55 protein-coding genes, 1 other RNA gene, 8 pseudogenes and 1 riboswitch (1 of these 65 cut by a window edge) are annotated in these 57,671 nt (G+C 33.8%); of the genes and pseudogenes, 15 read left to right on the top strand and 49 right to left on the bottom strand.

The genetic code is table 11. From position 1 onward, the window contains the following. The 12 genes from dnaG to THESIDRAFT1_RS07250 all read right to left on the bottom strand — a co-directional run. A protein-coding gene (gene dnaG, locus THESIDRAFT1_RS07305) for a DNA primase (protein ID WP_003870193.1) crosses the window boundary here: on the bottom strand, window positions 1-1,413 show its 5' portion. Its footprint begins 378 nt before the window's first position; 1,413 of the gene's 1,791 nt are visible here — the first part of the coding sequence; it begins with the start codon at window positions 1,411-1,413; the stop codon falls past the left edge of the window. 136 nt (window positions 1,414-1,549) lie between these two features. Continuing rightward, window positions 1,550-2,563, bottom strand: coding sequence for a deoxyguanosinetriphosphate triphosphohydrolase (locus THESIDRAFT1_RS07300; protein WP_003870194.1), 1,014 nt, complete (start codon window positions 2,561-2,563; stop codon window positions 1,550-1,552). An 80-nt stretch (window positions 2,564-2,643) separates the two neighbouring features. After that, a complete protein-coding gene (gene secG / locus THESIDRAFT1_RS07295) occupies window positions 2,644-2,883 on the bottom strand; it encodes a preprotein translocase subunit SecG (RefSeq protein WP_003870195.1) in 240 nt (79 codons plus the stop codon). A 357-nt stretch (window positions 2,884-3,240) separates the two neighbouring features. Continuing rightward, window positions 3,241-4,530 (bottom strand): phosphopyruvate hydratase, encoded by a 1,290-nt coding sequence (eno, locus tag THESIDRAFT1_RS07290; protein ID WP_003870196.1) that lies wholly within the window; start codon window positions 4,528-4,530, stop codon window positions 3,241-3,243. A 38-nt stretch (window positions 4,531-4,568) separates the two neighbouring features. Beyond that, the gene (gpmI, locus tag THESIDRAFT1_RS07285) at window positions 4,569-6,113 is read right to left on the bottom strand and encodes a 2,3-bisphosphoglycerate-independent phosphoglycerate mutase (RefSeq protein ID WP_006569978.1); all 1,545 of its coding nucleotides are present in this window, start codon (window positions 6,111-6,113) and stop codon (window positions 4,569-4,571) included. Between the two features lie 12 nt (window positions 6,114-6,125). Beyond that, entirely contained in the window at window positions 6,126-6,872 is a 747-nt protein-coding gene (gene tpiA, locus THESIDRAFT1_RS07280) for a triose-phosphate isomerase (RefSeq protein WP_083837434.1), read from the bottom strand. Window positions 6,873-6,885: 13 nt separating this feature from the next. Beyond that, a complete protein-coding gene (locus THESIDRAFT1_RS07275) occupies window positions 6,886-8,067 on the bottom strand; it encodes a phosphoglycerate kinase (protein ID WP_006569976.1) in 1,182 nt (393 codons plus the stop codon). A 65-nt stretch (window positions 8,068-8,132) separates the two neighbouring features. Continuing rightward, window positions 8,133-9,140, bottom strand: coding sequence for a type I glyceraldehyde-3-phosphate dehydrogenase (gap, locus tag THESIDRAFT1_RS07270; RefSeq protein ID WP_003870200.1), 1,008 nt, complete (start codon window positions 9,138-9,140; stop codon window positions 8,133-8,135). A 48-nt stretch (window positions 9,141-9,188) separates the two neighbouring features. Continuing rightward, window positions 9,189-10,211: a sugar-binding transcriptional regulator gene (locus tag THESIDRAFT1_RS07265; protein WP_006569975.1), complete on the bottom strand. Its 1,023-nt coding sequence runs from the start codon at window positions 10,209-10,211 to the stop codon at window positions 9,189-9,191. Between the two features lie 91 nt (window positions 10,212-10,302). Then, the gene (gene rpoN / locus THESIDRAFT1_RS07260; RefSeq protein WP_006569974.1) at window positions 10,303-11,712 is read right to left on the bottom strand and encodes an RNA polymerase factor sigma-54; all 1,410 of its coding nucleotides are present in this window, start codon (window positions 11,710-11,712) and stop codon (window positions 10,303-10,305) included. Between the two features lie 109 nt (window positions 11,713-11,821). Next, window positions 11,822-12,094 carry an acylphosphatase gene (locus THESIDRAFT1_RS07255; RefSeq protein WP_003870203.1) on the bottom strand — a complete coding sequence of 91 codons (273 nt, stop codon included), beginning with the start codon at window positions 12,092-12,094 and terminating at the stop codon, window positions 11,822-11,824. Window positions 12,095-12,112: 18 nt separating this feature from the next. After that, complete coding sequence (locus THESIDRAFT1_RS07250; protein WP_006569973.1) at window positions 12,113-12,937, bottom strand: Cof-type HAD-IIB family hydrolase; 825 nt, start codon at window positions 12,935-12,937, stop codon at window positions 12,113-12,115. A 172-nt stretch (window positions 12,938-13,109) separates the two neighbouring features. Here THESIDRAFT1_RS07250 and perR point away from each other — a divergent pair, with 172 nt between their 5' ends. Next, entirely contained in the window at window positions 13,110-13,532 is a 423-nt protein-coding gene (gene perR / locus THESIDRAFT1_RS07245; protein WP_003870205.1) for a transcriptional regulator PerR, read from the top strand. A gap of 46 nt (window positions 13,533-13,578) precedes the next feature. Here perR and THESIDRAFT1_RS07240 read toward each other — a convergent pair. The 13 genes and pseudogenes from THESIDRAFT1_RS07240 to ssrS all read right to left on the bottom strand — a co-directional run bounded on the left by THESIDRAFT1_RS07240 (window position 13,579) and on the right by ssrS (window position 25,108). Further along, window positions 13,579-15,053, bottom strand: a pseudogene (locus tag THESIDRAFT1_RS07240) (VanW family protein). Between the two features lie 98 nt (window positions 15,054-15,151). After that, window positions 15,152-15,793, bottom strand: coding sequence for an endonuclease III (gene nth, locus THESIDRAFT1_RS07235; RefSeq protein WP_039929249.1), 642 nt, complete (start codon window positions 15,791-15,793; stop codon window positions 15,152-15,154). A 5-nt stretch (window positions 15,794-15,798) separates the two neighbouring features. Next, window positions 15,799-16,924 (bottom strand): annotated as a pseudogene (gene queG / locus THESIDRAFT1_RS07230) (tRNA epoxyqueuosine(34) reductase QueG). Then, window positions 16,924-18,503: pseudogene (locus THESIDRAFT1_RS14750) on the bottom strand (Lon-like protease helical domain-containing protein). The pseudogenes queG and THESIDRAFT1_RS14750 overlap by 1 nt, the downstream one beginning before the upstream one ends. 107 nt (window positions 18,504-18,610) lie before the next feature. Then, on the bottom strand, window positions 18,611-18,838 hold the full coding sequence (locus THESIDRAFT1_RS07220) for an alpha/beta-type small acid-soluble spore protein (protein WP_006569968.1): 228 nt from the start codon (window positions 18,836-18,838) through the stop codon (window positions 18,611-18,613). 83 nt (window positions 18,839-18,921) lie between these two features. Continuing rightward, entirely contained in the window at window positions 18,922-19,110 is a 189-nt protein-coding gene (locus THESIDRAFT1_RS07215; protein WP_006569967.1) for a ferredoxin, read from the bottom strand. A 122-nt stretch (window positions 19,111-19,232) separates the two neighbouring features. Then, on the bottom strand, window positions 19,233-19,889 hold the full coding sequence (locus THESIDRAFT1_RS07210; RefSeq protein WP_003870211.1) for a helix-turn-helix domain-containing protein: 657 nt from the start codon (window positions 19,887-19,889) through the stop codon (window positions 19,233-19,235). 22 nt (window positions 19,890-19,911) lie between these two features. After that, the gene (locus THESIDRAFT1_RS07205) at window positions 19,912-21,285 is read right to left on the bottom strand and encodes a radical SAM/SPASM domain-containing protein (protein ID WP_006569966.1); all 1,374 of its coding nucleotides are present in this window, start codon (window positions 21,283-21,285) and stop codon (window positions 19,912-19,914) included. 143 nt (window positions 21,286-21,428) lie between these two features. Next, the gene (locus THESIDRAFT1_RS13990; RefSeq protein WP_244262590.1) at window positions 21,429-22,148 is read right to left on the bottom strand and encodes a methyl-accepting chemotaxis protein; all 720 of its coding nucleotides are present in this window, start codon (window positions 22,146-22,148) and stop codon (window positions 21,429-21,431) included. Then, window positions 22,121-22,756, bottom strand: a complete 636-nt coding sequence (locus tag THESIDRAFT1_RS13985) for a methyl-accepting chemotaxis protein (RefSeq protein ID WP_425274154.1) — start codon at window positions 22,754-22,756, stop codon at window positions 22,121-22,123. Before THESIDRAFT1_RS13985 ends, THESIDRAFT1_RS13990 begins: the two co-directional genes overlap by 28 nt. Window positions 22,757-22,804: 48 nt before the next feature. Continuing rightward, a pseudogene (locus THESIDRAFT1_RS14925) lies at window positions 22,805-22,861 on the bottom strand (hypothetical protein); the annotation flags it as partial. 350 nt (window positions 22,862-23,211) lie between these two features. Next, window positions 23,212-24,855 (bottom strand): nucleoside kinase, encoded by a 1,644-nt coding sequence (locus THESIDRAFT1_RS07195; RefSeq protein ID WP_006569964.1) that lies wholly within the window; start codon window positions 24,853-24,855, stop codon window positions 23,212-23,214. A gap of 75 nt (window positions 24,856-24,930) precedes the next feature. Further along, a non-coding RNA gene (gene ssrS, locus THESIDRAFT1_RS12985) (6S RNA) lies at window positions 24,931-25,108 on the bottom strand. A 126-nt stretch (window positions 25,109-25,234) separates the two neighbouring features. On the opposite strand from ssrS, the gene THESIDRAFT1_RS07190 reads away from it, so the two are divergent. Further along, entirely contained in the window at window positions 25,235-26,131 is an 897-nt protein-coding gene (locus THESIDRAFT1_RS07190; RefSeq protein WP_006569963.1) for a radical SAM protein, read from the top strand. Here the strand turns inward: THESIDRAFT1_RS07190 and THESIDRAFT1_RS07185 are convergent. Beyond that, window positions 26,123-26,980: an RluA family pseudouridine synthase gene (locus THESIDRAFT1_RS07185; RefSeq protein WP_003870765.1), complete on the bottom strand. Its 858-nt coding sequence runs from the start codon at window positions 26,978-26,980 to the stop codon at window positions 26,123-26,125. The genes THESIDRAFT1_RS07190 and THESIDRAFT1_RS07185 overlap by 9 nt on opposite strands. A gap of 87 nt (window positions 26,981-27,067) precedes the next feature. On the opposite strand from THESIDRAFT1_RS07185, the gene THESIDRAFT1_RS07180 reads away from it, so the two are divergent. Continuing rightward, a complete protein-coding gene (locus THESIDRAFT1_RS07180; protein WP_006569962.1) occupies window positions 27,068-27,532 on the top strand; it encodes an NUDIX hydrolase in 465 nt (154 codons plus the stop codon). Here the strand turns inward: THESIDRAFT1_RS07180 and THESIDRAFT1_RS07175 are convergent. Beyond that, window positions 27,521-27,718 carry a YgiT-type zinc finger protein gene (locus tag THESIDRAFT1_RS07175; protein WP_003868657.1) on the bottom strand — a complete coding sequence of 66 codons (198 nt, stop codon included), beginning with the start codon at window positions 27,716-27,718 and terminating at the stop codon, window positions 27,521-27,523. The two genes, THESIDRAFT1_RS07180 and THESIDRAFT1_RS07175, sit on opposite strands and share 12 nt — an antisense overlap. Before the next feature lie 239 nt (window positions 27,719-27,957). Here THESIDRAFT1_RS07175 and pckA point away from each other — a divergent pair, with 239 nt between their 5' ends. Beyond that, on the top strand, window positions 27,958-29,523 hold the full coding sequence (pckA, locus tag THESIDRAFT1_RS07170; protein WP_006569961.1) for a phosphoenolpyruvate carboxykinase (ATP): 1,566 nt from the start codon (window positions 27,958-27,960) through the stop codon (window positions 29,521-29,523). 276 nt (window positions 29,524-29,799) lie between these two features. On the opposite strand, the pseudogene THESIDRAFT1_RS07165 reads toward pckA, so the two are convergent. From THESIDRAFT1_RS07165 to THESIDRAFT1_RS07140, 7 genes and pseudogenes are all read right to left on the bottom strand, one after another. Continuing rightward, a pseudogene (locus THESIDRAFT1_RS07165) lies at window positions 29,800-31,130 on the bottom strand (replication-associated recombination protein A). Window positions 31,131-31,143: 13 nt separating this feature from the next. Continuing rightward, window positions 31,144-31,509, bottom strand: coding sequence for an HIRAN domain-containing protein (locus THESIDRAFT1_RS07160; protein WP_003870945.1), 366 nt, complete (start codon window positions 31,507-31,509; stop codon window positions 31,144-31,146). A 39-nt stretch (window positions 31,510-31,548) separates the two neighbouring features. Beyond that, on the bottom strand, window positions 31,549-32,157 hold the full coding sequence (locus tag THESIDRAFT1_RS07155; RefSeq protein ID WP_003868555.1) for a glycerol-3-phosphate acyltransferase: 609 nt from the start codon (window positions 32,155-32,157) through the stop codon (window positions 31,549-31,551). Then, a complete protein-coding gene (locus THESIDRAFT1_RS07150; RefSeq protein ID WP_341853123.1) occupies window positions 32,154-33,056 on the bottom strand; it encodes a glycosyltransferase family 2 protein in 903 nt (300 codons plus the stop codon). The genes THESIDRAFT1_RS07155 and THESIDRAFT1_RS07150 overlap by 4 nt, the downstream gene beginning before the upstream one ends. After that, on the bottom strand, window positions 33,056-33,253 hold the full coding sequence (locus tag THESIDRAFT1_RS15130) for a hypothetical protein (protein ID WP_341853111.1): 198 nt from the start codon (window positions 33,251-33,253) through the stop codon (window positions 33,056-33,058). Before THESIDRAFT1_RS15130 ends, THESIDRAFT1_RS07150 begins: the two co-directional genes overlap by 1 nt. 410 nt (window positions 33,254-33,663) lie before the next feature. Beyond that, window positions 33,664-34,233, bottom strand: a complete 570-nt coding sequence (locus THESIDRAFT1_RS07145) for a carboxymuconolactone decarboxylase family protein (RefSeq protein ID WP_003868552.1) — start codon at window positions 34,231-34,233, stop codon at window positions 33,664-33,666. Window positions 34,234-34,312: 79 nt separating this feature from the next. Further along, window positions 34,313-35,515 (bottom strand): patatin-like phospholipase family protein, encoded by a 1,203-nt coding sequence (locus THESIDRAFT1_RS07140; RefSeq protein WP_006569958.1) that lies wholly within the window; start codon window positions 35,513-35,515, stop codon window positions 34,313-34,315. Window positions 35,516-35,592: 77 nt separating this feature from the next. Here THESIDRAFT1_RS07140 and THESIDRAFT1_RS07135 point away from each other — a divergent pair, with 77 nt between their 5' ends. After that, on the top strand, window positions 35,593-35,871 hold the full coding sequence (locus THESIDRAFT1_RS07135) for a DUF6930 domain-containing protein (protein WP_483027941.1): 279 nt from the start codon (window positions 35,593-35,595) through the stop codon (window positions 35,869-35,871). On the opposite strand, the gene THESIDRAFT1_RS07130 is transcribed toward THESIDRAFT1_RS07135, so the two are convergent. The 5 genes and pseudogenes from THESIDRAFT1_RS07130 to rlmD form a co-directional block, all read right to left on the bottom strand. Beyond that, complete coding sequence (locus tag THESIDRAFT1_RS07130; RefSeq protein ID WP_039929242.1) at window positions 35,868-36,227, bottom strand: hypothetical protein; 360 nt, start codon at window positions 36,225-36,227, stop codon at window positions 35,868-35,870. The two genes, THESIDRAFT1_RS07135 and THESIDRAFT1_RS07130, sit on opposite strands and share 4 nt — an antisense overlap. Window positions 36,228-36,271: 44 nt before the next feature. Beyond that, window positions 36,272-37,273: a hypothetical protein gene (locus THESIDRAFT1_RS07125; RefSeq protein ID WP_006569957.1), complete on the bottom strand. Its 1,002-nt coding sequence runs from the start codon at window positions 37,271-37,273 to the stop codon at window positions 36,272-36,274. A gap of 2 nt (window positions 37,274-37,275) precedes the next feature. Next, on the bottom strand, window positions 37,276-37,650 hold the full coding sequence (locus tag THESIDRAFT1_RS07120; RefSeq protein ID WP_006569956.1) for a hypothetical protein: 375 nt from the start codon (window positions 37,648-37,650) through the stop codon (window positions 37,276-37,278). A gap of 112 nt (window positions 37,651-37,762) precedes the next feature. Further along, window positions 37,763-38,008: a hypothetical protein gene (locus tag THESIDRAFT1_RS07115; RefSeq protein WP_244262588.1), complete on the bottom strand. Its 246-nt coding sequence runs from the start codon at window positions 38,006-38,008 to the stop codon at window positions 37,763-37,765. A 10-nt stretch (window positions 38,009-38,018) separates the two neighbouring features. Next, window positions 38,019-39,374 (bottom strand): annotated as a pseudogene (gene rlmD, locus THESIDRAFT1_RS07110) (23S rRNA (uracil(1939)-C(5))-methyltransferase RlmD). Between the two features lie 165 nt (window positions 39,375-39,539). Between rlmD and THESIDRAFT1_RS07105 the strand changes: the two are divergent. The 6 genes from THESIDRAFT1_RS07105 to THESIDRAFT1_RS07090 all read left to right on the top strand — a co-directional run bounded on the left by THESIDRAFT1_RS07105 (window position 39,540) and on the right by THESIDRAFT1_RS07090 (window position 42,426). Beyond that, a complete protein-coding gene (locus THESIDRAFT1_RS07105) occupies window positions 39,540-39,956 on the top strand; it encodes a HutP family protein (protein ID WP_006569954.1) in 417 nt (138 codons plus the stop codon). Window positions 39,957-40,027: 71 nt separating this feature from the next. Continuing rightward, window positions 40,028-40,174 (top strand): hypothetical protein, encoded by a 147-nt coding sequence (locus THESIDRAFT1_RS13395; protein ID WP_004400040.1) that lies wholly within the window; start codon window positions 40,028-40,030, stop codon window positions 40,172-40,174. Window positions 40,175-40,186: 12 nt separating this feature from the next. Then, window positions 40,187-41,314: a sodium ion-translocating decarboxylase subunit beta gene (locus THESIDRAFT1_RS07100; protein WP_006569953.1), complete on the top strand. Its 1,128-nt coding sequence runs from the start codon at window positions 40,187-40,189 to the stop codon at window positions 41,312-41,314. A 90-nt stretch (window positions 41,315-41,404) separates the two neighbouring features. Continuing rightward, complete coding sequence (locus THESIDRAFT1_RS12980; RefSeq protein WP_006569952.1) at window positions 41,405-41,578, top strand: spore coat associated protein CotJA; 174 nt, start codon at window positions 41,405-41,407, stop codon at window positions 41,576-41,578. Between the two features lie 4 nt (window positions 41,579-41,582). Beyond that, the gene (locus tag THESIDRAFT1_RS07095; RefSeq protein ID WP_003868342.1) at window positions 41,583-41,840 is read left to right on the top strand and encodes a spore coat protein CotJB; all 258 of its coding nucleotides are present in this window, start codon (window positions 41,583-41,585) and stop codon (window positions 41,838-41,840) included. 13 nt (window positions 41,841-41,853) lie between these two features. Further along, window positions 41,854-42,426 carry a manganese catalase family protein gene (locus THESIDRAFT1_RS07090; RefSeq protein ID WP_003868341.1) on the top strand — a complete coding sequence of 191 codons (573 nt, stop codon included), beginning with the start codon at window positions 41,854-41,856 and terminating at the stop codon, window positions 42,424-42,426. Window positions 42,427-42,442: 16 nt separating this feature from the next. Here the strand turns inward: THESIDRAFT1_RS07090 and THESIDRAFT1_RS07085 are convergent, their stop codons facing one another. The 3 genes and pseudogenes from THESIDRAFT1_RS07085 to THESIDRAFT1_RS07075 form a co-directional block, all read right to left on the bottom strand. Continuing rightward, window positions 42,443-42,943, bottom strand: a complete 501-nt coding sequence (locus THESIDRAFT1_RS07085) for a YbaK/EbsC family protein (RefSeq protein WP_006569951.1) — start codon at window positions 42,941-42,943, stop codon at window positions 42,443-42,445. Next, window positions 42,912-45,336 (bottom strand): annotated as a pseudogene (locus tag THESIDRAFT1_RS07080) (homocysteine S-methyltransferase family protein). The gene THESIDRAFT1_RS07085 and the pseudogene THESIDRAFT1_RS07080 overlap by 32 nt, the downstream one beginning before the upstream one ends. Window positions 45,337-45,349: 13 nt before the next feature. Continuing rightward, a complete protein-coding gene (locus THESIDRAFT1_RS07075) occupies window positions 45,350-46,261 on the bottom strand; it encodes a methylenetetrahydrofolate reductase (protein ID WP_006569949.1) in 912 nt (303 codons plus the stop codon). Window positions 46,262-46,324: 63 nt separating this feature from the next. Then, a riboswitch (SAM riboswitch) is annotated at window positions 46,325-46,429 on the bottom strand. A 499-nt stretch (window positions 46,430-46,928) separates the two neighbouring features. Here THESIDRAFT1_RS07075 and glgP point away from each other — a divergent pair. Then, a complete protein-coding gene (glgP, locus tag THESIDRAFT1_RS07065; protein WP_006569947.1) occupies window positions 46,929-48,569 on the top strand; it encodes an alpha-glucan family phosphorylase in 1,641 nt (546 codons plus the stop codon). On the opposite strand, the gene THESIDRAFT1_RS07060 is transcribed toward glgP, so the two are convergent. Then, a complete protein-coding gene (locus THESIDRAFT1_RS07060; protein ID WP_006569946.1) occupies window positions 48,562-49,953 on the bottom strand; it encodes a glucose-6-phosphate isomerase in 1,392 nt (463 codons plus the stop codon). The two genes, glgP and THESIDRAFT1_RS07060, sit on opposite strands and share 8 nt — an antisense overlap. Window positions 49,954-50,134: 181 nt before the next feature. Here THESIDRAFT1_RS07060 and THESIDRAFT1_RS07055 point away from each other — a divergent pair, with 181 nt between their 5' ends. Beyond that, a complete protein-coding gene (locus THESIDRAFT1_RS07055; RefSeq protein WP_004401536.1) occupies window positions 50,135-50,632 on the top strand; it encodes a nitroreductase family protein in 498 nt (165 codons plus the stop codon). 18 nt (window positions 50,633-50,650) lie between these two features. Next, a pseudogene (pepT, locus tag THESIDRAFT1_RS07050) lies at window positions 50,651-51,876 on the top strand (peptidase T). A gap of 15 nt (window positions 51,877-51,891) precedes the next feature. On the opposite strand, the gene THESIDRAFT1_RS07045 reads toward pepT, so the two are convergent. The 3 genes from THESIDRAFT1_RS07045 to cimA form a co-directional block, all read right to left on the bottom strand. After that, on the bottom strand, window positions 51,892-52,671 hold the full coding sequence (locus THESIDRAFT1_RS07045) for an alpha/beta hydrolase family protein (RefSeq protein ID WP_006569944.1): 780 nt from the start codon (window positions 52,669-52,671) through the stop codon (window positions 51,892-51,894). Window positions 52,672-52,743: 72 nt separating this feature from the next. Then, window positions 52,744-53,682: a DUF1848 domain-containing protein gene (locus tag THESIDRAFT1_RS07040; protein WP_003871324.1), complete on the bottom strand. Its 939-nt coding sequence runs from the start codon at window positions 53,680-53,682 to the stop codon at window positions 52,744-52,746. A gap of 91 nt (window positions 53,683-53,773) precedes the next feature. After that, window positions 53,774-55,336 carry a citramalate synthase gene (gene cimA / locus THESIDRAFT1_RS07035; RefSeq protein ID WP_004401546.1) on the bottom strand — a complete coding sequence of 521 codons (1,563 nt, stop codon included), beginning with the start codon at window positions 55,334-55,336 and terminating at the stop codon, window positions 53,774-53,776. Between the two features lie 169 nt (window positions 55,337-55,505). On the opposite strand from cimA, the gene THESIDRAFT1_RS07030 reads away from it, so the two are divergent. Then, on the top strand, window positions 55,506-56,384 hold the full coding sequence (locus THESIDRAFT1_RS07030) for a nitroreductase family protein (protein ID WP_006569943.1): 879 nt from the start codon (window positions 55,506-55,508) through the stop codon (window positions 56,382-56,384). An 84-nt stretch (window positions 56,385-56,468) separates the two neighbouring features. Here the strand turns inward: THESIDRAFT1_RS07030 and THESIDRAFT1_RS07025 are convergent, their stop codons facing one another. The 3 genes from THESIDRAFT1_RS07025 to THESIDRAFT1_RS13980 form a co-directional block, all read right to left on the bottom strand. Next, window positions 56,469-57,047 (bottom strand): histidine phosphatase family protein, encoded by a 579-nt coding sequence (locus THESIDRAFT1_RS07025; protein ID WP_006569942.1) that lies wholly within the window; start codon window positions 57,045-57,047, stop codon window positions 56,469-56,471. Beyond that, window positions 57,044-57,214: a hypothetical protein gene (locus THESIDRAFT1_RS13230; RefSeq protein WP_006569941.1), complete on the bottom strand. Its 171-nt coding sequence runs from the start codon at window positions 57,212-57,214 to the stop codon at window positions 57,044-57,046. The genes THESIDRAFT1_RS07025 and THESIDRAFT1_RS13230 overlap by 4 nt, the downstream gene beginning before the upstream one ends. 330 nt (window positions 57,215-57,544) lie before the next feature. Further along, complete coding sequence (locus THESIDRAFT1_RS13980) at window positions 57,545-57,667, bottom strand: RpiB/LacA/LacB family sugar-phosphate isomerase (protein ID WP_483027940.1); 123 nt, start codon at window positions 57,665-57,667, stop codon at window positions 57,545-57,547. Window positions 57,668-57,671: the final 4 nt, after the last annotated feature.

Raw genomic sequence — 57,671 nt, 5'->3', positions numbered from 1 at the left:
GTAAAGATTATTATCATACAGCAGCAATGCAATTAAGTACTTTTCTGGTGATATTTTACTACTGCTACTGTATATATTATGCCTTATCTTGCCAGCCATATACATATTTTTTTGATTTTTTTCAATTTCCCTATTGACAAAACGAGCAACCTCTGTTCTCACTGCATTCTCAGATATTTGAGCAACTTTAGCCACTGAAGAAATATAGACTTCCCTTTTCACTTCATCAGAAAGTTTTGCGATATCTTTTGCAATTTTTTTAACATATATTATTCTATCTTGAGGGTTATCAAGGTCGAGATTTTTTCTATATACCTTTGCTTTAAACTCAATTAAACTATCGGCATTTTCTATTAATTGATTAAATGCTTCTACTCCTTCTTTTTTTATAAACTCATCAGGGTCTTTCCCATAAGGAATAGTCAGTACTTTTATATTTAAATTCAATTCATCAAGAATGTCAAGTCCTCTTAATGCGGCACTAATACCAGCTTCATCCGCATCATAAGCAATTACAACATTTCCTTTATACCTTTTTATGAGTCTTGCTTGGTCCCCTGTCAAAGCGGTTCCTAAAGATGCTACAGCACAATCTATTCCAGCTTGGTGTAAGGAAATAGCGTCCATGTATCCTTCTACAATAATAAATTTGTCTTGTTGAGTTTTTTTAGCAAAATTTATTGCAAATAGCGTTTTGCCTTTTTTAAAGACCTCTGTCTCCGGAGTGTTTAAGTATTTAGGCAAACTATCATCAATAGAGCGGCCTCCAAAACCTATAACATTACCCTTTACATCTATAATAGGAAACATTACTCTATTTCTAAACCTGTCGTAATAGCGGTTATTTTTTTGAGACAAAAGTCCCGCCTTTACCAGAAAACTTTCTGTATAGCCTTTTTCCTTTAAAAAATTTAAAAGTCCATTTCCTTGAGGTGGTGAATAACCTATTCCAAATTTTTTTATCGTTGCTTCTGTCAAACCTCTTTTTCTTATATAAGCTAAAGCCTGTCTACCTTCTTCAGAAAAAAGCTTATTATAAAAATACATAGCTGCTAATTTATTTATTTTATATATTTCGTCAATAAGCTTCTTTCTTCGGTACTCCTGATCACTTAGTTGGCTTTCTTCAAGAGTTATTCCCACTCTATCTGCTAAAAATTCAATTGCTTCTTTAAAAGTCAAATTTTCAATATCCATTATAAAAGTAACAACATTTCCACTGGCATTACAGCCAAAACAGTGATAAACCTGTTTTTCTTGACTGACCATAAAAGATGGGGTTTTTTCTCTATGAAAAGGACACAGACCTTTAAATTCTTTTCCCGCTTTTTTTAGTTCTACATACTCTGATATAACATCTACTATGTCATTTGCTTCTATGACCTTTTCAATCATTTCTCTTGAGTAAGCCATCAATATCACCTAATTATTCTATTCGACAAAAATTGTTAAATTCCTCTTTACCAAATTAATTTATTAGTAGCGACCAATATATATTCGACAAAAGATTTAAAAATCCTTCTTTGGTTTTATTAAATTTTTATTAAAATCAAAAAATATTTTGCTCAAACCAAGGACTGGGCAAAAAAATCTCTTTGTATTTTAAAAGAGCATATTTGTCTGTCATACCAGCAATATAATCAGCAACAGCTCTTTCTCTTCCATAAATCTCAGCAAGTTTTATAAATTCTTGAGGCATCTTGTCAATATTGTCATAAAAGTAATAAAACAATTGCTCTACTACTCTTTTGGCTTTTTCCTCATCTTTTTTAGCTTTTGACCCAATATAAACTTTTTTGAATAAAAAATCCCTCAAGCTATAAGTAGCCTCATAAATCTCTTTACTCATTGAAACTCTTGGCTTTCCTAAGCTATTATTTATAACATCTTTTACCATTGTATCTATTCTCTTACTATGCTTATCTCCCAAAATTCCTATTAAATCTTTTGGCAAATCCTCCGGCTTTAAAACTTTTCCCCTTATTGCATCATCTATATCATGATTAATGTATGCTATTTTATCAGAAATTTGTACTACTTGTCCCTCTAAAGTCTGAGGATTTCCTGCGGTAGAGTGGTTACATATGCCATCCTTAACTTCCCAAGTCAAATTAAGACCCTTTCCATCATTTTCTAAAACCTCAACCACTCTAATGCTTTGTTCATTATGTCTAAAGCCATCTTTTAAAAGTCTATTTAAAACTTCCTCACCAGAATGGCCAAAAGGAGTATGTCCTAAATCATGACCTAAAGCAATAGCTTCTGTCAAATCTTCGTTTAACCTCAAAGCTCTTGCAATTGTTCTTGCAATCTGAGCTACTTCTAAAGTATGAGTTAGCCTTGTTCTATAATGGTCACCTTCTGGAGAAATAAAGACTTGTGTTTTATGGCTCAATCTTCTAAAAGCTTTGCTATGAATAATCCTGTCTCTATCTCTTTGAAATTCTGTCCTTATATCGCATTTTTCCTCTTCTTTATCCCTGCCGCGAGTTTCACGGCTTTTTGTCGCATAAGGAGAAAGCAGCTGATATTCTAATTCCTCTGTAATTTCTCTAATTTTCATTTGACCACCTAGCCTTTTTTAATGGTGGTAAAAATAAAAACCCATAAAGGGTTTCTTAATTTCTAAATGCACTGTCTTTTTTATTTAGCCATCATTATAGTCAATACCATAGACAAAATTATAAACAACGCCGCCGCTATAGTTGTAAGCCTTTCTAATGTCCCCTCCATAGTTCGAGCTTTATTTTTCCCAAAAAATGTTTCTGCTCCTCCTGCAATTACACCAGAAATACCTGCACTTTTGCCCTTTTGTAAAAGTATAACTACTATTAAGAAAATGCTAACCAAAATTTGTATAACCATAAGTACAGTTTTTAGCATATTTACACCGCCTTATCTCTAATTTTTGCTCTGTCAAAAACACAATACCACATACTATATTATATCATAATGTATCTCTTAATCAAGAGGTTTTATTAAAAAGTGTGTGTCAAAAGTTAATAGTTGCCCGCCTCCGCCATCCTTGGCTTCGGCCCCGCTTCCGTCTTTCGGTCTCGCTAAGTTTCCCGGCACTCAACTGAACGGGCTGGTCCTTTCTCTTATTCTCCTTTTTTAACATTTTCGGTTGAGTGCCGGGCTGTCAAGTCGCTTCTCTTGTGCAAAATGTCAGCAATATTACCTAACTTATAATTTTACACAGACTATTAAAAAAGGGAACCCATTTGGATCCCCTTTTAATTACTTTTTTACATTGTAAAAAGCATTTTTGCCAAGATATTGAGCTGTGCTTCCTAAAGCTTCTTCAATTCTTAAAAGCTGATTGTATTTTACGACTCTGTCAGTTCTTGCAGGTGCTCCAGTTTTAATTTGCCCTGCATTTACTCCAACTACAAGGTCTGCAATTGTTGAATCTTCTGTCTCTCCTGAGCGGTGAGACACAACAGCTGTATATCCTGCTCTTTTTGCCATTTCAATAGCATCAAGAGTTTCTGTTAAAGTTCCTATTTGATTGAGTTTTATAAGGATTGAATTTGCTACTCCCATGCTTATACCTTTTGAAAGTCTTTGAGTATTCGTTACAAATAAGTCGTCTCCTACAAGCTGTATCTTCTTGCCTAATCTTTCAGTCAATAGTTTCCATCCATTCCAGTCTTCTTCTGCAAGACCGTCTTCAATAGAGACAATAGGATATTTGTTAACAAGTTGTTCCCAAAAATCTACCATTTCTTCGGGGGTTCTTACAATTCCTTCTCCTTCAAAATGATATTTCCCATCCTCTTTATAAAGCTCTGTTGAAGCAGGATCTAATGCTAATACTATATCTTCTCCTGGCACATATCCCGCTTTTTCTATAGCTTCCAATATGACTTGTATAGCTTCTTCATTTGAGGTAAGGTTGGGAGCAAAACCTCCTTCATCACCAACTGTTGTACTTAACCCTTTAGAATGTAACACGTTTTTCAAATTGTGATAAACTTCTGAACACATTCTTAATGCTTCACGGAAGTTTGGAGCACCAACAGGCATTATCATAAACTCTTGTATATCTACATTGTTATCAGCGTGTTTTCCACCGTTTAATATGTTCATCATTGGCACAGGAAGAGTTTTTGCATTTACTCCACCAATGTATTGATACAAAGGTAAACCACATTCCTCAGCTGCTGCCTTTGCCACTGCCAAAGATACCCCTAAGATAGCATTTGCTCCTAATTTGCTCTTATTGGGAGTTCCATCTAGTTCAATCATCGCTTTGTCAATTGCTACTTGGTCTTGTGCTTCCATGCCAATTAGCTCAGGAGCAATAATGTCATTGACATTTTGAACAGCTTTTAGCACTCCTTTTCCCAAATATCTTGATTTATCTCCATCTCGTAACTCAACTGCTTCAAAAGCTCCTGTAGAAGCCCCTGAAGGCACAGCAGCTCTTCCTACGGCACCGCTATCTAACTCTACCTCTACTTCAACTGTGGGATTTCCACGGGAGTCAAGTATTTCTCTTGCAAAAATATCAATTATTGATGACATGACAATTTCTCCTTTCTTTTTAAATTTTATTTTAAATTTTATCTTCTTCCAATGATTAAAGATTTTCCCGTCATCTCTTTAGGAACTGGTAGTTTCATTATGTCCAAAATTGTAGGAGCAATGTCAGCCAGTATCCCATCTTTTCTTAAATCAATATCTCCCTCACCTATAACAATAAATGGAACTGGGTTTGTAGTATGAGCTGTCTGTGGCTCTTTTGTCACAGGGTCAATCATCTCTTCCGCATTGCCATGGTCAGCTGTTATAATTATTGTTCCTCCTACACTTTGAACAGCATTTACTATTCTTCCAAGGCACTCATCTATTGCTTCAATCGCTTTTATTGCAGCATTTAAAACTCCTGTATGCCCTACCATATCAGGATTTGCAAAGTTTAAAAGAATAAAGCCATATTGATCTGACATAATCTTAGGTATTACAGTATCTGTAACCTCATAAGCGCTCATTTCTGGCTTTAGGTCGTAAGTAGCTACTTTAGGCGAAGGAACTAAAATTCTTTCTTCCCCTTCATTTGGCTCTTCTACGCCACCGTTGAAGAAGAAAGTCACATGGGCGTATTTTTCTGTTTCTGCAATTCTAAGCTGTTTAATCCCTTTTTTACTTAAGTATTCACCAAGAGTATTCTCCAGTCTTTCTGGCTTATACGCCACATGTATGTTTTCAAAGGTTTCATCATATTGCGTCATAGACACAAAGAATACAGGCAAATACCCTTTTTCTCTTTCAAAATGGTTAAATACCTCGTCAATAAAAGCTCTGGTAAGTTGCCTTACTCTGTCAGGTCTAAAATTGAAGAATATTATAGAATCCCCCGCTTCTACCGTAGCAACTGGCTTTCCATTTTCTAAAATTACCGTTGGTTCTACAAACTCGTCAGTTTGGTCTTTTGAATAAGCTATATCTATTGCTTCCATTGGTGAATTAGCATAAACACCTTTTCCCAACACTATTGCATCATAAGCCTTTTTAGTTCTATCCCATCTTTTGTCTCTATCCATTGCATAATATCTTCCAGAAATCGTTGCAATTTTTCCTATGCCAATCCTGTTTGACTCTTCTTCAAACTGCTTTATATATTCCTTTGCACAAGCTGGTGGAACATCTCTTCCATCTAAGAAAGCATGAATATATATTTCTTTTAACCCATGTTCTTTTGCCAATTTCATTAAAGCAAATAAATGAGTTATGTGGCTGTGAACCCCTCCATCTGACAAAAGGCCAAAAAGATGTAGTTTTGAGTTGTTTTTCTTTACATTTTCTATCGCATCTAAAAATTCTTTTTTCTTAAAAAAGGTACCTTCTTTGATATCTTTACTAATTCTCGTAAGTTCTTGATATACTATTCTTCCCGCTCCAATATTTAAGTGCCCTACTTCTGAGTTTCCCATTTGTCCCTCAGGAAGTCCTACTGCAAGGCCACTGGCGGAAAGAGTCGTATGGGGATAGTTTTTAAAGTAAAAATCTAAATTTGGAGTATTAGCTTGATATACTGCATTTCCTTCTTTTTTGTCTGATAGTCCAAACCCATCCAGTATAACTAGCATGGTTAATTTTTCAGGCATATAATCCTCTCCTTAATAATTGACAATCTTTGCAAAATCTGATGCTACAAGACTTGCTCCCCCTACTAAAGCCCCGTCTATATCGCTCTCTGCCATGAGTTCAGAAATGTTCTCGGGCTTTACACTCCCCCCATACTGTATCCTAACTAAACTTGCTTTTTCTTTTCCATAAATGGTAGCTATAGTATTCCTTATAGCTTTTATCACTTCATTGGCATCTTTAGCTGTAGCAGTTTTGCCAGTACCTATAGCCCAAATTGGCTCATAAGCTATTACTACATTTACAATATCATCGTGGGAAACACCTTTTAAAGCCTCTTTAGTTTGATTTAAAACTACTTCAAAAGTTTTTCCTTCTTCTCTTTGAGAAAGAGATTCTCCTACACACACAATAGGACTTAAGCCGTGAGATAGAGCGGATAAAACTTTTTTATTCACCATTTCATCAGTCTCACCAAAATACTGCCTTCTTTCAGAGTGGCCTATTACAACATATTTCACCCCAATCTCTTTAAGCATTAAAGGTGAAATTTCCCCCGTATATGCGCCCTTTTCTTCCCAAAACATATCTTGTGCTCCGAGAAGAATATTAGTACCTTGAATTACTTTATTTACCTCTGTCAAGTCCACAAAAGGAGGTATTACTACAACTTCTGCTTTTGCGTCTTTCACTTGAGGTATCAATTCCTCAACTAACTTCACCGCTTCAGAAGGGGTCATGTGCATTTTCCAGTTACCTGCAATTATTGGTCTTCTCAAAACAAACACCCCTTTACTTATCATTTAAAACATCAATTCCTGGCAATACTTTGCCTTCCAAAAACTCTAGAGAAGCTCCTCCTCCAGTAGAAATATGAGTGACTTTATCCGCATATCCTAATTGCTCTATAGCAGCTGCAGAATCACCACCGCCTACTATAGTAATACCTTTGCATTCACTCAAAGCTTTCGCAATAGCCTCTGTACCTTTTGCAAACTCAGGAATTTCAAAAACTCCCATAGGCCCATTCCACACTACTGTCATGGCGTGTTTTATCACTTTTGAGTATTCTTCAATAGTCTTAGGTCCAATGTCTACTCCTATTTGGTCTTGAGGCATTTTGTCTATATCGACTACTTCATAAGGTACGCCTGATTTCAATTCTTTAGCAATAACTGTATCAACAGGAAGCATCAAATTAACACCTTTTTGCTTAGCCTTCTCCATTAATTCTTTAGCTAACTCTATTTTATCCTCTTCTAAAAGCGACTTACCAATTTCATATCCTTTTGCTTTTATAAAGGTGTAAGCCATACCACCGCCAATTAAAAGGCTATCTACTTTTTCTAATAGGTTTGTTATAACCCCTATTTTGTCAGAAACTTTAGCTCCTCCTAATATAGCGACAAATGGTCTCTTTGGATTTTCTAAAGCTTCTCCCATAATAGTAAGTTCTTTTTCAATTAAAAAGCCTGATACTGCCGGCAAATAAGCTGCAACGCCTGCTGTAGAAGCATGGGCCCTGTGAGCTGTGCCAAAAGCATCATTTACATATATATCTGCTAAAGAAGCTAACTCTTTTGCAAATTGAGTGTCATTTTTCTCTTCTTCTGCGTGGAATCTCACATTTTCTAAAAGCAATACTTCTCCTTCTTTTAATGCAGCTGCTTTTGCTTTAGCATCATCTCCAATTACATCCTCTGCCATAATGACTTGTTTGCCTAAAAGCTCTGACAACCTTTTTGCAACAGGTTTTAAAGAATATTCTGGATTTACTTTGCCCTTTGGTCTTCCTAAATGGGATACCAGTATTACTTTAGCATTGTGATTTATTAAATACTCAATAGTAGGAAGTGCTGCTTTTATACGAGTGTCATCTGTTATATTTTTGTTTTCATCCATAGGGACATTAAAATCTACTCTCACTAAAACTCTTTTTCCCGCCACATCTATATCCCGCACTGTCTTTTTCATCACAAAAACCTCCTTATATTAGGATTTAAAGGTCCGGTCCACAAAGGACACGGACCCTTTACTACTTAGAGTCTGTCAGCAATATATTTTGCAAGGTCAACAACTCTGTTGGAATAACCCCATTCATTGTCATACCAAGAAACAACTTTCACTAATGTTCCTTCAATTACCATTGTAAGAGGTGCATCAACTATAGAAGATCTGTCGTCTCCTTTATAGTCCATTGAAACTAATGGCTCTTCAGAATAACCTAAAATGCCTTTCATATATGTTTCAGAAGCTTCTTTTAATGCTGCATTAACCTCTTCAACTGTAACAGGTACTTCAACTTCTGCAACAAGGTCAACAACAGATACGTCTGGAGTTGGAACCCTCATCGCAAAACCATTCATTTTTCCTTTTAATTCAGGAATTACTAAGTGAATAGCCTTTGCTGCACCTGTTGTAGTAGGTATTATTGACATAGCCGCAGACCTTGCTCTTCTCAAATCGCTGTGAGGTAAGTCAAGTATTCTTTGGTCATTTGTGTAAGAGTGAACTGTTGTCATCATACCTTTTTTAATGCGGAATTTGTCGTTAATAACCTTAGCTATTGGTGCTAAGCAGTTGGTTGTACAAGAAGCATTTGAAATTACATGATGGTTAGCTGGGTCATACATGTTTTCATTAACACCCATAACAATTGTTATGTCCTCATTCTTAGCAGGTGCAGAAATTATAACTTTTTTAGCTCCAGCATGGATGTGCTTTATAGCATCATCTTTGTTTGTAAATCTTCCTGTGGATTCAATTACAATGTCTACTCCCAATTCTCCCCATGGAAGCTTTGCAGGGTCAGTTTCTTTGAAAATTTTAATTTCCTTGCCATTTACAATTAACGCATCATCCGTATAAGATACTTCTCCTTCAAATTTACCAAAAGTAGAATCGTATTTTAATAGATGAGCCAATGTTTTTGCATCTGTTAAATCGTTGATAGCTACAAATTCAAGGTCAACATTTTTCTTAAATGCAGCTCTGAATACATTTCTTCCAATTCTTCCAAAACCATTGATAGCAACTTTAACACCCATTATGTATTCCTCCTTGATTTTTATTTTATAAACACCTGAAAAGGTGTTTTAAACAATTTTTAAAATCTCAAATGCAGCTCCTTCATCAGTGACAAGCACTTGTACATTGCCACTTCTGCAAGTAGAAACAATAGCTTCTGCTTTACCTTTTCCGCCAGATACTGCTATTAAATTTTTAACAAACTTCAGGTCTTCTAAAGTCAAGAAAATGCTTGGCGTTGCATAGACCACTTTTCCTTCTCTATCAAAATAATATCCTAAAGCTTCAGCTGTAGCATTGTTCCCTTCTAAAAAATCTCTAATATCTTGTGGTAAATTCCTTCTCTCTGCCATTATATCTGCGCGACCTATTCCAAATATCAAAATATCTGCTTTTTTCAAGGTTTCTACTACATCTTTTATATCCGGCTCTTTGATGAGACTCTTTACCGCCTCTTTGCCCAAATTATCCGGCACGTGCAACATCTTGTATGTACCGCCAAGTTTTTTAGCTAAAATTGAAGCGATTGTATTTGCCTGCTTTTCTACTTCCCGGCCTAATCCACCACGGGCTGGCACAACTACTATGTTTGATTGGGAATAAAGTTGAGGCATACCATTAGCCACTTCCAGCACAGTTGAACCACCAGTTAAAGCAATAATACTGTCATAATTTATTATAGTTTTTAGGTAATTCGCCGCTGATTTTCCTAATTCTTTTTTTATCATAGGATCTTGTTCTATATCTCCTGGTACAACTATGACCTTCTCAATACCCAGCTTGTCCTTTAACAAACTTTCAATATTGTTAAGCCCTTTAAGCTCATGTATAAAATCTTTCAAGTTCTCAATTAATTCTTCTCCCTCTTTGGTGATAGTCATTCCCATCGGATTTATATCCACCAAACCTTGAGCCTTCAAAAAGGATACCTCACTTCTAATTATTCGTTCCCCCATATTCAACTGGTGTGAAAGTGCCCTTCGCCCTATGGGTTGATTAAAATATATGTTTCGCATTATAGTATATCTCTTTTGAAGTAAATCTATTAACTCTGGTACTATCTTTTGTTGTAAAGCTATAATATCTTTCATGCCATTTCCCTCTTCAGGACGGTTAAAGTCCCGTTATTCTATAAATGTCCCACATTTCATAAAAAGTATTTACATTAACTATTTTATACTATTAATAAAGCTTTTTCAATAGCCTAAATGGGCATTTACATGCCCATTTAATATCTTCTTCTTTTGATAGTAGAAGGAATGTTGCATTCCTCTCTATATTTTGCCACTGTTCTTCTTGAAATATTAATATTTTTTCTTTTAAAATATCCGCTATTTTCTGGTCACTTAAAGGATTTGTTGGATCTTCTTCTTCGATCAATTTTTTTATGAGATTTTTAATAGTTTCAGCAGAAAATTCATTCCCATTTTTATTAGAAATTCCAGATTGAAAGAAAAATTTTAGTTCAAAAAGCCCTCTTGGAGTCGCAACATATTTCCCATTTATAGCTCTGCTGACAGTAGATTCATGGATACCTACAATATCAGCAATTTGTTTTTGTGTCATAGGCTTTAAGTAATTGATACCTTTGTCAAGAAAATCCCTTTGTAACTCCACTATTGCTTTAACTACTTTATACAAAGTTTCTTTTCTACTTTCTAAACTCTTTATAAGCCACATGGCTGATTGCAGTTTTGAATTTATATATTTTTTAGCTTCTTCATCATGGCTATTTAAAATAGAATGATAGTAATTATTAATCTTGAGCTTAGGAGTGACTGAATCGTTTACTATAACAAAATACTCTCCCTCTCTTTTTATTACCTCCACATCTGGTACAATATATCTAACATCTGCTGTAGAAGAAAAGCTGCTTCCCGGTTTAGGATTGAGTTTTTTTATAAAATCTACAGCTTGTTGTACTTCTTTTAGGGAAATATTATACAACTTTGCTAAGTATGAATACTTCCCCTCAGCAATTTCCTCAAGATGATAGTCTACCAATTCTTTTACAATGCCTTTGTAACTATCTTGGGCTAAAAGCTGAAGTTTTAAACATTCTTGCAAATTACGTGCTGCAATTCCTGGGGGGTCAAAAGATTGAACTATAGATAATCCTTCTAATACCTCTTCTTCAGTACATTCCAGAATTTCCGCAATATCTTTTATATCCTCTCTCAAATAACCACTCGGACTTAGACTAAATATTATATATTCACATATTTTCTGGATTTTAGGAGAAACAGGGGTTATGTGAAGTTGGAACAAAAGGTGGTCAGTCAAAGAAGGCTTTGTGGACACAAAGTTTTCATAATTGACTTCTTCTATTTCTTCATCATCGGAATCATCATAATACATTCTCTCTTCTGTTTCTCGTATATATTTAGCCAACTCAGTAAAATCATTAGATTCATATATATCTTCTTCGATAACTTCTTCTTTTTCAAGAAGAGGATTAGTCTCTAATTCCTGTTCTATAAGAGCATTAAGTTCTAAGGAATTTAATTGTAAAATCTCAATAGCCTGTTTTAGTTCAGGAGTCATTATAAGTTTTTGAGTTTGTTGAAGTTTTAAATCGAATTCCATCCTCATATTCATGCACCCTCAATCGCTATTAATAAATTAACTCATTAAAATAGTAAAACTATTTTTTAATTATTATATCACATTTAAACGTTTTATTGAATAAAAAAAAGAGCAACTAATAAATCCGGAAATCCCGATACTCCCCTTTGTAATCCGACCATCTTTCTTCTACATTATCTACTTTTGCCCATCTCAAACCTGTTTTAATAAAATTTATCAATTCTTTAATACTTTCCTCTTCCCCTTCTGCAACAACTTCTACACTGCCATCATAAAGATTTTCCGCATAACCTGCAATTCCCAAAGAAACTGCCTTTTGATACACAGAATACCTCAGCCCCACCCCTTGCACATGTCCGGTTATGCGCAAGTATACAGTTTTTTTCATAAAAATACTCCTTTCTTTTTATTGTTTTAATATAAATTTATCAATAACGTACTTTACACCATCTTCCATATTAGACTTTGTTATAAAATCTGCTACCTTTTTCACTTCTTCAATCGCATTTTCCATTGCTACTCCTAACCCTGCGAACTTGATCATTTCAATATCATTTTCACTATCTCCTATTGCTATCATTTCTTCTTTTTTTATACTTAAATATTCTCCCAAAATTTCAAGAGCCCTTCCTTTGCTAACTCCTTTGTTGACAATTTCAATATTGTCCATGTAGGAACTGGTGATTTGGATTGAATCATTTTTTGACAATTCTTCTCTTATGCTTTTTAATACCTCAATATCATCATTAAAAACTATGATTTTTAAAACACTGTCTTTTAGTTTATCTATGTCTTCTAATGGCTCTTTTATCTCTTTAACATTTACTTTTAATTCTGTTTTAAAAAGCTCATTCCACTCAGCGTATCTTTGAAATTTATTTGTAATCTCTGGCGAAAAAACTGTCGTGTCACTTATAAGCTGAAAATATGTATTATATTTTTGACAAACCTTTATAATTTCTACCATACTGTCATAGTTTAAAATACTTTCATAAATAGTATTATTGTTAGGGTCCCTTATCAAAGCACCATTACTTGCAATTATGTAAGTTCTAAAACCAATCATATCTGCGTAGGCATAGGCGGAAGCAAAAACCCTTCCTGTAGATATTACTACATATACTCCTTTTTCCCGAACTTTATGTAATGCTTTTATATTTTCTTTAGAAATAGTCTTATCATGCCTTAAAAGAGTATCATCCATATCCACGGCAATTAGTTTGTATTGCATCCTTTTCAACTCCTTATTTTATTGTGTTTAATTATATTATACATTATATCACTGTAAATTGCCATATCGTCGATTTGTTCAAAAATAATTGACATTATTAATGAAGAGAGATATAATTAAGACACAAAATATTAAAAGAAAAATATTATCTTTTATGAAATGGAGTGATATAATGGAAGAAGCCGCTGCCCTCTTAAAACAAAAAGGACTTAAAGTAACACCTCAAAGATTAGCAATACTTAATCTGCTTAGAAATACAAAAGAACATCCTACAGCAGAAACTATATACAAAAAGCTTGCCTCTGATTTTCCTACAATGAGTTTAGCTACTGTATATAAAACTTTAGAAGTCTTAAAAAATATAGGGCTCATTCAAGAATTAAACGTAGGAGAAGGCAGTTTCCGATATGATGCTAATACAAACTCACATCCTCATTTGGTATGCCTGGGCTGTGGCAAAGTAGAAGATTTAGATGAATCTGTTCTTCAAAATCTCATAGAAGAAGTGAAAAAGCACACAGATTACAGACTGGTAGAACAAAAATTATATTTTTATGGTTATTGCCCTGCTTGTCAAAAGAAGCTTAGCAATTAAAAAAATTCCCACTTTTTAAATAGAAAGTGGGAATTTTTTTAAGAAATTAAGGGTTGGTAGGCTGGAGCGCACTATCCTGAGGTGGGCTTTCTTGTTCTGGAGTCAAATCACTACTTCCATCCTTTTTTTCCTCGTCTATAGGTTTAGATTTTTCTACTTTTTTAGTTCCTCTTTTAATTACTCCATCTACTGGCTTATACACATCTGTATATAAAAATTCTCTTTTAACTAATTTGTTATTTTCATAAATCAAACGATATGTATTGACTTTATAGCCAGTATGGGGCTGTATATCCACAACCTCTTCTCCTTGAGGCAAGGTCGGGTCATCTATATATTTTATTTTAGGCTCATATTTTTCAACAATCTCTGACTGAATATCTATCCATCTTGAAGGATTTTTCACATAACCATATATGTTCATTACTAATTTGTTGCCTTCTATGTAGGACTCAATATATATGGGATATTGAGTAGAATTTTTAAATTTTAAATCTAAAACATCTCCCGAAATAGTAGCATCTTGTCCTGGTGGTACATAAGCTACCGGAAAACTGTGATGGTATCTTTCAGTAATTGCTATATCCGCCCGTAAAATTGCATTATACAAGGTTGTAGCAATTTGGCACACACCTCCACCGAGATCTGGTACAAGCTTGTTTCCTACTATCACTGGTGCCTCTTTATAACCATTTTCTATAATTCTTGGACCTAAAGTTTTGTTTAAAGAAAAAGTCTCTCCTGGCAAAAGCAATGTTCCATTTACGGCTCTTGCCGCCACTGCTAAATTCCCCGAACGGTTTACATCTTGAAGATTAAATACTGTAGAAAAAGTGGAAATTCGTCCATTTATCATTTCTAACATTGATTTTGAAATTTTTGCTTCAACTTTCTCCGCTACAATCTCTACTTCTGTCTTTTCTGTCTTTCCTTTTACTAATTCATCTATAAGCTGTTTTAGATTTTTTAAAGTTTTCTCTTTATCAACTTTTACACCCTCTACATCTGGTGTAATTTGTTTTACTCCTCCTGTAATTTTTATTTTCGCATTAACTGGCTCTTTATCAATCTCTTGAGAAATTTTATCAACAAACTCTTTTAATTTATTTTCATCGTACTTGGGATAAAAGCTAAAATACTTTCCCTCTTTTTCTGTCACATAAATTTCTCTCACTCTTTCAATAGGATTTCCTTCTCTACCTATTTTGTAAGCTTCATCTACCATTTCTTGATAGCTATAAGATAAATTGATATCTTCTGATGTGATAACAAAATCTTTGTCTTGATACTTAGCTGTAATGGAAAAAGAAGGAAGTTTTATCTTATTTTTAAGAAAATTTACCGCTTCCTCTTTTGTCATCCCTCCTATGCTTATGCCATTTACAAAAATCCCCTTTGCAATAACTTTAGAATTAAGCATTAAATAAAAATACGCAAAAGAAGATGATAAGAAAACCAAAAGCAATAAAATAATTGCAATATAAAAATAATTATTTTTTTAGTACCACCCTTTGCTTGCATTTGCTTCTCTCCTATTCCTTTCTTCCATTTACAATAGTATAATATTACAATTAGCTTTATAATACAATTAATAATTTCTTAAAAAGGTTACGAAAATATTAATTTTTCCTTCCTTTAAAATACAAACACAGATGATTTACAGGGCACTCATCACATTTAGGTTTTCGCGCTGTGCACAAATTTCTTCCGTGATGAATTAAAAGGTGGTGAGATAAAGACCATAAGTTTTCTGGTATTAATTCCATAAGCTGCTTCTCTGTTGTAAAAACATCTTTACTGTCCGCCAGACCTATGCGATTGGACACTCTAAAAACGTGAGTATCCACTGCTATAGCCTGTTTGGAAAAAGCATTGCTTAAAACTACATTGGCAGTCTTTCTCCCCACACCCGGTAATGTCAACAATTCCTCTAAAGTTTCAGGCACTTTGCTATCGTATTTCTCCTTTAAAATTTTACATGTCTCTAATATACTTTTTGATTTATTCCTAAACAAACCACATTCCCTTATTTCCTCTTGAAGCTCTTCAGGAGTAAGCTTTAAAAAATCCTCCGGCGTTTTATACTTTTTAAAAAGCCTGTCAGTAATTATATTTACTCTTTTGTCTGTACACTGCGCTGACAAAATTGTGGCAATTAAAAGCTCAAACGGATTAGTAAATTTAAGCCCTGACTTAGCATTAGGATAAGTATTTTTTAGTATTTCTATGACTTTTAAGGCTTCTTCCTTTGTTATTTGCAATTTCCTCACCCTTTTAACCTATTTATCGCTTTTGCCATCATTTCTTTAGCAAATTCATCTTTTTCTTCAATTAACGCTTCCTTTATTTCAACCACGACTTCTTTATCTTTGTCGCACAAATGAGAAAGAGCCCATGCACTATATCCTCTCAAAAGAGGACTTTGTGACTTTAACAAGTTTTTTATAGGCTCTATACAACTTTTTTCCTTTGTATTGACACAAGCAATTATAGCATTTCTTATTATAATACTTTTTCCCCTCCAAGAGGAAGAAGTTGGTCCAAAAATTTCTGCAAATTCCTTTTTTGACATATTTAAAATTTCTATTAAGTCATGTCTTGGCAGTAACTTATCCGGTACAAATTCTGGCCTTACTACCTTTTTTGCTCTTTTATTAAAAGGACACACTTGCTGGCAAGTATCACAGCCATATATTCTTCTGCCCATTTTTTTAGCTATTTTTTCTTCTATTTTGCCTTTTTTGACTGTAATATAAGACAAACATTTATTGGCATCTATTATATAAGGTTCAACTATAGCATTTGTAGGACAAGCTTTTATACACAAATTACAATCCCCACATTTAGTTTTTTGCGGTGCATCCGGCTCAAAATATTTGTTTATGAGTATTTCTCCTAAAAAAATATATGAACCATATTCATCGTTTATTATAAGTCCATTTTTCCCAAACCACCCTATCCCTGCATGGTAGGCAATTTCTCTTTCTAAAAGCGGGTTATTGTCCACTAAACATACTGTTTTTACTTCTTGGCATTTTGATTTTATAAATTCAGAAAGTTTTTTCCATCTTCTCTTTTAAAACTTTATGATAATCTACTCCCCAGCTGCTTCTTGAAACTATACCAAAGCTTCTACTGTAATATTTAACCTCATATTCTACATTATATGACAAAGCTATGGCTATAATGGATTTCACTTCAGGCAAAATAAATTCAGGAGAGATTCTTTTTTGAATATCTCTCTCCTCAATAGAACAACTATAGCCTAAATTTTCTCTTTCTTTTAGAAAATTGTTATATTCTTTCAAACAATCAGGACTTGCAAAACCTACTAAGTCAATGCCAATTTGTTGTGCAAATTTTTTTATCTCTTCCTTAGTTACACAATCCACTATTTATCCCCTTTATCTTCTTTTTTATTAGACAATAATCCATAATAATATTTAAGCTTTCTATAAACTTTATCGTAAATTTCTTCAAAGCTTTTTCCTGTCAAAATTTCTATCCCTTCTTCAATTGTTTTTACACTGTAGATGTGGAAAAGCCCTCCTTTAACTGCTTCTATAACTTCTTCTGTTAAAACCAAATTATTGACATTTTGATGAGGAATTATTACTCCTTGCTCCCCTGTCAAACCTTTTTCTTTACAAACCTTGTAAAATCCCTCTATTTTATGGGTCACTCCTCCCACCGGTTGTACCTCCCCAAATTGATTGACTGACCCTGTTACGGCAATTCCCTGTTTTATAGAAACTTCTGCAAGGCTGGAAAGGAGTGCATAAAGTTCTGTACTGGAAGCACTATCTCCTTCTACTCCTTCATAAGACTGCTCAAAAACAACTCTAGCAGAAAGGGTCAAAGGGAAATCTTTTGCAAACTTACTCCCTAAATAACCTGTCAATATCATAACTCCTTTGTCGTGTATTCTACCACTCATTTTTGATTCTCTTTCAATATTTACAACCCCTTCTTCCCCTGGGTATGTGGTGACAGTTATCCTTGAAGGCTTACCAAATTCATAATCCCCTAAATTTATAACAGCTAATCCATTGACAACTCCTACTCTTTCTCCCTCAACATCAACAAGATATATGTCCCTTTTGAAATATTCTAAAACTTTTTCTTCTAGCTTATTTACCCTCTTCCAATATTTTCTAAGATGTCCTTTTTTACGCTTTCTAAATATTTTAGCACACTTTCATTTACTTTATATCTCCCCTTTAAATCCTCAATCAAATGACCTACAGCAAAGAGACCTATATTATTGTCCAAATTTTTAATTTCATCTCTCGCTTGTTTGTCAATAGATTGTATTTCCTTCCATATTTGAAGAGCTTTTACTTCAAATTCTGCAGCTCTTTTTTCAATTTCCTTTCTTGTTTCTTCATCTAATTGTTGAAACTCTTCTTGACTTATTTGCCTTCCTTCTATAACAGGAATGCTTATAATACCTGTGCGAGTATCTTTTAAGACAAATCCAAAACTTTTTGCAAGCGTATTTAATTCTTCCATTAGCTCACTCTTTTTTTCTTGGTATTTCTTTATTATCTCACTCTTTTGCATATCATAAGAATCCGATTCAAAAGCTTTAGGTATATCCCTTTGGAGTTGTTCCACAAAATCCTCCATGTCTTTTTTGAATTGCTTGCCCATTCCAGCTGGTAATTCTATCGCTATTGGTTGAGCAGGTTTTTCAAAATTATATACATAAACCCAATCATTTGGCCTTTCTTCCGTTCTTGCAATCTTCTTTATGTAACTGGAGGCAAAACTAGTTTTACCAGTTCCAGTTATTCCTGTTATAAATATGTTGTAACCTTTCTGTTTTATTTTAATTCCAAATTCCATTGCCTTTTTCGCTCTGTCTTGTCCTATTATTCCTTCTAATGGAGGGATTTCTTCAGTTGTGTCAAAATCAAAAACTTCTGGATTTACATATCTTTTTAATCTGTTAAAACTCAACTTTCCCATAACAACACCTACCCAATCTTTTTAATAATAATTATTCGCCAACAAATCAATTTTTCCTCTTTTTACACAAAGAATAAATTTTGGCTGAAGGATAGTCCTCCAGCCAATTAATCTTCTTCATCAATTTTTCCGTCTCTTTCATCTATTTCTTTTTCTGCAAATTTTATCATTTTCTTTACCATGTTTCCTCCTATTTTACCCACTTCTCTTGTAGTCATGTTTTCCCATCCGCGTTTTTCAATATCATCATCTAAATTAAGCTCTTCAGCAGCTTCTTGCTTCAAAGAATCTAACTCATCCTCAGCTTTAGGGTATAACTTTTTTCTTTTCCCCATAAAAACCCTCCATGTTTCGTTTTATCAATATTTTCCCCTAAAGCTTCATTAAAAATGTATAAAAAAACCCGGAAAAATCCGGGTTATTCTTCTTTTATTGCCTCTGTCGGACAAGAGCTCATTGCATCTCTTGCGCAATCTTCTAAGTCTGCTGGAACTTCATCTACAATTGCATGGGATTTCCCTTCATCATTCCAGTCAAAAACATCTGGGCACATGTCTATACAAACCCCACAAGCTATGCATTCGTCTTGGTCGACATAAACTTTCATACCATTACCTCCTAATCTTTTTATGTAAAATTTTACACATACATTATATCATTAACCTTCCATTGCTTCAATAGTTTTTAACTTTCTCTTTGAAAATATGCAAAAAAATAAGGCATATAGCCTTATACAATTGCAAGGAGTTCTCTCAAAAAGTTATTGAGTAAATTGACATCTTGCGAATTCAGTTTATTTAAATTGATATAAAATTTTTGAATGTTTTCAGCCAATTTTTTGTCTATATCGCTCTTTACTTTAGTGTACAACAAAACACCTAATACTGCTCCTACAAATAAAACTAAAGAAGAAGTAGGATTAACAGAGGCCAGTAAATTTTCTATACTCTCCATGGAAAGGCCTCCCGCCATCCTAAGTTTTAGTAAAAATGCAGTAATAGCATATGCACAAAATTCTATAGGCTTAGTAGCCTGAAACATCTCATTTAATATTTCCTCAAGAGAATTAGGCTTACTATTTTTTACTTTTTTAATCAAAGTATCTCTTAGGGAATTCCATTCATCTTTATTCGCTTTTTTAAATATTTCATAAGCTTTTTCTGTTGGTAGAAATCTTAAAGTAGATCTTCCTTGGCTTTTTTCCTCCCCAAGGTAATACTCGGTCTTAACAAAATCACCTTTCTCTAATTCCTTTAAAATATCATAAGCTGTCCATTTGCTAATTTTCATTGCCTGCGCCACATCTGTATAGTGAACGGGCTCACCTTTTGAATCATAAAGTTCAGTTAGTGTTTTTAAAAATTCCACCCTCCTATTTGTCAGCATCTCAACACCCCATTAAGTAATACTATCTAAATTTATAGGGGATTTTAATATTTATGTCAAGCCTCTTTTTTATTTCCATTTTTTTCTCCAAAATTTCGTCGGCTACTTTACCCCAATTATCAGCAACCACTGTTAAATCATCGTAGAGGTTCTCTATATGAGCAGCTTCACTGGCTTCTGTGTGTTTTGCTTTTGATTCTCTAACTATTTCTAAAAGTTTTTCTGGATTGTCAATAAGTGGACATGGTCTTAGATGATTTAGATTAAATGGCTGCCTTTTTCTATAGCTTTTCATAATAGGTGACTGTAATGCTTCCAATAAACTTACTTCATTTATATTTACATTAGAATAATGGATAAAAGCACAAGGCTCAACTTCTCCCGCTGCATTTATGTGTAGATACCTTCTTCCTCCTGCAATACATCCTCCACTGTATTCGCCATCATTCCAGAAATCAATTGCAAAAAGTTCCTTTGTAGCCCTTATATAATTTATTCTTTCATAGCTATACTTTCTCTGTTCAGGTGTAACCATGAAGCTGATATCAGGGTCTCTGCCTATAGGAATATAAGTAAAATACCAAGCAAAGGCAGCTCCTTTATCTATCATCATGTCTACAAATTCATCACTTAAAATTTCCTCTACATTTGTTCTTGTAGATGTAGCTGAATATCCAAACAGCACCCCATTTTCTCTCATCAAATCCATTGCTCTCATAATCTTATCAAAAGTACCTTTTCCACGTATTGCATCGTTACTTTCTTTAAAACCATTAATACTTACTGCAAAAGTAATGTTGCCTACTCTTTTAACTTCCTTTATCATATCCTCGTCAATTAAAGTACCATTGGTAAACAAGTGGAATACTTGGTTTTTATGTCTTTCAGCAAGCTTTATAATATCTTTCATCCTAACAGTAGGCTCTCCACCAGACAAAACTATAAAATATATGCCCAGCTCTTCTGCTTCTGTACATACTCTATCCATCACTTCAAAAGAAAGATTGTGAGGTTTGTACTGTCCTGCCCAACATCCTACACATCTTAAATTGCAAGCCTCAGTTGGATCCATCAAAATTGCCCACGGAATGTTAATATCTAATTTGTTTTCTAATTCTTTTTGTTTTGGAATTCCTTTCAAGCTAGCATTTATAAAGAAATTAACACCTAAAGTTTTTATAATGTTTTTGTCAATATTTTTAAGAAGTTTCATTGCAAATCTGTACCAATTGCTGTCTTTGTCATCTAAAAATCTCTTCACACTTTCTATTTGCTGTTTATGATTGGGCATTATTGCAATTTTTGACAGAAGATTAGCTATTTTGTCTAAATTTTTCTCTGGGTCTTTTTCTACATAGTTAATAACAGCACTGATAAGCGGGTCAATCACATTCATCATAACTCCTCCTCTACTTTATTTTTTATCCCAAAATATCAAACTGACCCAAAAAACCAAAATTCCATTTCAAGAACATTATACCACTTTAAAAATAACATTTCAAGTAATATTTATTATATTTTATGCTTACAAGTACTATTTTATTTACCTAATTGTACATCCCCTCCAAAAACTCCTATTATTTTCTTCTCTGAATTGTAAACAGGAATTGCAATTGTAGTACAAATTTCGTTTGTCGCTAAAGAAATGTAAGGCTCTGTCACTGTTATTTCCCCTTCAATAGCCCGTTGAAACCAAGACCTGTGATATACATTAGAAATTCCTACTTCCATTGAAATAGCTTTTATATCTCCATTATTTAGAATAGAAAATACCAACTCAAAATTTGGATATTTCTTTATTATTTCCATGACTATCTCTTTTGCTCTATTCCCAAACAGCTGTTCCTTGTTTTCTTCTATTATTCTCTGAAGTATCTTTTTAGCCTCTTCAATTTTTCTTTTTTGCTCTTGTGTAAGTTTTACTGTGCTAGAAAATTTTTTAACTAATGTCTGCAATTTTTCTGCAAAGTTATTTAATTTTCCCATCATTTTTTTTAATTCTTCCATTGAAGAAACTTGTTCTTGAGTAGAAGCTAATGTCTCCTGGGTATTTGCTGCAGTTTGTTGTGTAACCGCTGCAATCTTGTGATTGAGTTCTTTAATTTCTTTAATTTTATCGTATTGAGAGTTTACTAAGTTGTCTACAGACATAATCGCCTCTATAACTCTGCTACTAGATTTTACTACATTTTCTATCTTTTCTTTTGCAGTATTTGTATAAGACAAATTTTCTAACGCGTTTTGAATTTCTTGTTCCAATTTCCCCGAAACTTCTTTAATTTTTCTTGAATGTTTTTAGTCAGTAAAACTATTTCTCCCGCAGCAGAAGCAGACTGCTCTGCAAGATTTCTCACTTCCTGTGCTACCACAGCAAAGCCTTTTCCTTGTTCTCCTGCTCTTGCTGCCTCTATTGCAGCATTTAAAGCTAATAAGTTTGTTTGATCTGCAATTTTATTCACCATTCCAATTATATCTGTTATCTTATTTGCTCTTTCTCTTAAATCCAATACTTCTTTAATTAATTCCTTATTCTTGTTAGCACTTTCTTCTATCCTTTTCATCAATTCAGTCATAATCGCTTCATTTTCTTTTATTACTTTTCCCATCTCAAAGCTTAAATCTTTAGTTTCATTAAATTTACTTTTAATCTCTTTATTAAACTCAAAAGCTTGATTAGCATCCTTGGCAGTTTGCTGAGCAGCTTCTGCTTGCTCTTCTGCCCCCTTTGCAATTTCTTCTAAAGCAGCAGCAATCTCTTTTGCAGCATTGGTAACGTTATCAATCTCATGTGTTAATTTTTTTGACCCAACAACTGTTTGTTCCGCAGTTTGTTGAGATTCTGTAACTAATCTTTTAAAGTTATTCAAAAAGCTATTTAGAGATTTAGCTAACGTTTCAAATTCATCATCACCTTTTATGTCAATTTTTTTCGTCAAATCCCCTTTTGCTATTCCCTCAATGGCTTCCTTCATTTTTTCAACTGCTAAAATCATACTTTTTTCGAACATTATCCAATGAAGTAAAACAGCTATAACAACTGTTACAATAAAAGCCTCTACATAAGGCACAACTGTATTTCTACTTGCAAAATAGGTCACAAAAAAAGCAACTAAAATACTGTTTACACCCGCCAAAATAACACCGTACATCAACAGCCTAAACTTGATACTTTTGAGCATAAAAATCCCTCCTGTTTTAGGTTGCATTAATTACAACATAGGTATTAGCCTTTTCTTATTATTTCTACAAAACCTTAAATATTCCTTCTTTTTTTGCAAAAATTCTACAAAATAAAGCAAGAGTCCATTGAAGATTCCTAAACTTAAACATCAAGGCAACTGCCGCCTATAAATTCTCTTATGATAGAATTGGGAGGTATTGCTAATTCATCTTCTAATGGAAGGAAATAACTCAAAAACTCTAATATTTCTTTAGCGATAGAATAAGCAGGATTGTCTTGGGAAACTTTCTTAAGCAAAGGCTCTGCATATTTTTTTAATACAGGTAGCTCATAAGGTAAAAAAGAGTTAAACATGACATCCGCTTGTTCTTGATAAGGGAAAATCCATTTTTCTTCTCCTTTTCTGACCATAGGCCACATGTTTATAGTCTCTGCCGCATCACTAGAACGGAATTGGCTATCTCTCACCATGCGCCTTATTAATCTTGTCTGAGTAGTAGATATTCTATTATGTTCATCAAGATTTAGCTGCGTAATAGCACTCACGTATATTTTATATTTATTATCTTTAGGTATTTGCAAAGTCAATTTTTCATTTAGACCGTGAATCCCTTCCATCAAAATAATTTGATTTTTGTCAAGTTTTACTTTTCTTCCTTCTGGCTCTCTTTCCCCTGTTTTAAAGTTAAAAATAGGGATTTCTACTTCTTCCCCTTGAATAAGCTTTATTAAATGCTCATTGAAAAGTGGCAAATCTAATGCATCTATGGACTCAAAGTCGTAATTTCCAAACTCATCTTTCGGAGTAAGTTCTCTTGGCACAAAATAATTGTCTAATGATATCGGAAAAGGCTTTAGTCCGTTTACCCTCAACTGCACACTAAGTCTATGAATAAAAGAGGTTTTCCCTGAAGAAGAGGGTCCAGCAATAAGCACTACTTTTATCATTTTGTTTGAAGCTATATAATCTGCAATTTTGGATATTTTCTTCTCATGAAATGCTTCAGAAACCAATATTAAATCTCTACCTCTTCCTTGTTTTATCATGTCGTTCAAAGAAGAAACATAACTTATGTTTAAAATACTTGCCCAGTCCTCTGCCTCTTTAAAAATCGAAGCAAGTTTTGGAACATCCACAAATGCAGGCAAAGAGCGGGGATTATATACATCTGGAGCAATTAAAATAATGCCTGGAAAATAAAAACGTATATCAAATACTTTTAGATACCCTGTAGAAGGTACACAAGGGCTATAGAAAAAGTCCACTGTACCATCACAATAATAAACAGGAACCTTGTCTTTGTCAGTATCTTTAAACAATTTTACTTTCTCAGTCAATCCTTCTTTTTCAAATAGCTTTATTGCCTCTTCTTTAGGCAACATTTTTCTTTCGATTTTTAAATCCTTCTCTATTATTTCTTCCATCCTCTTTTTAATCATAGAAACAATTTTATTGTTGAGAGAATAACCATGTATCTCGCAATACAATCCTTTCCCTAAAGAATGTTCAATAGTAACTGTAGCTCCAGGAAGTAGCTCTTTTACAGCTTTAATAAAAACAAAAGTCAAACTTCTTCTATATATCCTCGTACCTTCCTCAATCGTCGTATCTACAAACTCCACTGTGCTATCCTTTGAAACTGTGCAGTTCAGATCGACTAATTCATTATCGACTTTCGCAGCCACTATTATCCCATTGTAAAGATGTTCAAATTTTTTTGCAATATTTTCTAATTTTGTCCCTCCTGGGTATTTATAAATATTACCTGCGATAGCAATTTTCATAAAAATCACCTCAACACGATTATACACTATCGTAGCAAAAAATTAAAAGCCCTTCCTTCCAGAAGGACTTTTAATTTTTGTCCCACGAAGCCGTAAGGCTATGTTTTCATACCCGCTCTCGCAGGTGGGTACCCTGTCATCAGCTTCTGAAGTCCTGTCTTAGCAGGCATTTCTTCCACTGATGAACCCGGATTCCCGAAAAAGGTGCGTTGGTTGAAAACAAATTAGCCTAATACAAACTTCACAGGATTCATTTGGTTTTTCGTTTACAATTATAGTTTACGACAAATCTTACTAAATTGCAAGTGTAAAATATAGAAAATACAAGCTTTATACAAAAAAATAAAGAATGATATAATATTGAGTGGAGGGAATTTCTATGGAACCAGCAATAAAATGCAATATATGTCCAAGAAACTGCAATGTAGACAGGTCAAAATCAAAAGGACTTTGTAACATGCCTTGGCAGGTAAAAGTATCAAAAGCCTATTTGCATCATTGGGAAGAGCCTTTTATAAGTGGAACAAGAGGCTCTGGAACAGTTTTTTTCAGTGGTTGTAACCTAAAGTGTGTCTTTTGTCAAAATTACGAAATAAGTCAATACCAATTTGGTAAATTTCCAACAGTAGAAGAATTAGCACAAGTATTTTTAAATTTACAAAAGCAAGGTGCCCATAACATAAACCTTGTTACTCCTACAATCCATGTCTTCTCAATAAAAGAGGCGATTTTATTAGCAAAAAGGCAAGGGCTTCAAATACCTATAGTATATAATACAAACGCCTATGAAAATGTAGAAACTTTAAAAATGTTGGAGGGATTAATTGACATATATCTTCCCGACCTCAAATATTACAATGACGCTCTTGCAAAAAAATATTCCAAAGCTCCTAATTATTTTGAACACGCAACAAAAGCCATATTAGAAATGTATAGGCAGGTTGGAATACCTCAATTTGACGAAGAAGGAATATTAAAAAGAGGTTTAGTGATAAGACATCTCATAATGCCGGGATTTGTAGAGGACACTAAAAAAATTCTTTTGTGGATTAAAGAAAACCTCCCAAAAGAAATATATGTAAGCTTAATGAGTCAATATACCCCTTATTATCAAGCTCAAAAGTATCCAGAAATAAATAGAAAAATCACTCCTCAAGAATATGATGAAGCTATAGATTTTTTCTTTGAGATAGGCCTTGAAAATGGCTTAATTCAAGAAATAGAAAGCGCCAGTGAAGATTTCATCCCTGATTTTGATTTAGAAGGATTAGAATAATTTTAGTAAATGTTGTATATCTTGTGGCAAAGGCGAATAAACAGAAATGCTTTTTTCTTCTAAAGGGTGTACAAAAGTAAGCCTGTAAGCATGCAATGCTTGCCTTTTAATATAATCATCAGAAGAGCCGTACAATGTATCTCCTACAATAGGATGTCCAATATGGCTCAAATGTACTCTTATTTGATGAGTTCTTCCTGTTTCAATTTTTACCTTTAAAAGAGAAAACCTTTCACTGCTTTTTATCACTTTGTAATTGGTTATAGCTCTATCTCCTTCCTCGGATACCATTCTTTCAATGCCACTTTGTGGTTTTCTCGATATAGGAAGGTCAATTCGACCTTCCCCTTCCATTTTTCCTTCTACTACTGCAAAATAAAGTTTACTCATAGGCTTTACAATTTGAAGATAATACTGCATAAAAGGACGTTTGGCAAATACAACCAGACCCGACGTACCCTTATCTAAGCGATTAACAGGTCGAATCAAAGCCTTTATTCCTTTATCTTTAAAATACCACGCTACCCCATTTGCAAGAGTACCACTTTGATATCTTTTTGTTGGATGCACAACTACTCCAGCTGGTTTATCAACTATTAAAACATCCTCGTCCTCATAATATATATCCAAACCCATTTTTTCCGGGGCAATATCAGAATCTACCTCGGGAAGGATTAAATCAATCACATCCCCTGGTTGTAAAATTCTTTGTACATTTTCTTTTACGCCATTTACTAATATTTCTCCTTGCCACTTATAAATTCTAATAAGTCTTTTAGAAAAACCTTTGTTCCTCAAAAAATTTTCTAATATAACGCCTTTTTCATTTTCTCCAACGATTAATCTCATTTTCCCACCATTTTCTAATTTATTTTAATGCAAAAAATTTATGTGGTATAATCAATTTATAAATAAAATACAGCGGTTGGTGATTTTATGAAACAAATAATTGTAGGAGTAGGCGGTATTGTCATAAAAGATAATAAAGTTTTATTGGTAAGGCATACTTACGGCCAATTTAAAGGCAAATGGATAATACCCAGCGGCCATGTGGAGACCGGTGAAAATATAGACGATGCAGTTTTAAGAGAAATAAAAGAAGAAACTTCAATAGAAACCCGTGTAAAAAATATCATTTCTATAAGAAGTATAATACTTCCCGATGGCAATTCGGAAATATACATTGTTTTTTTGTTAGATTATGTTTCAGGAACTCCTACTTCTGACGGAATAGAAAATGACGCCGCAGCTTTTTTTGACATAGATAAAGTCATAAATGATGAAAATGTAGTCTATCTTTCTCGCTATTTAATTAAAAAGGTATTGACACACACTTATAATAAATTGTCCCCTGACCTCTTTTATCCTTTTGGCAATTTTAATTATAAGCTATTTTGTTGAAATATATTCGTACTTATCTTTATTTTTAAAAGCCTCATCAAGCACTTCTGTATCATAATAGACTGCACCACATTTTTGACAAACATATGCCGGCACATCTTTAATTATTATAGTCCTTTTCCCCCTTACCAACTTATATTCTACATTTTGTATCTCTATTTTGCCACCACAAAAGCACTTTTCCATTAGTTTCACTCCTTGTCACGTCGATTTCAAGTTGATAAGGACTTTTTTCTATTATATCATAAATTTCGACATAAATCCCTTAAATTTTAGCCAAAAATTTTGTACCACTTGAAAAAATATTTGAATAATGTTAGAATTTTATTGTAAATGTTAATTTTAAACTTTATAAGATATTTTTGCAATTTTAAACACATTAAAATGCAAATTAGCTTTTATAAAATTAAAAGGAGGCATATTAAATGTACGGTCTTGAAAAATTAAATATAATCAATGTTAAAAACGTTTACCGTAATCTTCCCGTCCCTAAATTAGTTGAAGAAGCTATAAAAAGAGGAGAAGGAGTACTTGCAAATAATGGTGCTTTTAATGTTTATACCGGTAAATACACAGGTCGTTCTCCAAATGATAAATTTATTGTGGATGAACCAGAAGTTCATGAAGATATATGGTGGGAAAATAATAAAGCTATTTCTATGGATAAATTTGAAAGGTTGTACAACCGCTTAACTGCTTATTTACAAAATCGAGACATTTTTATATTTGACGGTTTTGTAGGTGCTGACCTTCAATATAGAATTCCTATAAGAGTTATAACAGAATATGCGTATCAGAGTTTACTGGCACGCCAATTGTTCATTCGCCCTAATGAAGAAGAACTTAGAAATCACATCCCCGAATACACGCTAATTGCTGCACCAAAGTTCAACTCTATACCTGAATTAGACGGTGTAAATTCTGAAGCTTTTATTATATTAAGTTTCACTAAAAAACTAATTATAATCGGTGGCTCTCAGTATGGAGGGGAAATCAAAAAGTCAATCTTTACCCTCATGAACTATCTAATGCCAAAACGAGGCGTGTTATCAATGCATTGCTCTGCCAATATTGGCAAAGATGGAGATACCGCCCTCTTTTTCGGCTTGTCAGGAACGGGAAAAACTACCCTCTCTGCAGACCCTCAGAGGTTTTTAATTGGAGACGATGAACACGGATGGTCAGACAAAGGCATTTTCAACTTTGAAGGAGGATGTTATGCTAAATGCATAAATCTTTCAAAAGAAAAAGAGCCTCAAATTTGGAATGCTATAAAGTTTGGCACCGTACTTGAAAACGTTGTATATGATGAAAATACAAGAGAGCTCGACTATAGCAGTGATAAAATTACAGAAAACACAAGGGCAGCCTATTCTATTGACTTTATACCTGGTGCCATCCCGAGTGGAATGGGAGGGCATCCAAAAGCAATTATATTTTTAACAGCAGACGCTTTTGGGGTTTTGCCACCGATTGCTAAACTTGCAAAAGAGCAAGCGATGTATTATTTTTTATCCGGTTACACCAGCAAATTAGCGGGCACAGAGAGAGGTATCACAGAGCCTCAAGCTACTTTTTCTACTTGCTTTGGAGCACCCTTTTTACCTTTAAAGCCAATGGTCTATGCAAAAATGTTAGGAGAAAAAATCGAAAAATACAATACAAAAGTCTATTTAGTAAACACTGGATGGTCTGGTGGACCTTATGGGATTGGAAGCCGCATTAATTTAACTTACACAAGAACAATGGTGGCAGCTGCATTAAATGGCTCATTGGACAACGTAGAATTTGTAAAAGATCCTATCTTCAATTTAAGCATACCTACCTCTTGTCCAGGGGTACCTTCTGAAATTTTAAATCCCAAAAATACATGGGCCGATAAAGAAGCATATGAAAAAGCAGCAAAAAATTTAGCAACTAGATTTGCAGAAAACTTTAAAAAATACAAAGATGTAACTGAAGAAATTAAAAAATCAGGCCCAAATGTTTAAAAGCATAAAGTCTCCTTGCAGTGCGTACTGCTAGGAGACTTTTATAATTTGTAGCCATTATAATATATCTTTCATATTATAAAGTAGAAGTCAACCTAAAAAAGGAGGTAAGTTTATGTCTGACAAACACAAACACCATGAAAACCAATGGATTTGGATTATAATCATCATTTTGATAATTTTGTTATTTGTACCTGGCATCATCATATGGGAAGAACCTAAAAACGCTGTTTAATAAAAAGGGGCAACTGCCCCTTTTTATTAAACAGCTCAAAATTATTTTCCTTTCTTTTTTAAGTTGGTGATTTGCTCTAATCTCCTTTGTATGTCCTTCTCAAAACCAGAATCCGTCGGTACATAGTATTTCCTGTCTTTAAGATTATCCGGTAGACATTGCATATCTGTTACTTTCTCTTCAAAGTCGTGTGCATACTTATACCCTTTGCCATATCCTAATTCTTTCATAAGCTTTGTAGGAGCATTTCTTAAATGCATAGGCACACTTTCAGCAATTGTCTCTTCTGCATCTTTTTTAGCTTTATTATATGCCACGTATACCGCATTAGATTTAGGAGCTAACGCTAAATATATTGCCACCTGTGCCAGATTTACACTACATTCAGGCATTCCAATATAATGGCAAGCATTATATGCTGCAACAGCCATTTCAAGAGCTTGAGGATCTGCAAGCCCAATATCTTCAGAGGCAAAGCGTATCATCCTTCTTGCGACATAGAGAGGGTCTTCTCCCGCTTCTAACATCCTTGCAAGCCAATACACTGCCGCATCCCAATCGCTATTTCTTAAAGATTTGTGAAAAGCTGATATTAAATTATAGTGCTCCTCTCCCTCTTTATCATACAGTAAAGTCTTTTTTTGCATTGCATCTGCTAATATATCATCTGTAACAATTCTTTTCCCTTCAATTACCTCTGCTGCCATAACTGCAATCTCCAATGTATTTAAAGCAACTCTCGCATCTCCATTTGCAAAAAGTGCAATCTTCTTAAGCTGATCTCCGCTAATTTCTATATCATACATTCCAAGACCTCTTTCTTTATCCCTTAAAGCTCTTTTAAGTAGTACAAGTAAATCTTCTTCTGTAAGAGGTTTCATGACAAAAACTTTAGAACGAGACAAAAGCGCTGAATTTACCTCAAAAGAAGGATTTTCTGTAGTTGCACCAATTAATATTATGTTTCCTTTTTCCACATGAGGCAAAAAAGCATCCTGCTGAGCTTTATTAAAGCGATGAATTTCATCAATAAATACAACAGTTCTAGTTCCATACATAGCATCCAATTCAGCTTTTGCCATTATCTCCTTTATCTCTTTGATTCCTGATAAAACAGCACTAAAGGTGATAAATTTAGAATTTGTCATATTGGCTATAATCATAGCAAGGGTAGTTTTACCTACCCCTGGCGGCCCCCACAAAATCATTGAAGTAATATTGTCCTTTTCAATCAATTCCCTAAGTAATTTCCCTTTACCTAAAAGATGTTCTTGACCTACAAACTCATCTAAAGTTTTGGGTCTCATCCTGTCGGCCAAAGGTTTATTTTTTTCACTTCATTATCAAATATAGATGCTTGTTTGTATTCCATATTTTCTCACCATCTAAGTTTTATTTTTGTACTTTTTCTTTCTTTTTTCTTTTAGTCGGAACTTTATAGTAACTTTTACAAAGTCCTCTTCTAAAAATTCTGCAATAGCAAGGTCCTTTGTCACAAATTTTACCACAGCAAAGGCATGACTCCCAAATCTATCGTAAATTCGCCCTGCACTATAACAACCTCTTGGAACAGTTCCAACACTATTAGCTACATATCCTACTTGTCCTAATGGGGCAAGGGTAACAGATATTGCTTCATCATCATAGTCATTGTACAAATCCTTTTCTAATCTTACAATCGTGCCTGGTTTCAAAACTTTTGTGCCGTAATAATATTGACATCCAGTTATTGCAATATAAATAGATTCCACCTCATACACTCCCAACTTGATTTTAATTAAAATTATATTTTATTTTACCATTTTGGCCTTTAAAACAATATTCATATCATTCTTTCTTTTATATAAAAGCACAGCAAAGTTGAGCATCCACAGTAAAAGTAAATAACTTTCAACACTACTCAAAAACAACAGCCCACCTAGAATACCAAAACCTACAAGGTCTAATACAGCATCTATTTCAGGTATAGAAGGCTTTCCTCTATTATACCGCCTCTCACCTAATTTTAAAATACCTAAAATGACAGCATAGGTCAAAGAAGCTTTAAAACGAGTAATGGCACTCCACACTCCAAAAGTAGTGGCTAATGCTTTGCCCCCTTTAAATTTTAAAAAGGGTGAAAAAGCGTGGCCTAAAATAGGAGCTATTGCCACAATTGCAATAGCATTTCCTGTAACATACCCTTTTTCAAGAAAATACACCAGCGGAAAATAGCCCTTCATAAAATCAAAAGTAGCGCCAACGACTCCCATTTTAAAGCCTGCTGCATGACCTAAATTGAAAGCTCCGGGATTTCCATCCCTCACTTCTTCTAATCTTTTTCCCAGCATAAGCCCCATCCAATATGAAAACATCAATGAACCACAGCCAAACTCCAATATGCTGAGCAGAATAATCATACATTATTCCTTCTTTCTACACTTATTTCCCTACCCTTCCATAAAACTTTTTTCTTAAATGCCACCTGATAAAAGGAATGTAAAGTTACTAGTATAAAAAAGGCTGTCGAAATAAAATGAAAAATAGGAATAAATATACCAAATCTTCCTGTATACTTTGTAAAATATAGTATTTGCAGAGTATAAAAAAGATAGCCAATTTCGTAAAAAATAGCAATAGGCGAATGAGAAAAAACCAAAAAAGGAGTTATAAATCCCACTAATACAAGTCCTAAAAGCCATAAAACTATCAAGAAAATCGTTCCAAAACTTAAAGTATTTGCACTCAAAATTGCTCCTTTGCTAAATCCCTGTATTTCGCTTATAATACCATAAGGGTACATCCTAAAAGAGACAAGGTCATATCCAATAAAATTTTTAATGTTAATTTTGGCATCTGAGAACTTTTTACCTAAATTAAGGTCATCTAATAGCTCTCCCTTTACACTATAGTGCCCTTTAACTTTCTCATAATTCTCCCTATCCACTACTATACATGATCCATATAAGCCTTTTGGACTTTTTCTTTCAAAAGGAGAAGTAAAAGCAAATATCCCTAAAATATTAGTTATAAGAGCAAGCCTTTCATAAAACTTATCTGTGTAATGATAAGGAATTACAGATATTGCTCCCCCAACTTTCACCTGTTCCTTAAGAAGAGACTCTACTGCAAAAGGAGATAGTCTCACATCTGCATCAAGGAAAATAAGTACATCTCCACTAGACTCCAAAAAGCCATTCCACAAAGCCCAATTTTTCCCTGTCCATCCTTTGGGTAATTCCCTATTTTTTATCACTTTAGCTCCAAAAGTTTTAGCTATTTCGCTTGTATAATCCTCAGAAAAATCATCAACTACAATTATTTCATAAGGCTTATAAGTTTGTTTTTGTAGACTATCAAGAAGATATGGTAAATTTTTTCTTCATTTCTAGCAGGAATAATTACAGAAACCCTTACATTACCAGTATAATGTTGAACACCATTTTTAATAATAACTCGTGAAAATAATATAAAACCACTAATAACTCCTATAATTGATAAAATCAAAACAGTCATACAAGACCCTCTTTTATTTTAATTTTAGGAATTTTTTAAAAACACTTTTTTAGTCTTTTCATCTCCTTCCAATAAATGAATAAATACTTCTTATACTGAACACAATAAGGTTTGTATAGGAAGAGGAGGTGATAACATGACAAAATGGACTCCTTCTATAGGTTGGGGTTGGTGGCTTCTTATCCATATAATAGCTATACCTTTACTGATTTACATTGGAATAAGTTTAAAATAAATAAAATTAAATCCCCCTTTCCTTTATTTTCGCAATATCACACCAAAAACTCATTATCAACATAGTTCCATTACTCTTGCAGGATACCATCAGCCTTTGTAAGGAAGAAAGCAAAATACATAATGATTGACACTAGGCTATAAAAAACCGTGCCATATAAAAGGAAAATAAGAAGCTAATTCTTTCTTCTAAAAAGCTGTTTAATTAGTATGACCGGTACAAATACAAATATGCCAAACACTACTCCTAATTCATTTCCCAATGTGCTGTTAGGAAGAGGTTTACCTCCTAATCTTCTTCTTAAAGCATGAAAAGCATTGCCATGAGTATTACCTACCATAATAGCTCTTATAGCGTTCATAATGCTATAAGTATAGTCCTCTCCATAAGTCTCCAAAAGTCTTTTATAGGCATCTGGATCAGGATGTCCTGCAGTCTCAGCATAATGCTCAGCAAACATTAAAGCTACCACTTGGTCTTCCGGAACATCTCCAAATTCTCCATTTAACAAATTTTTTATCTCTTCCTTTGACATACCTGACTTCAAAGCCTCTTTGGCGTGAAAATAACTGCAATAGGGGCAACCATTCACTTGTGTTACCGCCAGCATAATCCTTTCCATAAAATCTTTGCTTAACTTCACTTTTTTAGAAGGTTTAGGCTGCCCTCCATGGGTCAATAAATCTTCTACAAACTTATAAAATGTTTTTACATCGTATATTCTATTTGCCTTTTCTTCTGACACTTTTACTACCTCCAGTTTTATATTTTAGTATTCACACTTATTATACTCTATTATTGGAATAAAAAAATTTGTCATAAATTTAACTAAAAATAATCCTACCTAATTCTTTTATGACTTCACTTTTTGTAAACAAAGAAAGCACATCCACTTTTTTAATTATTTTCTCGATTATATTGCCCTCTTCTTCCTCTTCCTCTATTCTAACTTTTCTCTTTATTTCTTCTATAAGTTCAGCATAGGTGTAAACTTTAAACCTATCTACATCATAGGTTTCTGCTAAATTTTCTAACAATGCTAAAAATATTTCTTCGTAATCAGCAGTATCTTTTAAGTCCAAGATTCCACAAAGTCTTGGTATTATAAATTCAAACAAAGCCCTTTTGTCAGGTATTTCTTGATTGATTCTAAAAATCTCCTTTATATCTTTTATTTTCTCCCCTTCTAAGTTTAAAAGATAATTTATAAAAAATTCTTCTTTTTCCTCTGGGTGTATATAATATTTATATCCTTTTAGTCCTTTTAAAGCTTTTAGACCATCAAAGTACCCTAATTTAAGATTATACCTGGAAAGATTTTTATCAAAATCTAATATCCCTCCTAAATCCTCTTTTGGAGAAATGACCAAAACATTTAAGCCTTTAAAATCAAGTTTCCTCACGATTCCAAAGCTTCCTGTCCTTATGACTATCAAGTCCTTATATCCCTTGTCCATTAGCAAATTAGCAGGAAGATTGTTGTATATCCCTCCGTCAATATACTTTTTTCCATCAATTTTTTCCCTCTTAAAAATAGGCAAGTAAGCGCTTGCCATCAAATAATCTACCAATTTCCCTTGAGGAATGTCTTCAATGTATAATTCCAACGGCTTTAAATCACTTAAAGACACTGTCACAATGCCAAAATCCTTCCCTGACCTTCTTATCTTGTCTTCATCTATAACTTCTTGTAATAAATTCCTCAAAGGAGTTATATCTAAGCCTCCATCTCCAATGATGCCTTTTAATCTTTGAACTAATAAAAGGATATCTTCTCTTTCCAGCTTACCCTTTTTCAATTTCTCTATCTCTTCATCCTCAGCCTTTATGACTTTGGAATAAGAAATATCATACCATAGCTCATAAGCCTTTTCAAAATCTCCTTGCACTAATACAGCCCCATTTAAAGCGCCTACAGAAGTGCCTGCAATTCCTCCTACTTCTATTCCTTCCTCTATCAGTGCCTTATAAACTCCTATTTGATAGGCCCCTCTCGCTCCTCCACCTTCTAATACTACTCCATACATTTTATATCCCTGCCTTTTCGCTACTTTGCACTATTAAGTATACCATATATTACCTAGAAAATAAATAAAAGCAGACTATTGCTATTAGAAGTTGTATTTTAGCTGATTCCCGAACAGAAATGGTAATAGATCAATATTTACTTGCTCCTGAAGATGATGAGGTCCAATATGTTTTAGATATGGTAATCAATTATATTTTAAATATAGGAAAGCCCAGAAGGATTTTTGTAAGAGATGAATATTTGCTTTATCTATTGACGGATTTATGTGAACGTGGAAAAATAGATTTACAGGTTAAAGAAAGGTTAAAAGCTATTGATAGATTTGTAGAAAGCTTTTCTGAATTTCAATTTTAATAAGAAAGCAGATAGTTTTGGGAGAATGAATGGCTATGCCGTTCATACCGTTTATCTCTTATTGTACTATTTACATAAGCTATATCCATCTCTATGTCAGTCCCCGTATTTTTTTGCTTGGCAATCCTCGATAAAAGCAATTCATCTTTTAATACAGGAATTAAGTATTTCCTTTCTGGAATAACAAGAGGAGCAGCATGAGTAATCCATGTATTTTGTTGTTTACCATACCTATGAACTAAGGTTTCTCCTGCTTCAAAATCTACTTTAATGTCCTTTTCAATAAAATCTTGAAGAGCCATAAATAAATGCTTAAATACTTCAGTTTCTTTTAATACTTCTTCCTCATCTAGCATACAGAAGTTAGATTTAGTTTAAATACTGATAAAGTCATTAAAGATTATGAAAAAAGAACACCCCTGTACTCATCTTCTATGAGGTCAAATATATGTTTGCTTTTACCCAAAAGTTCATCTTCTTTTTCGGTCAGAGGATCAAGCCAATCAGCCTTATCACGCGCCCATTTCAACCATTTTAAAAGCTTTTCCCTTTTTCCTTCGTCGGCAACCTCAGCTATTTTTCTTTCCATGCAGTCAGTAAATCTTCTTATTTTCTCTGCCTTATCCCAATCAGAAGCAGCCTGCTCCAATAGCTTTACCTCTTCCAATTCTCCTTTCCTCATTTGTTCCAAACGCCGCTGTCTTTCACGCTCTTCCCATTCTCTCTTTTCTTCTCTTTCTTTCAGTTCATCTGCAGCTCGAAGTTTATTTGCAACAACAAACATATCATAAATTATTTTTCCTACTTGAGCTTCCAAAGGCTCATTGTCATTATCTTTGTATTCCATCTTATATTGGATGCTATTCCCAAACCAGCTTTTTGCAGATATTGACAACACCAAATAAGTCTGGACTTCAACATTGTTTTGTGAACCTCGTTTTCTTCTTGTTTCTTCTTTCAATTCAAAATAAAACGCTGAATGCATAACAACAAAATAAGCTGTATCCTTGCCTGAATCTATACTAACCTGAGTATAACCCTCCATATCCTCAAGCGTGCTCATAATTGTATCCAATATTCTATATGCCCTGTTTATATTAGATTCTGAAACACTTATTGGGAGAATAGCTTTATTCTCTCGATATTTACTTTTTACACTTGCATAATAGCTTGAACTGAAGCTGGCCTGTTTTAATGCCTTGTCCCTCTTTTTCCTATAAATTACTTCTTCCTTGTGCTCAGTAATTAAATGGTGTGGGTTTCTAAGCTGGCCTTTTACCTGTATTTGTGAGCATGTTTCACTAATAAACGTTTTTGTTTCTTCTCTTAGTTTTCGTATATAGACATATAAAGCCGTTTCAACATCGGCATACACCCATTTCTTTTTTTCACCGAAGCTCAATTCTAAAAACTCCTTTTACGACTATATTTACCACATTTAGGACAAGGATAATTCTCAAGATTAATTGCTTTTTGTTCTCCCCCATCGACTTCTACAACATCACAATCGATTGGGTGTAATACAACTTTACATTTAGGACATCTATACTTCACTTCAAAACAGCCACCATCATAATCTAAATGTATGAAAAATCTTCCATAGAACTCATCGCACTTTGGACAACGATATACTTTATGACCATAACCATCAGCAATTACTGAATTTTTTTCAAGAAACAATTTCTTAATATGTTCTATGGTTTTCTTTGAATGTATAAGATGCGGAAGCAAAGCAAATTCAGATTCAAAATTCATAAGATTATAAGGACTATACTCCATTCCAATACCTATTTTAAAGCTTTTTGAATTCTACGATATTTTAGCTCCATAATTTCTTCTTTCCATGATGTCAAATATAATAGCATGAGTGTCAATTTTTTTACTATGACATCTATTTCAAAGTCGACAGTTTCTTAGCATATCGTTCTTCATTGTAGGCTTCACCATTTTTTAGCACATCGTATATTTCTTCTATTAATATTGCGGCGATTTTTTCTTTTGCCTGTTGTTCTGTGTATCCTGATTTTTTTAGTCTTTCCAGTGTCACTTTGGTAATTGGTGGATTATTGTCTCTAATCTGGTTATTTACAACCTCTAAAATAATCCTTTTTAAATTCTGATTGGCCAAACGGCCCACCTCCTCATTCTTACTTTCTCTCTATTAAAACTACCGTCTCAACATGATAGGTATGAGGAAACATGTCTACACATTTTACTTTTTTCACTTTATATACATCTTCACTGAGGGTTTTTAAATCCCTTACAAGAGATTCAGGATTACACGAAACATACACTATTTTTTCAGCGTTAAATTTCACAATGTCTTCAAGCGCTTTTGGATTGATTCCAGACCTTGGGGGGTCTACAATTACTACATCGGGTTTTTCTTTTATCTCCTTTAACTTTTGAGATACATCGCCAGCAATAAAAGTGCAATTTTCAAGGCCGTTTAGCTCAGCATTTTTTCTTGCTGACATAACTGCTTCTTCTACTAGTTCTATCCCAATTACCTTTTTAGCCATTGGAGCCATAATTATGCCTATGGTTCCTGTACCAGAGTACAAATCAAAAACTATTTTGTCAGATACATCTCCTGCAAATTCCCTCACTGTCTCATAAAGTTTTTCTGCTCCGTATGAATTAGTTTGAAAAAAGAAAATGCACTTATTTTAAATTTTAAATCCAAAATCTCTTCTATGAGATAATCTCTTCCATATAACACTTCCAATCTTTCGCATACTACAGCATCTGACCAGGAATCGTTTTGAGTATGTAGTACACCTACAAGCCGACTTTCAAAATTCGCATTTTTATATCTTTCAATAAGCTCTGTAAAGTCATGTTGCAACTGTGTTGTCGTCACAATGTTTAACAAAATCTCTCCTGATTTTGATGCCTTTCTCACAACCAAATGTCTCAAAAAACCTTCATGAGTCTTTTTGTCATAAAAAGGAAGTCCTTTTTTATTGCATAATCAAAAGTAAGATTTAAAGCCTTGAGAAAATCATCTTCAACAATATTACATTTGTCTGTCATGATTACCTCATAAAATCGACCTTTTCTATGAAGTCCTAACGCCGCATTGCCTTCTTTATCTTTTCCAAAAGTGTATTCCATTTTATTCCTATAACCATGCTCTTTAGGACTTTTTACAATACCTAAAAATTCGTACTCTGTTATTCCTTCTTTTTCAAAAAGCTTTTTCAAAATATCTTCTTTTATCTTAAGTTGATCTTGATAGCTAACATTTTGATAAGTACAGCCGCCACAATCTCCAAAGTGAGGGCAAAGGCTTTGCTTCTCCAAAGTAGAATTTTCTATTACTTCTACTATTTCGCCTTCTACCATATCCTTTTTTACTTTTTAACTTTTGCCTTTATTTTTTGCCCCAAAAGTGCTCCTTTTATTTTTACTTTTTTCCCCTCAAAATAGCCTATCCCAAATCCACCAAATTCCATCTCTTTTACGTCAACTGTGATAACATCGTTTTTTCTCACTGTCATTCCTCCTTTGCTATCTAGATTATACCTTATTTTGCTCAATAATTCTAATATTACTTATTAAAATGTTTTCATCAAAAAATAAAATAACCTTTACATAATTTTAATAACGTTGTATACTAATACTGGGTGAGAGAGTGAAAGAGTGAGAAAGGATGAAGAATTAAAGTGTTTATAAACAACCTAACAGTTGCAAAAGGAGCCATGGTATTGTCTCTTTCCTCAAATAGAGAGGAAGAAGAAGAAATCAAAAAACTTCTCTTAGAAAAAGGTTACAAATGCGCTGTAACAGAGCTGGGAGGTAAAAGTAGCGAATTCAATGAAAAAATAGTCTCTGCAGTGGTAGGAGCAGCTTTAAACAATAATGTAATTGAAAAAAATCCAACTTCTATGCACGCCCTCTTACATGCTACAATTGAAGCTGTAAAATCCTTATCCTTGACTTTGCCCTTAGACGTAAGCCTTATGATGAAAATTGCAGTTGTAGCAGATAATACTTGGATTGCAGTTTCAATGTTTGGAAAATCAGCTTTACATCCTCTCACAAATCATGAAAGGTTGGGTTTTGGAATAATGCACTTATAAAGTACATAAGGGGAGACAGAGGGAAAGAGTCATAATACTATGGCTCTTTTATTTTTTCAGGAGGTGAAATAATGGTACCAGATACAGTTTTAGGAGCTATTTATTTGTCAATCATAGACATGGTTTTGTTGTCAATGCTTCTGTTAGTAATTGGTGCTATATTATCAAAGATATTTCCGTTATTTAGTAAAATCGAAAAATTTATTAACAAAAAATAAGGAGTGACACAAATGGAGTTTCTGTTAAAACTTTTTAAAGATATGATACAAACTACCGGTCTTGTTCATTTAACTTGGGGTAATGTGTTTTTAATATTGGTAGGTATATTCCTCATATACTTAGCTATTGTAAAAAAATATGAGCCATTTTTACTTCTTCCAATAGGTTTTGGCAGTATTGTAGCAAACATACCAGCTACTGATTTATTGGAACCTGGAGGACTTATACACTTTTTTTACTTAGGGGTTGAAAAGGTTATCTATCCTCCCCTTATCTTCCTCGGCGTAGGTGCCATGACGGACTTTGGTCCTATGATTGCGAATCCTAGTTTAATGATTTTAGGTGCTTTTGCCCATATAGGAATATTTATAGCATTAATAGGCGCAAAACTTTTAGGTTTTAGTATATTTGAAGCGGGGGCTATAGGGATTATTGGCGGTGCAGATGGACCAATGGCAATTTACGTAACTCAAAAATTAGCTCCCCACCTTATGGCTCAAATATCTGTCGCTGCGTATTCTTATATGGCGTTAATGCCTTTAATACAACCTCCTATCATGAGGTTACTTACTACAAAAGAGGAAAGGCAAATAATGATGAAACAGATGAGACCCGTTTCAAAAACAGAAAAAATCGCCTTTCCTATTGTAATAACTGTTTTAATAGATTTACTACTTCCTCCAATTGCTCCTCTTATAACAATGTTGATGTTAGGAAATCTTTTAAAAGAGTCGGGAGTTGTAGATAGGCTTGCAAAAACAGTCAGTGGAGAATTTATGAACGTAATTACGATATTATTAGGAGTCTCCATAGGCTCCACCATGAAAGCAGACACTTTTTTGACCATTAAGACATTAGAGATAGTCACCTTAGGGCTTATCGCTTTTATGACAGGAACAGCTGGAGGTGTACTGGGAGCAAAATTTTTAAATAAACTTTCTGGTGGAAAAATAAATCCTCTTCTTGGCTCTGCAGGTATAGCTTCTGTTCCAATAGCTGCGAGAGTGTCCCACTCTGTAGCCATAAAAGAAAATCCTTACAACTTTTTAATAATGCACGCCATGGGGCCAAACCTTGCCGGAGTTTTTGGAACGGCAATAGCAGGTGGAATAATGCTTGTACTATTAGGAGTTCATTAAAACAGCATAAATGGCTGTTTTTTTACTGTATCACAAACATATATACAAGAATATTATATTAGTAAAACTACAGATTTGGAGGTTTAAAAAATGTACGACTATAATCCTTATGTACAAGATTATGCTTTTCCTTCTCTAAAGCTTGCACAGGCTTATGTGCCTTTACAGAAGTATGTATCTCTTTATCCTCCGGAAGAAGCCATTAAAAAAGGCACTGTTTTCCCTGAACTTGATATGCCTTATGTAGGCGAAAAAATGAGGTGATAAAATGGATGGCAATCAAATATCTTTGCTTAAGAAAATCATGGAAATAGAGTTTACCTGTATAGATTTGAATCTATACTTAGACACCCATCCCGATGACCAAAAAGCCCTTCAAGACTATAACTATTATTCCAACCAATTGTCTATGTTGAAACAACAATATGAACAATTTTACGGGCCCTTGATGGTTTTTGGTCATTCACAAAGTCAATATCCTTGGAAATGGGTAGATGACCCATGGCCTTGGGAAATAGAATATTGAGGAGGACTTTGTTATGTGGGTTTATGAAAAGAAACTACAATATCCTGCTAAAGTATGCAAACCAGATGTAAAAATGGCAAAATACCTCATCGCCCAATATGGAGGCCCTGATGGAGAATTGGCAGCCGCTTTAAGATATCAAACTCAGCGATTCGTCATGCCTACAGGAAAAGCAAAAGCAGTTTTGACAGACATTGCTACAGAAGAATTAGCACACCTTGAAATAATAGCAACTCTTGTTTTCAAGCTTTTAAAGGGAGTACCAGTAGAAATATTAAAAAGAGAAGGATTAGGGGAATACTATACAGAACATGATAGAGGCCTATTCTATGCAGATACAACAGGAATGTTATGGACCGCCGCCTATATCCAGGCTAAAGGAGATGCAATCGCTGATCTACACGAAGATATGGCAGCCGAAGAAAAAGCAAGAGCAACTTATGAACATTTAATAAATCTCACAGATGACCCTTGTGTAAAAGATACTCTAAGGTTTTTGAGAGAAAGGGAGATTGTACACTTTCAAAGATTTGGAGAAACTTTAGTACAGGTAAGAGAATATATGGAAAGTAAAAAATTCTTTTAAAAAAGTAGATGTATGTCTATTGGCATACATCTACCCATTTTCCTTCTACTATTTTATCAAGGTCTTCGACTTTTATGGTAGCAGCAGCATTTGTATCACCAGCTGCAGGATATACTACCTCATAATTTTTTAAAGACACATCATAATATACTTCAACCGGATTTTTCAGCCCATAAGGACAAACGCCACCAACAGGATGCCCTGTAACTTCTAACACTTCTTCTGGGGATGCCATTTTTGCTTTTGTTTTAAAAGTATCTTTAAATTTTTTATTGTCTATTTTTCTATCCCCTGCTGTTATAATCATAATATATTTATCTTTTAATCTAAAAAGCATAGACTTTGCTATTTCCCCAGGAGTTACCCCTAAAGATTTAGCTGCTTTTTCCACAGTGCTTGTATCTTCAAAAATTTTTATTTTAATATCATATCCTTTCTCTTTAAAAAACTCTTTCACCGCTTCTACTGACACCTCTACACCACCTTTAAATACCACAAGTTTTACATAAAAGAGCATTTTTTAAGAAAAACTTATCAGCAATTTTAACTGCATCTTGAGCCGTTTTTCCGTAATAATCTGCTCCAATCTTATAGGCATATTCCTCAGTCAAAACAGCCCCGCCTACCATTATTTTCACATCAGTATTTGCTTTAAGCAGTTTGATAATTTTCTCCATATTAAACAAAGTTGTCGTCATCAAAGCACTTAGACCTACTAACGGTGCCCCTGTTCGCTTTACTTCCTCTAATATCACTTCTCCTTTGACATCTTTTCCTAAGTCAATTACATCATATCCATAGTTTTCAAGCAAAACTTTTACTATATTTTTTCCTATATCATGTACATCTCCTTCAACTGTAGCAAGTATTATTTTGCCTTTAGATACTGAACCTTTTGGAAGCTTTTCTTTTATTATCTTGAAAGCGCTTTGCACCACTTCTGCAGAGCTCAAAAGTTGTGGCAAGAAATATATGCCTTTTTCATATCTATCTCCCACTTCTTTTAAGGCAGGAATTATTATGTTATCAACTATAGAAAGAGGCTGAACTTCCTCCTCTAAAATATTTTTTACTATATCTTCTACTCCTGACTTTTTGCCTTCTAAAATCTGGATATAGAGTTTTGATTTTAAATCTTCTTCTTGAATTTTTTGTTGTTCTTTCTCTTTGATCTCCTCTTTTTGCTTTTTCCCATATATATTCAGATAATTCACACTGCCTTTATCTTTATTTAGTAAAACCATTGAAGCCCTCAAAGTGTCCATCATGGCTTCATCGCAGGGATTTATAATAGCAGTAGTAAGCCCATAAGATGCTGCCATTGCTAAAAAAGTAGAGTTTATCAACCTTCTTTCAGGTAAACCAAAGGAAACATTGCTAAGTCCCACAACAGTATTTACTCCTAACTCTTCTTTAGCCAATTTTATCGCTTCTAAAGTCTCAATTGCAGCCTCCTGCTCAGAAGAAACCGTCAGCACAATACAATCTATCAATATGTCCTCTTTAGGTATGCCATACTCTTCCGCTTTTTTTATAATTTTTTTCGCATTTTCAATTCTTTCATGCCTATCTTTGGGAAGCCCTTTATCTCCTACAGTAAGTCCTACAACACAAGCTCCGTATTTTTTGACAATAGGAAGCACTTCTTTTAAACTTTCCTCTTTTGCACTTACAGAGTTGATTATGGGTCTACCTCTTAAAATTCTTATAGCTTTTTCTACAGCTTTAATATTAGTGCTATCTATTTGAAGAGGAATGTCTACCACATTTTGTATTTCAGAAACTACTTTAGGAAGTAATTCTTCTTCGTTTACCCCAGGAACTCCCACATTTACATCCAATATTTCCGCTCCGCATTTTTGCTGTTTTATAGCTTCCTCTACTGCTAAACTCACATCTCCCGCCAAAAAAAGCCTCACTTAACTTCTTTTTTCCAGTAGGATTTATACGTTCCCCTATAACCCTTAAAAGATAATTTTCACCTATGAAAACTGTTTTTGTATTGGAAGCTACAGCTGTAAATTTGTTGACTTTGACTTTTGGCTTTAAATCTTTTACAGCTTTTTTAACAAGTTTTATATAGTGAGGAGTAGTACCGCAGCACCCTCCCACTATAGAAGCGCCTTTTTCAACAAGTAAAGGAAAGAAACTAGCAAATTCTTCTGGTTTTAAGTCGTAAACTGTTTTGCCGTCGCGAATGACAGGCATACCTGCATTAGGTTGTGCAATAATAGGTATGCGAGAAACTTGAGACATTTTTTCCACTACACTTACCATTTTATCGGGGCCTGTCGAGCAGTTAACGCCAATGGCATCCAATCCTAACCCTTGTAAACTAACTACTACAGTTATAGGGTCTGACCCCATGAGAGTCCTTCCATCTTCTTGAAAAGTCATTGTACATATAACTTTCATGTTTGAATTCTCTTTAGCAGCAAGAATGGCAGCTTTTGCCTCCAGCATATCTGACATTGTTTCAATTAAAACAATATCTGCTCCCGCTCTTTCTGCAGCTATAATTACTTCTTTAAAAACATCATAAGCTTCGTCAAAAGTCATGTCTCCATAAGGGGTCAAAAGTTCTCCAATAGGTCCTATAGAAAGTGCCACAGGTTTATCTTTGGAAGCTTCTTTGGCAATTTTGACAGCCTGAGTGACAATATTGAAAACCTCATTTTCCAGTCCATATTTTGCTAATTTTATCCTGTTAGCGCCAAAGGTATTTGTCTCAATCACATCCGCTCCTGCTTCTATATAGGACCTGTGGATATCAAATACTACTTCTGGATGGGTTATATTCATATATTCGGGACACTCTCCACTTTTTAAACCCCTCTCTTGAAGTTGTGTCCCCATTGCTCCATCAAAAACAATCACTCTATTTGAAAGTTCTTTAAAAATGTCTAACATTTTTAACCTCCATTTAATTCATCTGTACGTTATTTTCTGCAAAATCACAGACTAAATCATCGACTCTTGAAATTATTTCTAACACAACATTTGTACTCCCTAAAGGCATAATGTGAATTCCTGCAACTTCACTGCGTATCCGCTTTATAAACTCTACAGCTATGTTTATTCCCTCTTCTCTTCCTCCATCCTTTAGCCTTTCTAAAACTTTTTCTGGAATATCTATACCTGGCACTTTTTCATTTAAATTGACTGCCATTTTATAGCTTTTAAGAGGTAATATGCCTATCAAAAGTGGTACATTGAAATTTTTAATCTTTTCAATAAACTTAAATAAAATTTCCTCATCATAAACCGGTTGTGTTTGAATAAATTCTGCCCCTGCCTCTATCTTAACTTTAAGCTTCTCTAGTGCTTCATCCCTTAAATCATTTGGATTTGCAGTCGTACCGGCGCAAAATTCTGTTGGGGAATCTAATTTATTTCCATTGTAATCATAACCTCTATTAAAAGCACTGATAATCTTTAAAAGCCCAACAGAATCTACATCATATACCCCTTTAGCCTGAGGAGTATCTCCACGGGAAGGGTCATCTCCTGTCAAGGCTAGTATGTTTCTCACACCTAACGCATAAGCTCCTAAGAGCTCTGACTGAAGGCCTATCAGATTTCTGTCTCTACAGGTCAAATGAAAAATAGCTTCAATGTTTAAGTGGTCTTGTAAAAGGTGAGCGACTGCTATAGGACTCATCCGCATATTCGCCATAGGACAGTCCGTTATATTTAAGGCATCTACAATGCCTTTTAATTTTCTCGCTTCTTCAATAGTTTTCGTTATATCTACCCCTTTTGGCGTAGAAATTTCTGCTGTCACAACAAACTTCCTTTTCTTAAGTTTAGTACACAAATTTTCATTTTTCAACATCTACATCGCCTCCATTTTTAAAAATAAAAAAGTCTCTTCGCCAAAAGAAGAGACACCAAAACTCTCTCATCTTTCAGCGAAACGCTGCTGGAATTGGCACCAAGACGCATATAAAATGCCGGTTGCCGGGTTTCATCGGGCCAGTCCCTCCACCACTCTCGATAAGAGATTTTAAAGTATTAAATTGTTAAACTATTTAAGCTATATGATACTATGGATTAACTCCTATGTCAATAGAAATTTTTTTGTCCCTCTCTAAAGATTTTGCAGGCTTTTAACTTTTTTAAAATAAATCTGTAAATTTTTTATGTTATTTGCTATACTATAATTGTAAAGAATATAAATTTTCGAGAAAGGAATGTTTTGCATGTTCTCATCTCTTATTTTTGGTATCCTTTTTATTGGATCAATTATACTTTACGGTTTAATCTGGTGGAAAATTTTTGATAAAACTGGTTATGGAGGAATATATGGTCTTTTGATGTTTATACCTATTGTGAATTTTATAATGCTTTTAATATTAGCATTCACTGAGTGGCCCGTACATAGATATAAAAATTATTGAGCAATAACACTGTTTTTATTTTTAATACTTGTGCAACCACTTGCATAATGATTTTTTTAATATTATAATATACTTAATACTTGGAAAATGAGGAGGTTTAATATGAGTAATGAAAAATTGCCAAAAGTAGCCTATTTCTGCATGGAATACGGCTTACAATCAGATTTCAAACTATACGCAGGTGGTCTTGGCATTTTAGCAGGAGACCATCTAAAAGCCGCAAAAGAATTAGGTATGCCTTTAGTAGGAATAGGCATACTGTGGAAACAAGGTTATACAGAACAACATATCGGTGAAGACGGATACCCTTATGATGCCTATCGCAATTACACACGTAAGTACGACTTTTTAAAGGACACAGGAGTAAAGGTAAAAGTAAAAATAAGAAACAAAGATGTATACTGCAAAGTATGGTTGGTAGACAGCTTTGACAATGCGCCTTTGTATTTGCTTGACACAGATATACCAGAAAATGGAGATAGATGGATAACAGGTCAGCTTTATGGATGGTTTGGTGAAGAAAGAGTTTCACAGGAAATGGTATTAGGCATTGGCGGAGTAAGAGCTTTAAGAGCTTTGGGAATTGATGTTGATGTTTATCATTTTAACGAAGGGCATGCAGTATTAGCAGCCATTGAGCTTATAAGAGAGAAAATGGAAAATCAAAATATGAGTTTTGAAGAGGCGTGGAAAGCTACAAGAGAAGAAGTAGTATTTACAACCCATACCCCTGTTAAAGAAGGAAACGAATCTCACGATTTAGAACTTCTCATGTACATGGGTGCAAACAATGGTCTTTCAATTGAGCAAATGGCTCAAATCGGTGGTGTTCCTTTTAATATGACAGTCGCAGGTTTGAGACTTTCTCGCATTGCAAACGGTGTCTCAAAACTTCACGGGCAAACTGCAAACAAAATGTGGCAACATGTTGACAACAAAGCACCTATAATCTCCATAACCAATGGTATTGACAGAAACACTTGGGTAGATAAAAGGATAATAGAAGCCTACAACAAAGGTGAAGGACTTTTAGAAACTCATAATATTTTAAAACAAGAATTAATTGATTTTGTATATCAAAGGACAGGAGTCAAATTGGACGCTGACAAGCTTTTGATAGGTTTTTCAAGGAGAGCTGCTCCTTACAAAAGAAGCGACCTTATATTTACAAATGACGAAGTCATAGGTAATTATCTAAGGTCTAAAAAAATACAAATGGTGTTCTCAGGAAAAGGTCATCCACTAGATGATGTGGGTAAAAAAATTGTCACAAAATTAATAGAGATGACAAAGAAATATCCTGAAAGCGTAGTATTCTTAGAAGATTACGACATGACAATAGGAAAAATGCTTACTCGAGGCGCTGATGTGTGGTTAAACAATCCAAGAAGACCAATGGAGGCCAGTGGTACCTCCGGCATGAAAGCCGCCATGAACGGAGTACTAAATTTAAGCATTTTAGATGGATGGTGGCCAGAAGCTTGTATAGACGGAGTAAATGGCTGGCAATTTGGAGATGGTTTTGAGTCTGACAATATAGAAGAATTAGACAAACACGACCTTGAAGCACTCTACGACGTTCTTTTAAATAAAGTAGTACCCACATACTACAATGATAAAGCAAAATGGGAAAATATGATGAGAGAAAGTATAAGGACGACTTATGAAGCTTTCTCAGCTAATAGAATGTTAAAAGAATACTACGATTTAATGTACACAAAAAATAAGTCAACCCCTATTTAAAAAGGCCGCGCAATTGCCCGGCCTTTAATTTATTTTCCCAATCTTTTTCTAACAATTCTTTTTCTTTTTCATATCCTGGTTTTCCTAAAAGTGCAAACATGTTTTTCTTGTAAGCCTCTACTCCTGGTTGGTCAAGTGGATTAACCCCATTTATATATCCGCTTATAGCACAAGCCATTTCAAAGAAGTAGACCAGATTGCCAAAATAGTAAGCTGATATTTCAGGGATATTTACTACAAGGTTAGGAACATTCCCATCTGTATGAGCCAATAATGTACCTTCAAAAGCCTTTTTATTGACAAAATCTATAGTTTTTCCTGCTAAAAAGTTAAGCCCATCTATATTGTCCTTGTCTTCATTTATAACTATATCTTTAACAGGTTTTTCAACATTTAAAACTGTTTCAAAAATATTTCTGCTTCCCTCTTGTATAAACTGCCCCATTGAGTGTAAATCTGTCGTAAAATCTACTGAAGCAGGATAAATTCCCTTATTGTCTTTACCTTCACTTTCTCCAAAAAGCTGTTTCCACCATTCAGAGAAATAGTGAAGCTTTGGCTCATAATTTACAAGTATTTCTATAGCTTTGCCTTTTCTGTACAAAATATTTCTCAAAATTGCATACTGCATGCTTATATTTTCATTAAGGTTGTCTTTGGTATAGACTGTTGAAGCATCGTAAGCACCCTGCATCATATCGTCTATGCTAATGCCTGCTACTGCTATTGGTAGAAGGCCTACAGCTGTCAAAACTGAGTATCTTCCTCCAACATCGTCAGGAATCACAAATGTTTCATATCCTTCTTCATCAGCTAATTTTTTTAAAGCTCCTTTCGCTCTATCTGTTGTCACATATATTCTCGATTTAGCCCCTTCTTTTCCATATTTTTTCTCAAGAAAATCTCTAAAAACCCTAAAAGCTATTGCCGGTTCTGTGGTAGTACCAGATTTAGAAATCACATTTATTGATACATCTTTGTCCTCTATAAGTTCAAATAAATCACTTAAATATGTAGAGCTTATGCTGTTTCCAGCAAAATAAATCTCCGGCATATTCCTCTTACCTTTTGGCAACAAATTATAGAAGGAATGAGAAAGCATTTCAATTGCCGCTCTTGCCCCTAAATAAGACCCACCTATACCTATAACCACAAGCACATCAGAATCTGATTGAATCTTCTCTGCTGCTTTTTTAATGCGTTCAAACTCTGCCTTATCATAATCTTTGGGAAGACTTACCCATCCTAAAAAGTCATTCCCTTGAGCATTTTTATTAAGCACCATATCAAGAGATAATTTTGCATGCTTTTCCATATATTCAATTTCTTTTTGACTTACAAATTGTAGAGCTTTTGAATAATCAAAACCTATCAATTTCCTCATATGTAAACCTCCATTCTTTATTTACATACTCATATTTTATATCATAAATCTATCTTATTCAAGTTTTTCAAAAGTATGTATAAGTTTACTTAGCTTTATTTTTATACAGTAATAGATTTTTGTCAATCTTTTTGGAATTTTTACTTTATGGGATATAATATAAAGAGGAGGTGCAAAAGTTATGGAGGCATTAGAGGCTTTAAAAAAGAGAAGAAGTATAAGGAAATACATAGATAAACCTATTCCAAAAGAAATATTAGAAGACATAATAGACTGCGCAAGGCTTGCTCCCAGTGGAAATAACGCACAGCCTTGGCATTTCGTCGTTATAACAGACAAAGAAAGACTTAAATTCATAGCAGAAAAAGCTACATATGGGAAATTTATTAAAGATGCAGGAGCTTGTGTCATCGTCTACTGCGATAAAAATAACAGACATCACTTAGAAGATGGTTCAGCAGCAACAGAAAATATATTACTCGCAGCTACTGCCTACGGCATAGGTTCCTGTTGGGTAGCTGGGTATAACAGAACCTATGAAAAAGAAATAAACGAATACCTCAACATTCCTGACAACTTAAGAATGATTTCTATTATATCATTAGGATATCCCGCAGAAGAGCCACAACCAAAATATAAAAAAGCTTTATCTGAAGTGTTACATTGGGAAAAATTTTAAATGAAAGAGGGTTATAATATGTCAAAAGTAGTGGAGAGATTTTTAAAATATGTAAAATATCATACAACATCGGATGAAAACTCAACAACTTATCCCAGCACTGAGGGACAAGTAATATTTGCAAAAGAATTAGCAAATGAGCTTGAAGAAATAGGCCTTAAAGAGGTAAATGTAGATGAAAACGGTTATGTTACGGCTTTACTTCCTTCAAATACTGACAAAAAACTCCCTACAGTAGGATTTATAGCTCATATGGACACAAGTCCTGACATGTGCGGCAAAGACGTAAAGCCTCAGATAATAGAAAATTATGATGGCAAAGATATAATCTTAAACAAAGAAAAAAACATAGTATTATCTCCTACTGAATTTCCAGAGCTTAAAAATTACATAGGAAAAACTTTAATCACCACAGACGGAACAACTCTTTTGGGAGCTGATGATAAAGCAGGAATTGCAGAAATAATAACAGCTATGGAATATTTAATAAATCATCCTGAAATAAAGCATGGCAATATAAAAGTAGCCTTCACACCTGATGAAGAAATTGGTAGGGGTGTAGACAAATTTGATGTAAAAAATTTAATTGTGATTTTGCTTATACTGTAGATGGCGGTGGAATTGGAGAAATAGAATACGAAAATTTCAATGCTGCCAGTGCTAAAATCAAAATTAATGGCAGAAATGTGCATCCTGGAACAGCAAAAGGCAAGATGAAAAACTCCATTTTGATTGGAATAGAACTCCAAAATATGTTACCTGAACATGAAACTCCTGCCCATACTGAAGGATATGAAGGTTTTTATCATTTGAACAATTTTGAAGGCAATGTAGAACAAACTAAAATGTATTATATTATCAGAGATTTTAATAAGCAAACTTTTTTAGATAAAAAAGAATACCTAAAAAGCATTGTAGAAACATTAAATAAAAAATATGGTGAAGGCACACTAGAGCTTGAACTTAAAGACCAGTATTACAATATGAGAGAAATAATTGAAAAGCATATGCACATAGTCGATACAGCATTAGAAGCAATGAAATTAGTAGGAGTGGAACCTAAAATAGTGCCTATAAGAGGAGGCACTGATGGAGCAAGATTAAGCTATATGGGGCTTCCAACACCTAATTTATTCACAGGAGGGCATAATTTTCACGGTAAATATGAATTTATACCGACATATGCAATGGAAAAAGCAGTCGAAGTAATAATAAAAATAATTGAGCTTTACGCAGAAAAATAAGGGATAGCGATGGAGCTATCCCTTTAACAATTCCTTTTTGAAAAACTCTACTGACTCCTCAATCGCCTTTTTCTCCCATTCTAAACTCTTAAAAGTATGGTCTGCATTTTCGATTGTCACTCTTGTAGCGTTATCCCCATAAACCTCTTTTAAGATTCTATCAGAAACTTTATATTCAACCGCTTCATCATTTGTCCCATGAACTATAAGCACTTTTTTATCGTATCCTTTTGACAGCTCAAATATATTTAATTTTGAAATATCCTCAACAAAATCTTTACTCAGTTTATGTCCTCCTATGTCTACAAAGCCCAATTGTTCCATAATAGCTCCGTATTGCTTTACACTTTCGTTCATTATAAGCTCAGGCATATTAAAAGCTGGAGCCCATAGCACCAACGCCTTTATTTCATCTTTATATTCCCTTGCTACAATCCCTGCAATAGCTCCTCCCATACTCAAACCAAGTAGTCCTATTCTCTCAGGGTCAGTCGTAGGTTGCTCTTTCACAAACTTTAAAATTTGTCTTGCATCTTCCAATTCACTGCTAAATGTCATTTCACTAAAGTCCCCATCACTTTCTCCAGAACCATAAAAGTCAAACCTTACACTCCCAATACCTACTTTTTCTAAAGCTCTTGACATCTTCACAAAAATAAAGTGAGACTCTACTTTATTGCCTGTAAAACCGTGAAACATTATTACCATAGGCACTTTACCCTTAACATCATCAGGCAAATGCATCATTCCTCTTAAAGTTTTGCCGTTATATGTAATTTCAACAGCCTTTTGCATAATAACACCTCCAAATATTTCATAATTCAATTATACTACAGTCAAGAAAACTTTTCCACATAGACAGATTTTTTATCTATCAAAAATTGAAGTTTGCCAAACAGCACAAGATTTAACTTCCCTTTCTTTTATTACATCCTCTTCTGTCAATTTGCTACACAACAAAGGAGAATTTACATTGTACTGCTTTGTATTTCTTTTTATAGTACTGATACTACTGTTTGCGTAGCAATAAATACAGCCATGTAGACAAGTATCATAGGCACCAATATCTATACTTTCATCACAACCACAAAACTTCCTTTGATTCTTATCCTTTCCTATATTGAGTTTTTTACCAGAAAGCTCTTCTATTAAAGTTTTATCTATACATCTCGCATGCTCTATACCATATGGCGATAAATCCAATTCTTCTGCACAAGTCTCAAGTTTAATTGAGTGCTCTTTCGCTATTTCATAAAATCTATATGCAATTTCTAACTTCTGTTCCTTGTTTATCTCATAAGCCCCTATTTTTTCTAAAGTCTTGTAAACTTTAGGATAAAGAGTCACAAAACTGATTATACATTTTGATGTATATCCATAAAGTTCAGACATTATTTCCTTAAAGCTTTTTACATGGTATTCTATATCAAATTCGGGAATTAAAATAATAGGGTCATAACGCCAAATTACCCTCTCTTTCCCTATTTTGCTAGACAGCTTTTTAAAAACTTCAATTATATGTGATTTTTCTGGCACATTCCTCTCTATTCTTTTATCATAGGGATTTAAAGTAAATAAAAAATAATAAGCATAGTCCTCTATCAAATGCAATTTCGGTATCATTTTTTCTGGATTTTTTGTCCAAAACACAATGCCATCTACTGCATCTTTCTTTAAAGAAACTTTACTGACTTGATGAAAATTAAAAGGATTCCTCACCAAAACATAGCCTTCCTCAATTCTTTTAAAAAACCAATCGCTGTAAAAAGCCGGAATATCCGTTCTCCTGCTTGCACTTATTATCATTCAAATTTCTCCTTTCAAAAAAAGAGAAATTGACATGTTCATTTTTACTTTAACATCAATGACAATTCATGTCAATTTCTCCGCTTTTGAATTAACTTTCTTTGTTAAGTTTGTACTCTATTGAATCAACAAGGGCTCTCCAACTGGCCTCAATAATATCTGTAGAAACCCCAATTGTGCTCCATGAATCTTTTCCGTCTGTCGACTCTATTATAACTCTAACTTTAGCAGCAGTTGCAGAATTAGAATCCAAAACCCTCACTTTATAATCTGTCAACCTCATTTCTTTTATCTGTGGGTAAAATCTCTCCAGTACTCTTCTTACAGCATTATCAAGAGCATGTACTGGCCCATCTCCCTCAGCTGCAGCTATCTCCTCTATACTATCGACTTCCACTTTTATAAGTGCTGAAGAATTAACACTATTTACAGAAGGCTCATTTACAATAACTTTGAACTCTTTTAAATTAAATGCTGGTTTATATTTTCCAAGAACCTTTCTTATCAAAAGTTCTAAAGAACCTCCTGCATTTTCATATTGATACCCTAAATACTCCATTTCTTTTAATTTATCTAAAATTAACTTTGTTTCAGGAGAATCCTTTGTAATAGTTGGATCTATTTCATTTATGGCATTTAGCACTGTTCCTCTGCCTGCAACTTCAGAAATCAAAAAGGTCCTACTATTTCCCACTAAAGAAGGGTCAATCAGTTCATAAGAATAAGTATTTTTATTTACAGCATCAGCATGCATCCCCGCTTTGTGGGAAAAAGCATTTTTCCCAACATAAGGCGCCCTTTCATCGTAAGTGACATTTGCAATTTCACTTACAAATCTGGCTAAATGAGTCAATTGTTTTAGATTTTCATCAGGCACACATTTATATCCCATAAGTAATTGCAAATTCGGTATCAAGGTACATAAATTCGCATTGCCACATCTTTCACCATAACCGTTTATTGTACCTTGTACTTGTATTGCCCCTGCTTGTACTGCCATTATAGAATCTGCGACAGCCATTCCGTTATCATTATGACAGTGTATTCCTACTTCTGTATTAAATTTATCCACAACAGTTTTTGTTATTTCATAAACCTCCATAGGAAAAGCTCCGCCTTTTGTATCACACAAGCATACACTGTCTGCGCCCGCCTCTAATGCTACTTCTAATGTCTTTAAAGCATACTCTGGATTTTGTTTGTAACCATCAAAAAAATGCTCTGCATCAAATATAACTGACTTACCTTTGTCTTTAAAAAACTTTACTGTATCATAAATCATTTTTAAGTTTTCTTCTAAAGTAGTTTTCAAAATTTCTGTAACTTGAAAGTCCCATGACTTGCCAAAAATAGTTACTACCTCTGTGTCAGCATTTAAAAGGGAAATCACATTAGCATCCTCTTCGGTAGTTGTATTCGCTCTTCTTGTGCTGCCAAAAGCGATTAATTTAGCATTTTTTAACTTAATATTTTTAACTCTTTCAAAAAATTCAATATCTTTAGGATTAGACCCAGGATTACCTGCCTCAATATAGGTTACACCAAACTCATCAAGAACTTTAACTATCTTTAATTTGTCTTCCACAGTAAAAGATATACCTTGTCCTTGAACTCCATCTCTTAATGTTGTGTCGTATATCCGTATACTCTTCACAATGCATCCCCCTTTATACCTTTTTTATGTATAGTACATATTTTATCAAATTGAACTGATAAAGTGAAGAGGCAAATAAAAGTTTTTCATTAAAGGTTTCATTGGCTTAATTATATCAATATCTATGTTATAATAACATTAGCAAATCAAATGAAAAGGAGGGCTTTCAATGGATGCACTAGACAAACTTAAAAATAGAAAAAGTTGCAGAAGCTTTTTAGAAAAGCCTATATCAGATGAAGATTTAGATGAAATATTAGATATTGGGCTTGCAGCCGCAAGTGGTGGGAATACTCAACCAATTACCATAATAAAAGTAAGAAATAAAGAAACAAAAAAGACTTTACGTCAAATATTAGGACAAAATTTTATAGAAACTGCAGACACCATACTATTTTTTATTTTAGATTTTTACAAGCAACGCAAATGGTGTCAATTAAGCAAATCTCCTTACGGGCGCCACAGATCATTTTTAGAATTTATAATAAGCCTTGAAGATGTTATGTGCACAGCACAAAGCATCGAAAGTGCCTGCACTTTGAAAGATATCGGATGTGTATATCTAGGTACACCAAACTTGAGATATGAAGAACTAAAAGAAATATTGTCATTACCAGAACTTACAATACCCGTATTAGCAATGTGTCTGGGCTATCCAAAAAATTCTGGAAAACCTAATAAAAAACTCAATAAGAACGCTGTAATTTTTGAAGAAAAGTATAAAATTTTAAGCGACGAGGAAATAATAAAATACTATGATAACGAAAAATATAATAATATAAAAATTAACATTAATGATAAAAATTTTAATTTGGCAGAAAAATTGTTTGAAATTTCAAAACAAGTAGAAAGCGATAGCTTTGCTAATGAAGTAAAAAATTATATAAAAGAAAAAGGTTATATTAATGCTGCTCAAAAACTCTTTGGATTACACTACAACCCTATCGAAATGATCGGAATGAATGAATGGATATGGAATTTTTTTAAAAGCCAAGGCTTTGATTTTTTGGATAATTCTTTTCATATTAATAGGTTAGATGTAAAATAAAGTTTATAAAATCTCATTTAAAGGCTTTACATTTAAAAAAATAAATAGATGATATTTAATTCTACAGTCTGAAACATAGTATGTTTATTTATATTTATATTTAAAAATATTAATTTTTTCGATCTCTATACATTTGTCGCCATCAAACTTAAACTTTACAATCCACGGCATAACATGTTTGATTTCATTAAATTCATTATATCCAAATGATTTATCATAAAAATTGATAATAGTACTCAATATAGTACCATGAGTCCCTATTGCAATATTTTGGTTTTTATAATTCTCTAAAACTTTTTTCAGTGCTGCAATGCCTCGTTGCTGTACCTCTGATAAACTTTCTCCATCTGATAATTTAAAATTAAAATCTTGCCATTGCTGTCTCGCAAAAGAATCAAAATCATCAATCCATTCACTATCAACCTTGCGTTCTCTAAAATCCGGAACAGTAATTACTGGTAGGTTAACTTTATTGGCAAAGTCTACTAAAGTATCAACTGCTCGTTTATATGGACTTGATAAAATAATTTTAATATCTTTATCCATCAAATAAGCTGTAACAAGTTGTCTATCGATTAAGCCTTTATCTGTAAGAGGTCTTAACTCATCATTGTGCTCTGTATAGTCTGATTCTGCATGACGAATAAAATAAATTGTTGTCAATTAACCCACCTCCACCATATTATTTCAACATTATTCCTTAACTGTTGTATTATGCTAATAAATTTAATATAATCATCGTCACTTTGAAATATGGTTTCACGATTAATTCCTCTTAGCATGATGTGGTAAATCCCCGTTTTGCTCTTTTCTCGCGCTTTCCTTGGCATTTCCTACCTCCTATCGTAAATTATATATATATTATATCATATTGTTAAACAAGTCCCTGTTACAATATTTTTTTCATTTTCTTATTTTTCAGACAGGTCCCTGTCCCCTTCTCCTTCTTGAACTAATACTTAATTATTGTAAATTGACGTCTAAAAAAACGTTTCCTGGATAAGCAAAAATAACTTGTAATTAATAATGTAATATATGGTATGGTATATTATTATTTTAAGCCATAGCAGAAATCTTTACACCTATAAGATTTCAAGCTATGGCTTAAAACTCGTTTTCAAAATTAATTTTATATTTAGATTTTCAGTTATAAAAATGATTTAGTTTCTCTTTTTGATTTTTTCAATTTCACTTATTTTATCTATTCTTTTCTGATGTCTTTCTCCTTGAAATTCGGCATCAAGCCATTCATCTACAATCATTGTCGCAAGACCAGGTCCTATTACC

This window comes from Thermoanaerobacter siderophilus SR4 (assembly GCF_000262445.1).
Classification (GTDB): domain Bacteria; phylum Bacillota; class Thermoanaerobacteria; order Thermoanaerobacterales; family Thermoanaerobacteraceae; genus Thermoanaerobacter; species Thermoanaerobacter ethanolicus.
This window is presented reverse-complemented; position numbering and strand designations above follow the sequence as displayed.

Bases quoted from the DNA above. Each gene is read 5' to 3' on its own strand.
- THESIDRAFT1_RS07300 (WP_003870194.1), bottom strand. From the start codon at position 2,563: ATGAAAATTAGAGAAATTACAGAGGAATTAGAATATCAGCTGCTTTCT.
- secG (WP_003870195.1), bottom strand. From the start codon at position 2,883: ATGCTAAAAACTGTACTTATGGTTATACAAATTTTGGTTAGCATTTTC.
- eno (WP_003870196.1), bottom strand. From the start codon at position 4,530: ATGTCATCAATAATTGATATTTTTGCAAGAGAAATACTTGACTCCCGT.
- gpmI (WP_006569978.1), bottom strand. From the start codon at position 6,113: ATGCCTGAAAAATTAACCATGCTAGTTATACTGGATGGGTTTGGACTA.
- THESIDRAFT1_RS07275 (WP_006569976.1), bottom strand. From the start codon at position 8,067: ATGAAAAAGACAGTGCGGGATATAGATGTGGCGGGAAAAAGAGTTTTA.
- gap (WP_003870200.1), bottom strand. From the start codon at position 9,140: ATGGGTGTTAAAGTTGCTATCAATGGTTTTGGAAGAATTGGAAGAAAT.
- THESIDRAFT1_RS07265 (WP_006569975.1), bottom strand. From the start codon at position 10,211: ATGAAAGATATTATAGCTTTACAACAAAAGATAGTACCAGAGTTAATA.
- rpoN (WP_006569974.1), bottom strand. From the start codon at position 11,712: ATGAGGATGGAATTCGATTTAAAACTTCAACAAACTCAAAAACTTATA.
- THESIDRAFT1_RS07255 (WP_003870203.1), bottom strand. From the start codon at position 12,094: ATGAAAAAAACTGTATACTTGCGCATAACCGGACATGTGCAAGGGGTG.
- THESIDRAFT1_RS07250 (WP_006569973.1), bottom strand. From the start codon at position 12,937: ATGCAATACAAACTAATTGCCGTGGATATGGATGATACTCTTTTAAGG.
- perR (WP_003870205.1), top strand. From the start codon at position 13,110: ATGGAAGAAGCCGCTGCCCTCTTAAAACAAAAAGGACTTAAAGTAACA.
- THESIDRAFT1_RS07220 (WP_006569968.1), bottom strand. From the start codon at position 18,838: ATGGGGAAAAGAAAAAAGTTATACCCTAAAGCTGAGGATGAGTTAGAT.
- THESIDRAFT1_RS07215 (WP_006569967.1), bottom strand. From the start codon at position 19,110: ATGAAAGTTTATGTCGACCAAGACGAATGCATAGCTTGTGGGGTTTGT.
- THESIDRAFT1_RS07210 (WP_003870211.1), bottom strand. From the start codon at position 19,889: ATGCTGACAAATAGGAGGGTGGAATTTTTAAAAACACTAACTGAACTT.
- THESIDRAFT1_RS07205 (WP_006569966.1), bottom strand. From the start codon at position 21,285: ATGAATGTGATTGACCCGCTTATCAGTGCTGTTATTAACTATGTAGAA.
- THESIDRAFT1_RS07195 (WP_006569964.1), bottom strand. From the start codon at position 24,855: ATGAAAATTGCTATCGCAGGTAATATTTATAAATACCCAGGAGGGACA.
- THESIDRAFT1_RS07190 (WP_006569963.1), top strand. From the start codon at position 25,235: ATGGAACCAGCAATAAAATGCAATATATGTCCAAGAAACTGCAATGTA.
- THESIDRAFT1_RS07185 (WP_003870765.1), bottom strand. From the start codon at position 26,980: ATGAGATTAATCGTTGGAGAAAATGAAAAAGGCGTTATATTAGAAAAT.
- THESIDRAFT1_RS07180 (WP_006569962.1), top strand. From the start codon at position 27,068: ATGAAACAAATAATTGTAGGAGTAGGCGGTATTGTCATAAAAGATAAT.
- THESIDRAFT1_RS07175 (WP_003868657.1), bottom strand. From the start codon at position 27,718: ATGGAAAAGTGCTTTTGTGGTGGCAAAATAGAGATACAAAATGTAGAA.
- pckA (WP_006569961.1), top strand. From the start codon at position 27,958: ATGTACGGTCTTGAAAAATTAAATATAATCAATGTTAAAAACGTTTAC.
- THESIDRAFT1_RS07155 (WP_003868555.1), bottom strand. From the start codon at position 32,157: ATGATTATTCTGCTCAGCATATTGGAGTTTGGCTGTGGTTCATTGATG.
- THESIDRAFT1_RS15130 (WP_341853111.1), bottom strand. From the start codon at position 33,253: ATGACTGTTTTGATTTTATCAATTATAGGAGTTATTAGTGGTTTTATA.
- THESIDRAFT1_RS07140 (WP_006569958.1), bottom strand. From the start codon at position 35,515: ATGTATGGAGTAGTATTAGAAGGTGGAGGAGCGAGAGGGGCCTATCAA.
- THESIDRAFT1_RS07130 (WP_039929242.1), bottom strand. From the start codon at position 36,227: ATGCTAGATGAGGAAGAAGTATTAAAAGAAACTGAAGTATTTAAGCAT.
- THESIDRAFT1_RS07120 (WP_006569956.1), bottom strand. From the start codon at position 37,650: ATGGAGTATAGTCCTTATAATCTTATGAATTTTGAATCTGAATTTGCT.
- THESIDRAFT1_RS13395 (WP_004400040.1), top strand. From the start codon at position 40,028: ATGGTACCAGATACAGTTTTAGGAGCTATTTATTTGTCAATCATAGAC.
- THESIDRAFT1_RS07100 (WP_006569953.1), top strand. From the start codon at position 40,187: ATGGAGTTTCTGTTAAAACTTTTTAAAGATATGATACAAACTACCGGT.
- THESIDRAFT1_RS12980 (WP_006569952.1), top strand. From the start codon at position 41,405: ATGTACGACTATAATCCTTATGTACAAGATTATGCTTTTCCTTCTCTA.
- THESIDRAFT1_RS07095 (WP_003868342.1), top strand. From the start codon at position 41,583: ATGGATGGCAATCAAATATCTTTGCTTAAGAAAATCATGGAAATAGAG.
- THESIDRAFT1_RS07090 (WP_003868341.1), top strand. From the start codon at position 41,854: ATGTGGGTTTATGAAAAGAAACTACAATATCCTGCTAAAGTATGCAAA.
- THESIDRAFT1_RS07085 (WP_006569951.1), bottom strand. From the start codon at position 42,943: ATGCTCTTTTATGTAAAACTTGTGGTATTTAAAGGTGGTGTAGAGGTG.
- THESIDRAFT1_RS07075 (WP_006569949.1), bottom strand. From the start codon at position 46,261: ATGTTGAAAAATGAAAATTTGTGTACTAAACTTAAGAAAAGGAAGTTT.
- glgP (WP_006569947.1), top strand. From the start codon at position 46,929: ATGAGTAATGAAAAATTGCCAAAAGTAGCCTATTTCTGCATGGAATAC.
- THESIDRAFT1_RS07060 (WP_006569946.1), bottom strand. From the start codon at position 49,953: ATGAGGAAATTGATAGGTTTTGATTATTCAAAAGCTCTACAATTTGTA.
- THESIDRAFT1_RS07055 (WP_004401536.1), top strand. From the start codon at position 50,135: ATGGAGGCATTAGAGGCTTTAAAAAAGAGAAGAAGTATAAGGAAATAC.
- THESIDRAFT1_RS07045 (WP_006569944.1), bottom strand. From the start codon at position 52,671: ATGCAAAAGGCTGTTGAAATTACATATAACGGCAAAACTTTAAGAGGA.
- THESIDRAFT1_RS07040 (WP_003871324.1), bottom strand. From the start codon at position 53,682: ATGATAATAAGTGCAAGCAGGAGAACGGATATTCCGGCTTTTTACAGC.
- THESIDRAFT1_RS07030 (WP_006569943.1), top strand. From the start codon at position 55,506: ATGGATGCACTAGACAAACTTAAAAATAGAAAAAGTTGCAGAAGCTTT.
- THESIDRAFT1_RS13230 (WP_006569941.1), bottom strand. From the start codon at position 57,214: ATGCCAAGGAAAGCGCGAGAAAAGAGCAAAACGGGGATTTACCACATC.